Annotated in this window: 55 protein-coding genes (1 of these 55 cut by a window edge); 33 read left to right on the forward strand and 22 right to left on the reverse strand. The window is 64.8% G+C overall.

What is annotated here, in order from left to right:
• The 4 genes in view from RAD10_RS28050 to RAD10_RS28065 are tightly spaced (at most 11 nt apart) and all read left to right on the forward strand, a layout consistent with a single transcriptional unit that may run on beyond the window.
• A protein-coding gene (locus tag RAD10_RS28050; protein WP_461620029.1) for a phosphodiesterase crosses the window boundary here: on the forward strand, positions 1 to 239 show its 3' end. Its footprint begins 613 nt before the window's first position; only the last 239 of its 852 coding nucleotides appear in the window; the start codon falls outside the window, past its left edge; the stop codon is at positions 237 to 239.
• A 1-nt stretch (position 240) separates the two neighbouring features.
• Entirely contained in the window at positions 241 to 1,191 is a 951-nt protein-coding gene (locus tag RAD10_RS28055; protein ID WP_461620030.1) for a carbohydrate ABC transporter permease, read from the forward strand.
• Positions 1,188 to 2,057 carry a carbohydrate ABC transporter permease gene (locus RAD10_RS28060; protein WP_461620031.1) on the forward strand — a complete coding sequence of 290 codons (870 nt, stop codon included), beginning with the start codon at positions 1,188 to 1,190 and terminating at the stop codon, positions 2,055 to 2,057. The genes RAD10_RS28055 and RAD10_RS28060 overlap by 4 nt, the downstream gene beginning before the upstream one ends.
• 11 nt (positions 2,058 to 2,068) lie before the next feature.
• The gene (locus RAD10_RS28065) at positions 2,069 to 3,403 is read left to right on the forward strand and encodes an ABC transporter substrate-binding protein (RefSeq protein WP_461620032.1); all 1,335 of its coding nucleotides are present in this window, start codon (positions 2,069 to 2,071) and stop codon (positions 3,401 to 3,403) included.
• Positions 3,404 to 3,600: 197 nt separating this feature from the next.
• Here the strand turns inward: RAD10_RS28065 and RAD10_RS28070 are convergent, their stop codons facing one another.
• On the reverse strand, positions 3,601 to 4,590 hold the full coding sequence (locus RAD10_RS28070) for a zinc-dependent alcohol dehydrogenase family protein (protein WP_461620033.1): 990 nt from the start codon (positions 4,588 to 4,590) through the stop codon (positions 3,601 to 3,603).
• A gap of 103 nt (positions 4,591 to 4,693) precedes the next feature.
• Here RAD10_RS28070 and RAD10_RS28075 point away from each other — a divergent pair, with 103 nt between their 5' ends.
• Positions 4,694 to 5,605, forward strand: coding sequence for a LysR family transcriptional regulator (locus RAD10_RS28075; RefSeq protein WP_461620034.1), 912 nt, complete (start codon positions 4,694 to 4,696; stop codon positions 5,603 to 5,605).
• 470 nt (positions 5,606 to 6,075) lie between these two features.
• Entirely contained in the window at positions 6,076 to 7,224 is a 1,149-nt protein-coding gene (rnd, locus tag RAD10_RS28080; RefSeq protein ID WP_461620035.1) for a ribonuclease D, read from the forward strand.
• Positions 7,225 to 7,408: 184 nt separating this feature from the next.
• On the opposite strand, the gene RAD10_RS28085 is transcribed toward rnd, so the two are convergent.
• The 5 genes from RAD10_RS28085 to RAD10_RS28105 all read right to left on the reverse strand — a co-directional run bounded on the left by RAD10_RS28085 (position 7,409) and on the right by RAD10_RS28105 (position 11,024).
• The gene (locus RAD10_RS28085; RefSeq protein WP_461620036.1) at positions 7,409 to 8,791 is read right to left on the reverse strand and encodes an aspartate aminotransferase family protein; all 1,383 of its coding nucleotides are present in this window, start codon (positions 8,789 to 8,791) and stop codon (positions 7,409 to 7,411) included.
• 218 nt (positions 8,792 to 9,009) lie between these two features.
• Positions 9,010 to 9,180, reverse strand: coding sequence for a hypothetical protein (locus tag RAD10_RS28090; protein WP_162832232.1), 171 nt, complete (start codon positions 9,178 to 9,180; stop codon positions 9,010 to 9,012).
• Positions 9,181 to 9,210: 30 nt separating this feature from the next.
• Positions 9,211 to 9,774, reverse strand: coding sequence for an isochorismatase family protein (locus tag RAD10_RS28095; RefSeq protein ID WP_461620037.1), 564 nt, complete (start codon positions 9,772 to 9,774; stop codon positions 9,211 to 9,213).
• A gap of 25 nt (positions 9,775 to 9,799) precedes the next feature.
• Complete coding sequence (locus RAD10_RS28100; RefSeq protein ID WP_028144981.1) at positions 9,800 to 10,420, reverse strand: GNAT family N-acetyltransferase; 621 nt, start codon at positions 10,418 to 10,420, stop codon at positions 9,800 to 9,802.
• Positions 10,407 to 11,024 carry a hypothetical protein gene (locus RAD10_RS28105; RefSeq protein WP_461620038.1) on the reverse strand — a complete coding sequence of 206 codons (618 nt, stop codon included), beginning with the start codon at positions 11,022 to 11,024 and terminating at the stop codon, positions 10,407 to 10,409. The genes RAD10_RS28100 and RAD10_RS28105 overlap by 14 nt, the downstream gene beginning before the upstream one ends.
• A 70-nt stretch (positions 11,025 to 11,094) precedes the next feature.
• On the opposite strand from RAD10_RS28105, the gene RAD10_RS28110 reads away from it, so the two are divergent.
• Complete coding sequence (locus RAD10_RS28110) at positions 11,095 to 12,135, forward strand: LysR family transcriptional regulator (RefSeq protein WP_461620039.1); 1,041 nt, start codon at positions 11,095 to 11,097, stop codon at positions 12,133 to 12,135.
• A gap of 10 nt (positions 12,136 to 12,145) precedes the next feature.
• On the opposite strand, the gene RAD10_RS28115 is transcribed toward RAD10_RS28110, so the two are convergent.
• A complete protein-coding gene (locus RAD10_RS28115) occupies positions 12,146 to 13,282 on the reverse strand; it encodes an autotransporter outer membrane beta-barrel domain-containing protein (protein WP_461620040.1) in 1,137 nt (378 codons plus the stop codon).
• Positions 13,283 to 13,661: 379 nt separating this feature from the next.
• Between RAD10_RS28115 and RAD10_RS28120 the strand changes: the two genes are divergently transcribed.
• The gene (locus RAD10_RS28120; protein ID WP_007591938.1) at positions 13,662 to 13,868 is read left to right on the forward strand and encodes a cold-shock protein; all 207 of its coding nucleotides are present in this window, start codon (positions 13,662 to 13,664) and stop codon (positions 13,866 to 13,868) included.
• Positions 13,869 to 13,960: 92 nt separating this feature from the next.
• Here RAD10_RS28120 and purN read toward each other — a convergent pair whose 3' ends face one another.
• Together purN and purM are read right to left on the reverse strand one after the other, a co-directional pair.
• Positions 13,961 to 14,614, reverse strand: a complete 654-nt coding sequence (purN, locus tag RAD10_RS28125; RefSeq protein WP_461620078.1) for a phosphoribosylglycinamide formyltransferase — start codon at positions 14,612 to 14,614, stop codon at positions 13,961 to 13,963.
• Between the two features lie 14 nt (positions 14,615 to 14,628).
• Positions 14,629 to 15,702: a phosphoribosylformylglycinamidine cyclo-ligase gene (gene purM / locus RAD10_RS28130; RefSeq protein WP_028144986.1), complete on the reverse strand. Its 1,074-nt coding sequence runs from the start codon at positions 15,700 to 15,702 to the stop codon at positions 14,629 to 14,631.
• A 146-nt stretch (positions 15,703 to 15,848) separates the two neighbouring features.
• Between purM and RAD10_RS28135 the strand changes: the two genes are divergently transcribed.
• The 4 genes from RAD10_RS28135 (at position 15,849) to ppx (ending at position 21,047) form a co-directional block, all read left to right on the forward strand.
• Positions 15,849 to 16,391, forward strand: coding sequence for a CDP-alcohol phosphatidyltransferase family protein (locus tag RAD10_RS28135; protein ID WP_025035876.1), 543 nt, complete (start codon positions 15,849 to 15,851; stop codon positions 16,389 to 16,391).
• A 111-nt stretch (positions 16,392 to 16,502) separates the two neighbouring features.
• Positions 16,503 to 17,180 carry a P-loop NTPase family protein gene (locus RAD10_RS28140; protein WP_461620041.1) on the forward strand — a complete coding sequence of 226 codons (678 nt, stop codon included), beginning with the start codon at positions 16,503 to 16,505 and terminating at the stop codon, positions 17,178 to 17,180.
• A 156-nt stretch (positions 17,181 to 17,336) separates the two neighbouring features.
• Entirely contained in the window at positions 17,337 to 19,529 is a 2,193-nt protein-coding gene (locus RAD10_RS28145; protein ID WP_461620079.1) for an RNA degradosome polyphosphate kinase, read from the forward strand.
• Between the two features lie 15 nt (positions 19,530 to 19,544).
• Complete coding sequence (gene ppx, locus RAD10_RS28150) at positions 19,545 to 21,047, forward strand: exopolyphosphatase (protein WP_461620042.1); 1,503 nt, start codon at positions 19,545 to 19,547, stop codon at positions 21,045 to 21,047.
• A 37-nt stretch (positions 21,048 to 21,084) separates the two neighbouring features.
• Here the strand turns inward: ppx and RAD10_RS28155 are convergent, their stop codons facing one another.
• From RAD10_RS28155 to RAD10_RS28165, 3 genes are read right to left on the reverse strand one after another with little or no spacing between them, the layout of a single operon-like run.
• On the reverse strand, positions 21,085 to 22,464 hold the full coding sequence (locus RAD10_RS28155; RefSeq protein WP_461620043.1) for a sensor histidine kinase: 1,380 nt from the start codon (positions 22,462 to 22,464) through the stop codon (positions 21,085 to 21,087).
• Complete coding sequence (locus RAD10_RS28160; RefSeq protein ID WP_461620044.1) at positions 22,461 to 23,126, reverse strand: response regulator transcription factor; 666 nt, start codon at positions 23,124 to 23,126, stop codon at positions 22,461 to 22,463. Before RAD10_RS28160 ends, RAD10_RS28155 begins: the two co-directional genes overlap by 4 nt.
• A complete protein-coding gene (locus RAD10_RS28165) occupies positions 23,126 to 23,452 on the reverse strand; it encodes a PepSY domain-containing protein (protein WP_461620045.1) in 327 nt (108 codons plus the stop codon). The genes RAD10_RS28160 and RAD10_RS28165 overlap by 1 nt, the downstream gene beginning before the upstream one ends.
• Before the next feature lie 133 nt (positions 23,453 to 23,585).
• On the opposite strand from RAD10_RS28165, the gene RAD10_RS28170 reads away from it, so the two are divergent.
• The 5 genes from RAD10_RS28170 (at position 23,586) to RAD10_RS28190 (ending at position 29,674) form a co-directional block, all read left to right on the forward strand.
• On the forward strand, positions 23,586 to 23,861 hold the full coding sequence (locus tag RAD10_RS28170) for a PepSY domain-containing protein (protein ID WP_212244727.1): 276 nt from the start codon (positions 23,586 to 23,588) through the stop codon (positions 23,859 to 23,861).
• An 11-nt stretch (positions 23,862 to 23,872) separates the two neighbouring features.
• Positions 23,873 to 24,436: a cytochrome b/b6 domain-containing protein gene (locus RAD10_RS28175; RefSeq protein WP_461620046.1), complete on the forward strand. Its 564-nt coding sequence runs from the start codon at positions 23,873 to 23,875 to the stop codon at positions 24,434 to 24,436.
• A gap of 721 nt (positions 24,437 to 25,157) precedes the next feature.
• Positions 25,158 to 26,291 carry an efflux RND transporter periplasmic adaptor subunit gene (locus tag RAD10_RS28180; protein WP_461620080.1) on the forward strand — a complete coding sequence of 378 codons (1,134 nt, stop codon included), beginning with the start codon at positions 25,158 to 25,160 and terminating at the stop codon, positions 26,289 to 26,291.
• Complete coding sequence (locus RAD10_RS28185; protein ID WP_461620047.1) at positions 26,292 to 29,366, forward strand: efflux RND transporter permease subunit; 3,075 nt, start codon at positions 26,292 to 26,294, stop codon at positions 29,364 to 29,366.
• Positions 29,363 to 29,674, forward strand: a complete 312-nt coding sequence (locus tag RAD10_RS28190; RefSeq protein ID WP_461620048.1) for a DUF3240 family protein — start codon at positions 29,363 to 29,365, stop codon at positions 29,672 to 29,674. Before RAD10_RS28185 ends, RAD10_RS28190 begins: the two co-directional genes overlap by 4 nt.
• Positions 29,675 to 29,680: 6 nt before the next feature.
• Here RAD10_RS28190 and RAD10_RS28195 read toward each other — a convergent pair whose 3' ends face one another.
• Complete coding sequence (locus tag RAD10_RS28195) at positions 29,681 to 30,541, reverse strand: TerC family protein (RefSeq protein WP_461620049.1); 861 nt, start codon at positions 30,539 to 30,541, stop codon at positions 29,681 to 29,683.
• A 44-nt stretch (positions 30,542 to 30,585) separates the two neighbouring features.
• Positions 30,586 to 31,008: a nucleoside-diphosphate kinase gene (ndk, locus tag RAD10_RS28200; protein WP_018317541.1), complete on the reverse strand. Its 423-nt coding sequence runs from the start codon at positions 31,006 to 31,008 to the stop codon at positions 30,586 to 30,588.
• Positions 31,009 to 31,321: 313 nt separating this feature from the next.
• Between ndk and RAD10_RS28205 the strand changes: the two genes are divergently transcribed.
• The 3 genes from RAD10_RS28205 (at position 31,322) to RAD10_RS28215 (ending at position 33,908) form a co-directional block, all read left to right on the forward strand.
• Positions 31,322 to 31,597 carry a sulfur globule protein precursor gene (locus tag RAD10_RS28205; RefSeq protein ID WP_461620050.1) on the forward strand — a complete coding sequence of 92 codons (276 nt, stop codon included), beginning with the start codon at positions 31,322 to 31,324 and terminating at the stop codon, positions 31,595 to 31,597.
• Between the two features lie 219 nt (positions 31,598 to 31,816).
• Positions 31,817 to 31,990, forward strand: coding sequence for a hypothetical protein (locus RAD10_RS28210; RefSeq protein ID WP_018317543.1), 174 nt, complete (start codon positions 31,817 to 31,819; stop codon positions 31,988 to 31,990).
• A 52-nt stretch (positions 31,991 to 32,042) separates the two neighbouring features.
• Positions 32,043 to 33,908 (forward strand): ABC-F family ATP-binding cassette domain-containing protein, encoded by a 1,866-nt coding sequence (locus RAD10_RS28215; protein ID WP_461620051.1) that lies wholly within the window; start codon positions 32,043 to 32,045, stop codon positions 33,906 to 33,908.
• 94 nt (positions 33,909 to 34,002) lie between these two features.
• Here RAD10_RS28215 and RAD10_RS28220 read toward each other — a convergent pair whose 3' ends face one another.
• Both RAD10_RS28220 and RAD10_RS28225 read right to left on the reverse strand, forming a co-directional pair.
• Positions 34,003 to 34,971 (reverse strand): tripartite tricarboxylate transporter substrate-binding protein, encoded by a 969-nt coding sequence (locus RAD10_RS28220; RefSeq protein ID WP_018317545.1) that lies wholly within the window; start codon positions 34,969 to 34,971, stop codon positions 34,003 to 34,005.
• Positions 34,972 to 35,130: 159 nt separating this feature from the next.
• Entirely contained in the window at positions 35,131 to 35,601 is a 471-nt protein-coding gene (locus RAD10_RS28225; protein ID WP_461620052.1) for a MarR family winged helix-turn-helix transcriptional regulator, read from the reverse strand.
• Positions 35,602 to 35,699: 98 nt separating this feature from the next.
• On the opposite strand from RAD10_RS28225, the gene RAD10_RS28230 reads away from it, so the two are divergent.
• On the forward strand, positions 35,700 to 36,068 hold the full coding sequence (locus tag RAD10_RS28230; RefSeq protein ID WP_461620053.1) for an antibiotic biosynthesis monooxygenase family protein: 369 nt from the start codon (positions 35,700 to 35,702) through the stop codon (positions 36,066 to 36,068).
• Between the two features lie 25 nt (positions 36,069 to 36,093).
• Complete coding sequence (locus RAD10_RS28235) at positions 36,094 to 36,540, forward strand: hypothetical protein (protein WP_461620054.1); 447 nt, start codon at positions 36,094 to 36,096, stop codon at positions 36,538 to 36,540.
• Positions 36,541 to 36,733: 193 nt separating this feature from the next.
• On the opposite strand, the gene RAD10_RS28240 is transcribed toward RAD10_RS28235, so the two are convergent.
• The 3 genes from RAD10_RS28240 to RAD10_RS28250 all read right to left on the reverse strand — a co-directional run bounded on the left by RAD10_RS28240 (position 36,734) and on the right by RAD10_RS28250 (position 39,344).
• A complete protein-coding gene (locus tag RAD10_RS28240; RefSeq protein WP_461620081.1) occupies positions 36,734 to 37,219 on the reverse strand; it encodes a hypothetical protein in 486 nt (161 codons plus the stop codon).
• A gap of 166 nt (positions 37,220 to 37,385) precedes the next feature.
• On the reverse strand, positions 37,386 to 37,838 hold the full coding sequence (locus RAD10_RS28245; protein ID WP_018317550.1) for a DNA polymerase III subunit chi: 453 nt from the start codon (positions 37,836 to 37,838) through the stop codon (positions 37,386 to 37,388).
• A 6-nt stretch (positions 37,839 to 37,844) separates the two neighbouring features.
• Entirely contained in the window at positions 37,845 to 39,344 is a 1,500-nt protein-coding gene (locus tag RAD10_RS28250; RefSeq protein WP_461620055.1) for a leucyl aminopeptidase, read from the reverse strand.
• 339 nt (positions 39,345 to 39,683) lie between these two features.
• Here RAD10_RS28250 and lptF point away from each other — a divergent pair, with 339 nt between their 5' ends.
• The 9 genes from lptF (at position 39,684) to RAD10_RS28295 (ending at position 49,824) form a co-directional block, all read left to right on the forward strand.
• Positions 39,684 to 40,853: an LPS export ABC transporter permease LptF gene (gene lptF, locus RAD10_RS28255; protein ID WP_028145004.1), complete on the forward strand. Its 1,170-nt coding sequence runs from the start codon at positions 39,684 to 39,686 to the stop codon at positions 40,851 to 40,853.
• Positions 40,850 to 41,947, forward strand: a complete 1,098-nt coding sequence (gene lptG / locus RAD10_RS28260) for an LPS export ABC transporter permease LptG (protein ID WP_461620056.1) — start codon at positions 40,850 to 40,852, stop codon at positions 41,945 to 41,947. The genes lptF and lptG overlap by 4 nt, the downstream gene beginning before the upstream one ends.
• 50 nt (positions 41,948 to 41,997) lie before the next feature.
• On the forward strand, positions 41,998 to 44,436 hold the full coding sequence (locus RAD10_RS28265; protein WP_461620082.1) for an LPS-assembly protein LptD: 2,439 nt from the start codon (positions 41,998 to 42,000) through the stop codon (positions 44,434 to 44,436).
• Between the two features lie 69 nt (positions 44,437 to 44,505).
• On the forward strand, positions 44,506 to 45,429 hold the full coding sequence (locus RAD10_RS28270) for a peptidylprolyl isomerase (protein WP_461620057.1): 924 nt from the start codon (positions 44,506 to 44,508) through the stop codon (positions 45,427 to 45,429).
• Positions 45,429 to 46,466 carry a 4-hydroxythreonine-4-phosphate dehydrogenase PdxA gene (pdxA, locus tag RAD10_RS28275; protein WP_461620058.1) on the forward strand — a complete coding sequence of 346 codons (1,038 nt, stop codon included), beginning with the start codon at positions 45,429 to 45,431 and terminating at the stop codon, positions 46,464 to 46,466. Before RAD10_RS28270 ends, pdxA begins: the two co-directional genes overlap by 1 nt.
• Positions 46,466 to 47,323 carry a 16S rRNA (adenine(1518)-N(6)/adenine(1519)-N(6))-dimethyltransferase RsmA gene (rsmA, locus tag RAD10_RS28280; protein ID WP_461620059.1) on the forward strand — a complete coding sequence of 286 codons (858 nt, stop codon included), beginning with the start codon at positions 46,466 to 46,468 and terminating at the stop codon, positions 47,321 to 47,323. Before pdxA ends, rsmA begins: the two co-directional genes overlap by 1 nt.
• Positions 47,324 to 47,395: 72 nt before the next feature.
• Complete coding sequence (locus RAD10_RS28285; protein WP_461620060.1) at positions 47,396 to 48,454, forward strand: alcohol dehydrogenase; 1,059 nt, start codon at positions 47,396 to 47,398, stop codon at positions 48,452 to 48,454.
• A 74-nt stretch (positions 48,455 to 48,528) separates the two neighbouring features.
• Positions 48,529 to 48,765, forward strand: a complete 237-nt coding sequence (locus tag RAD10_RS28290; protein WP_091954957.1) for a hypothetical protein — start codon at positions 48,529 to 48,531, stop codon at positions 48,763 to 48,765.
• A gap of 339 nt (positions 48,766 to 49,104) precedes the next feature.
• The gene (locus RAD10_RS28295; RefSeq protein ID WP_461620061.1) at positions 49,105 to 49,824 is read left to right on the forward strand and encodes a Crp/Fnr family transcriptional regulator; all 720 of its coding nucleotides are present in this window, start codon (positions 49,105 to 49,107) and stop codon (positions 49,822 to 49,824) included.
• Positions 49,825 to 49,938: 114 nt separating this feature from the next.
• Here RAD10_RS28295 and RAD10_RS28300 read toward each other — a convergent pair whose 3' ends face one another.
• A complete protein-coding gene (locus tag RAD10_RS28300) occupies positions 49,939 to 50,676 on the reverse strand; it encodes a Crp/Fnr family transcriptional regulator (protein ID WP_461620062.1) in 738 nt (245 codons plus the stop codon).
• Between the two features lie 159 nt (positions 50,677 to 50,835).
• Here RAD10_RS28300 and RAD10_RS28305 point away from each other — a divergent pair, with 159 nt between their 5' ends.
• Both RAD10_RS28305 and RAD10_RS28310 read left to right on the forward strand, forming a co-directional pair.
• Complete coding sequence (locus RAD10_RS28305) at positions 50,836 to 51,069, forward strand: hypothetical protein (protein WP_461620063.1); 234 nt, start codon at positions 50,836 to 50,838, stop codon at positions 51,067 to 51,069.
• Positions 51,070 to 51,086: 17 nt separating this feature from the next.
• Positions 51,087 to 51,788, forward strand: a complete 702-nt coding sequence (locus RAD10_RS28310; RefSeq protein WP_461620064.1) for a Crp/Fnr family transcriptional regulator — start codon at positions 51,087 to 51,089, stop codon at positions 51,786 to 51,788.
• Between the two features lie 37 nt (positions 51,789 to 51,825).
• Here RAD10_RS28310 and RAD10_RS28315 read toward each other — a convergent pair whose 3' ends face one another.
• The gene (locus RAD10_RS28315) at positions 51,826 to 52,440 is read right to left on the reverse strand and encodes a cupin (protein ID WP_461620065.1); all 615 of its coding nucleotides are present in this window, start codon (positions 52,438 to 52,440) and stop codon (positions 51,826 to 51,828) included.
• Positions 52,441 to 52,617: 177 nt separating this feature from the next.
• The gene (locus RAD10_RS28320) at positions 52,618 to 53,898 is read right to left on the reverse strand and encodes an amidohydrolase family protein (RefSeq protein ID WP_461620066.1); all 1,281 of its coding nucleotides are present in this window, start codon (positions 53,896 to 53,898) and stop codon (positions 52,618 to 52,620) included.
• Positions 53,899 to 54,443: the final 545 nt, after the last annotated feature.

A 54,443-nucleotide genomic window follows, 5' to 3' on the forward strand; every position in this document is an offset into this window, starting at 1 on the left:
GCAAGATCCCGTTCTCCACCCTGCGCGGCACCAACCACCAGGTCTGGTTCGAGCTCGACGCCAACGCCACCGACCATCTGGCGAGCCACGAACCGCCCGCCTATGGCGTCGTGTTGATCGACGACGAGAACCTCGTCGTGCATAGCCACGACTTCCTCGACACCAGTCTGCGCTTCCCCTTCGAGCCACCGGCGGGAGTGGACGGCCGCGACTATGCGCTCAATTTCCCGGCGCGGTGAGATGAGCCTCGCCGAACCCGCGGCTCTTCCGGTCGCGACCTCGGCGGCGCCGCGCCTGGACGTCTTGAAGCGCCTCGGCACGCGCTTCAAAGCTTCGCTGCCCGCCTATCTCCTGTTGCTGCCCTCGCTGGTCTTCCTCGCGCTGTTCACCTATGGCGCGATGGGCCGCGTATTCATCGATGCACTCTACCAACGCGCCACACCGAAGGCGCCGGTCCGCTTCGTCGGCCTCGACAACATCGCAGCGGTGCTGGCCGACCCCGCCTTCTCCGGCGCGGTCGTCAACAATCTCGTCTATGCGGTCGGCACGGCGGTCCCCAGCATCGGCCTCGCGCTGCTGTTCGCGTTGGCGCTGTCGCGCACCAACGCCGTCAGCAGCGCGCTGCGGGCCGCGCTGTTCCTGCCGGTGCTGATTCCGATGGTCGCGGCCTCCGCGCTGTTCATGTTCATCTTCCTGCCCAATGTCGGCCTGCTCGACTACTATATCGGCCGCCTGCTTCCGGTGCTGCCGAACTGGCTGGGCGACCCCGACATCGCGCTCTATGCGATCATGGTCATCACGATCTGGAAGAACGCGGGCTATTACATGCTGTTCTTCCTCGCCGGCCTTCAAGCCGTGCCCGAAGACGTGATGGAGGCCGCACATCTCGACGGCGCCGGGCCGTACATGCGTCTGCGCCACATTATCCTGCCCGAGCTCAAGCCCACCTTCCTGTTCGTCATCGTGATCGCCACGCTCAACGCGGTGACACAGGTCGACCACGTCTTCGTCATGACCCAGGGCGGACCGTCGAACTCGACCAATCTCGTGTTGTTCTACATCTATCAGCAGGCGGTCGAGCATTACGACGTCGGCAAGGCCTCGGCCGCGACGCTGCTGACGCTCGCCGCACTGATGGGCCTCACCGCCCTCTCCTTCCGCACCATGGCGAACCGCGAGGGCGGGCCATGAAGCTGATCGACCGGCTCTACAAGGACGCCCCGCTCGCCACCCGCGGCGAGATCACGCCCAAGCTCGGCTTCCTGCTGACCGTGCTGCTCGCGATCGTCTGGCTCATCCCGTTCCTGTGGATGGTGGTGGCGACGCTGCGCCCGGCCTCCGACGGCATCAATGCCATGGCCGAGCTGATGCCGAGCCTGAAGCCGACGCTCGACAATGTCAGGGATGCCTGGGAGATCGGCGATTTCCCGCGCTACACGCTCAACACCACGATCATCTGCGCCGGCATTTTGCTGGTGCAGTTCGCCACGATCACGCTGGCGGGCTTTGCCTTTGCGCGCCTCACCTTCGTCGGCAAGACGCTGATCTTCTATCTGTTCCTGATGCAGCTGATGCTGGTGCCGGTGCTGCTGATCGTACCGAACCTGTCGCTGGTGGCGCAACTCGGCCTCTACGACACGCTCACCGGCGTGATGATGCCGTTCTTCGCCTCCGCCTTCGGCACCTTCCTGATGCGCCAGGCGTTCGAAGCCATTCCGACCGAGCTGGAAGACGCAGCCCTGATCGATGGCGCCAGCCTGTTCCAGCGCATCCGTCACATCTACGTGCCGCTATCGATGCCGAGCTTCTCGGCCTTCGCCATCATCTCCGTCACCAGCCACTGGAACGACTTCCTGTGGCCGCTGATGGTGATCAACTCGCCGGACAAGCGGCCGCTCACGGTGGGGCTCTCGGTCTTCACCAAGACCGCCGAAGGCACGCAGGCGTGGGGCACCATCGCCGCCGGCACGCTGATGGTGATCGCGCCGCTGCTCATCACTTTCCTGATCTTCCAGAAGCGCTTCATCAGCTCTTTCGTCACCTCAGGCATCAAATAGGAGATTTTTCGATGCTGTTCTCCCGCAGGCTCATGCTGGGTCTCGCCATCGCAGGTACCATGGCAGGCGCCCTCGCTTTTCCGGCTCTCGCCGGCGAAGGCCCGACCGAGATCGATCTGTTTTTCCCCGTCCCCGTCGACGGCAAGCTCGCTCGCGACATGGGCACCTTGATCAAGGAGTTCAACGAGACCCATCCGGACGTCAAGGCAACCGCGGTCTACACCGGCTCCTATGACGACACGCTGATCAAGACGCGCGCCGCGATCAAGGCCGGCAAGCCGCCGTCCGCCGTGATCATGTCGGCCAACTTCCTGCTCGACATGCAGATCGAGAACGAGCTCACCAATCTCGATGCCCTGATCAAGGCTGACGGCACCACCAAGGAGCAGTTCCTCGGCCAGTTCTTCCCCGCGCTGCAGGGCAACGCGGTGATCAACCGCTCGGTCTACGGCGTCCCGTTCCACAATTCGACGCCGCTGCTCTACATCAACGCCGACAAGGCCAAGGAAGCCGGCCTCGATCCGAGCAAGCCGCCGCAGACCTGGGCCGAGCTCACCGACTGGGCCAAGAAGCTCACCAAGCGCGAGGGCGACAAGGTGACCCAATGGGGCGTCGCGATCCCCTGCGCCTACGACTATTGCGGCTGGATGATGGAAACGCTGACCATGAGCAATGGCGGGCGTTACTACAACGAGGAGTTCGGCGGCGAGGTCTATTACGACACGCCCTCAATGTTAGGGGCGCTGACCTGGTGGAATGACCTTGTCTACAAGCACAAGGTCCATGCGCCAGGCGCCACGCCCGGCCCTGCCGTCAGCACCTCCTTCATCTCAGGCAATGCTGCGATGATGATGCTGTCGACGGGCTCGCTCACTTACGTGCGCGACAACGCCAAATTCGCCTACAAGGTCGCCTTCATCCCGCGCAACGTCCGCAACGCCGTGCCGATCGGCGGCGCCTCGCTGATCGTTCCGGCCGGCCTCGAGGCCGACAAGCAGAAGGCCGCCTGGACGCTGATCAAGTGGATGACCTCGCCCGAGAAGAGCGGCTGGTGGAGCCGCGCCACCGGCTATTTCGCGCCCAACATGGCCGCCTACAAGACATCAGAGATGGTCGACTTCCTGAACAAGAACCCCGACGCCAAGACCGCCGTCGAGCAGCTCGACGTCGCAAAGCCCTGGTTCGCGACCTACAAGACTGTGCCGGTGCGCAAGAATCTCGAGGACGAGGTGATGCTGGTCCTCAACGGCAAGAAGCAGCCGAAGGAAGCCCTCGCCGCCGCCCAGAAGGCCGCTGACGAGACGCTGAAGCCGTACAATGCAGAGACGTCGTTGAAGCTGCCGTAAGGCTGCCTTATAGGGTGGATTAGCCCGCGACCGCGTGAAACGCCGTCGCGGGCGTAATCCATCCTGCGAGCCACGAACGCGATCTCGTAGGGTGGGCAAAGGCGCACAGCGCCGTGCCCACCTTTCTATCTATTGAGCGATGGTGGGCACGCTTCGCTTTGCCCACCCTACGAAACTACACCTCGAAAGGCGCGACCTCAGATCGTCACGACAATCTTGCCGAACTGCGTGTTCGACTCCAGGAAGCGATGCGCCTCGACAATATCCTCGAACTTGAACGTTCGCGCGATGATCGGCTTCAACGTGTCGTCCGCCACCCCATCGAGGATGAAAGCCTTGGCCTGCCCAAGTCGCGTCGGATCGCGGACGATCTCGTGCACGAGGTAGCCGCGCAGGACCAGGCTCTTGGTCAAGACGTTGAAGAGTGGGAACGGCGTCGGCTCAGGGCTCAGCCCGCCATATTCGATCAGGATGCCGCCCGGCGCCATCGCCGCAGTCAGCGGCTCGAACGCCGGACCGCCGACGGCATCAAGCACTACACGGACGCCGTTTGAACCGGCGATCTCCGCCAGCCGCGCTGCGATATCCTCCTCGTCTGAGGCCACGACGTGAGCGGCACCGACATCGAGCAAGGCCCGCCGCTTGGTCGAGGTCCGGGTCAGGGCGACCGGGACAGCCCCGATCCGGTTCGCGATCTGGATTGCTGCAAGCCCGACACTGCTCGATGCCGCCGTGATGGCGACCACGTCCCCTAGCAAGAGTCCGGCGATGTCAACCAGCGCGCCGTAGGCCGTCAGATACTGCATCCATAGCGCTGCCGCTGTCTCGAAGCTTAGATCGGGTGGATGCTTTACGACGAGTTCGGCCGGAAAAGTTGCGAGCTCCGCATAAGCCGGCCATCGCACCATGGATGTCGGCGGCACGATACTGACGGCATCGCCCGGCGCAAAGCCGGCCACGCCTTCGCCGACAGCCTCGACAAGACCCGCCGCCTCGAGACCAAGACCGGACGGAAATTGGGCGGTCTCGATATAGGACCCCGACCGCAACAGGGCTTCCGCACGGTTGAGGCCGAGCGCCCTGATCCGAATCTGAACCTCGCCCTTCGCCGGCGGCGGAACGTTGACGGTCTCGATACCCAGCACTTCGGGACCGCCATGGCGGTGAAAGCGAACGACGCGGGCCATGGATCCACTCCAAAACAGTTGAACTGAATGGAGCTATGCCGATCCCAAGGAAGTGGATAAATCGGCAAAGTAAGCGAACAGTCGAAACCAGGAGTTTTCAATCATGGACCGCCTGACCAGCATGGCCGTGTTCGTCCGGGCTGTCGACCTCGGCTCGTTCGCGGCTGCGGCCGACGCCCTGGAGATGTCGGGGCCGATGGTCGGCAAGCATGTGCGCTTCCTCGAAGAGCGCCTCGGCGTCCGCCTCCTCAACCGCACCACACGGCGACAGAGCCCGACAGAGGCTGGCCAGGCCTATTACGAGCGCTGCCGCGCGGTGCTCAGCGAGGCCGAAGCCGCCGACGCCGTAGTTGCCGACGAGCGTTCCGAGCCGCATGGAAAGCTGCGCGTGACCATGCCTTCCTTGCTCGGACGGCACTGCATCGCCCCTCTGTTGATGAAGCTCGCGCGAAAGTATCCGCATCTCGAGCTCGACCTCTCCTTCGGCGATCCGATCGCTGACATCATCGAGGCCGGCTACGATCTTGCGATCCGGACCGGCGATCTCGATGATCAATCCGGCCTGATCGCGCGGCGCATCGCAAGCCAGCGCATGGTGGTGTGCGGCGCCCGCACGTATTTGCGCACCAACGGCAAGCCGAAATCGATTGACGATCTCTCCGCGCATCAGGCGATCATCTATCGCCGCCGCGGGCGCGTTCGGCCGTGGCTGTTTCCGCAAGCAGGCCAGCCTCCGCGCGAGATCATGCCAACCGGCAGGCTGAGGCTCGACGATCTGGAGGCCATCGCCGATGCCGCGGCGCAAGGCATGGGGCTCGCCTGGCTACCCTATTGGCTGGTTCGCGAGCGCCTGAACTCCGGCGCGCTGGTCGGTCTCCTCCGTGGCCAGCCTGAATTCCTCTATGACTGCCACGCGCTGTGGCCCCGCTCGCCCCGACTGCCCCCCAAGGTCCGCGCCGCCGTGGACACCCTTGCCGCAGCCTTGCCAAAGCTGATGACGGCAACGGGTGATTGACTATGTCGTGCGTCCCAAGGCTGATCCCGAGCGCGGCTTCAGCAAATGGCCCGATTCAAAATCCGTGAAATTTCAATAGGTCGACGCGCCGGCCCAGCCCTTCGCCGGGCCTCTCCCGGCAACATCGCTTCATTAACCCCCCGTCCACCATCCCGCCGCCGCGCACCGCCGGTAACCATTGGAATTAACAAACCCTCAACGCCCCCCCGACAAGTCTAACGGTTCTGTCGGGGGATTTTGCCGTGGATTTGTTGGTTTTCGAGTTCCTGGGACTGGCATTGGTCGCCATGTGCGTGGTCGTGGTGGCGTTGCCCTGCGCCCGCAAATCCTCGCACCGGATCCGCTACGAATAGGATTTTCGTCGGAGAATCGCGATTCCGGCCCAAATGCAAGGCTCGAATTCGCATCGAGCCCCTTGACATCACAGCACTTTCGGCAGAACGGCTGATATCAAGTGTCATGGGCCGTTCATGGATTTGATTACCACCACCGCTGACCTCGCGGCTGCCTGCAGCCGGCTGGCCAAGCACCCCGTCATTACCGTCGATACCGAGTTCCTGCGCGAGACCACCTACTACCCGCTACTGTGCGTGGTGCAGATGGCCAGCGCCGAGGAAGCCGTTGTCGTCGATACCCTGGCCGAGGGGATCGACCTCAAGCCGTTCTTCGAGCTGATGGCCAACGAGGCCGTGCTGAAGGTCTTCCACGCCGCCCGTCAGGACATCGAGATCATCTGGCACCAGGCCAACATCATCCCGCATCCGGTGTTCGACACCCAGGTTGCCGCGATGGTGCTGGGATACGGCGACAGCATCGCCTACGACGCGCTGGTCGAGAAAGTCACCGGCCACCGCCCCGACAAGACCCACCGCTTCACCGACTGGTCGCGCCGGCCGCTGACCAAGGAGCAGATGCATTACGCCGTGTCCGACGTCACGCATTTGCGCGACGTGTTCGCAGCGCTCGATGCCGACCTCAAGAAGCGCCGGCGCAGCGAATGGGTCTCCATCGAGATGGAGGTCCTGACCTCCCCCCGGACCTACGATTTCCACCCCGAGCGCGCCTGGGAGCGGCTGAAGACGCGCGTGCGCAAGCCGAAGGATCTCGCGGTGCTGATGGAGGTCGCGGCCTGGCGCGAGCAGGAGGCGCAGAGCCGCGACGTGCCGCGCGGCCGCGTGCTGCGCGACGAGGCCATCAGCGATATCGCGACCCACGCGCCGAACACGCTGGAGAAGCTCGCCCATCTGCGCTCGGTGCCGAAGGGGTTCGAGAAGTCCAAATGGGGCGCGGACATCGTCGCCGCGGTCGAGCGCGGGCTGGCGCGGGATTTTGCGACGCTGCCGAAGCTGGAGAAGCCGCGCAACAACAACAATGGCGCCGCCATCGTCGAGCTGTTGAAGGTGTTGCTGCGCATGACCGCCGAGAAGCATGCGGTCGCCAGCAAGGTGATCGCGACCGTCGACGATCTCGAGGAGATCGCGGCCGACGACGAAGCCGACGTGCCGGCACTGCGCGGCTGGCGCCGCGAGCTGTTCGGCGACGCTGCCTTGAAGCTCAAGCGCGGCGAGCTGGCGCTGGCGGTCGAGAAAGGCCGCGTGATCGGGGTTCAGCGGGCGTAGCTTCCCCAATGTCGTCCTGGCGAAAGCCAGGACCCATTACCCCGGGGAGGCGTTTGGCGAAGACTCGCCGTCCGGTACTTCTACCAACTCCACAGATAGATCACGCGGTATGGGTCCTGGCTTTCGCCAGGACGACACCGGTGGATGTGGCCGGCTGCTCCGGCCACACTGACACACTCGACCCTTACGCCGGCGTCAGCTTCGCCACTTCCGCCTTCATGTCGTTCAGCACGCCGGCGATCGCGGTGACCAGATCGTCGATCTGCGCTTTGGTGACGATCAGCGGCGGGCAGATGGCGATGGCGTCAAGCATGTTGCGCGAGATCACGCCGCGCTCCTGGAGCATGCGGCTGGCGATGCCGCCGACGGCGCCGGGCGTCGCCGCTGCCGTCTTGCGCCCCTTGTCGAGCACGAGTTCGATCGCCGCGATCATGCCGACGCCGCGGACCTCGCCAACCAGCGGATGGCTGGTGAGCTCGCGTAAGCGGCCCTGCATGTAGCCGCCGAGCTCGGCGGCATGTGCGACCAGGCCGCGCTCCTCGATGATCTTGAGGTTTTCCAGCGCGATCGCCGAGCCGACCGGATGGCCGCCCGCGGTGAAGCCGTGGCCGAGCACGCCGATCTTGTTGCTCTCGTCCGCGATCGGCTCGAACATGCGGTCGTTCATGATGATCGCCGAGAACGGGAAATAGCTCGAGGTGATCTGCTTGGAGACCACGAGCACATCAGGCTTGATGCCGTAGGTCTCGCAGCCGAACATCTTGCCGGTGCGGCCAAAGCCGCAGATCACCTCGTCGGCGACCAGCAGGATGTCGTACTTCTTCAAGACCGCCTGGATCTTGTCCCAATAGGTCGCCGGCGGCACGATGACGCCCCCCGCTCCCATCACCGGCTCGCCGAAAAACGCCGCGATCGTATCGGGCCCTTCCTTCTGGATCAGGGCGTCGAGCTCCTCCGCCCGGCGGGTCGCAAAGGCTTCCTCGGTCTCGCCGGGCGCGCCGTCCTTGTAGAAATGCGGCGAACCCGTGTGCAGGATGTTCGGCAGGGGAAGGTCGAACGAGCGGTGGTTGTTCGGCAGGCCCGTGAGGCTCGCCGAGGCAATGGTGACGCCGTGATAGGCGCGCATCCGGCTGATCACCTTCTTGCGCTGGGGCTGGCCGAGCGCGTTGGAGCGATAGGCGATCAGCTTGAGGACGGTGTCGTTGGCTTCCGAGCCGGAATTGGTGAAGAACACCTTGCTCATGGGCACAGGCGCGAGCGCGACCAGCTTCTCGGCAAGGTCGATCGAGGGCCCGTGCGATTTGGCGGAGAACGTGTGATAGAACGGCAGCGCCTGCATCTGCTTGTGCGCAGCCTCGACCAGTCGCTTCTCGTTGAAGCCGAGCCCGACGCTCCACAGGCCGGCCATCGCCTCGAAATAGCGCTTGCCCGACGCATCGAAGACGTAAGGGCCCTCGCCGCGCTCGATCACCAGGGGACCCGCCTGCTGATGGGTGCGCGCGTTGGTGTAGGGATGGAGCTGATAGGCTACATCCCGGGCCTCTTGCGAATTGGGCAGCATGGACATTTGCGGAGATCCTTGAAAGCGTCACGTCGCAGGCATAGCCGGCGTCATCACTCGATGATCAAGTACCTTGGCTATTGCGACAGCGCAGAACTTGCAACGCCAATTCGTCGGCAGCAAGCGCTCAGCAGCGATGCACAAAGATGCACGCGAAAAAGCTGCACGTGACATTGCCGCACGTGACAAATCCGCTCATGGCGAAGCAACACGTGGAGCAGCTCTCATGCCGCGTCGTCGTCATGCCCGTCGTCAGTGCCGGCAGCGGCTTCCCTCACCTCCACCAGCGCCATCGAGAGCAGATAGACCGTCGTCGGCAAACCAAGCCCGCGCGCCCTCTCGGCCGCACGCGACAGATCGCTCGCCAGCTCCTTGAGCTCGTCTCCCCGTGACAATCTCTCACCCCATCCGCCGGTTGCGGCCGCCTACACCGCAACGGCGCCGCTGGTTCTGATCAGTTCGGCGCTGGACTGGATTGTAGCAAAATTCCCGATGACATTCACTACCGCATGCTTATAGGCGGCGGCATCGCCCGTACCCGGCTGCCGGCAAGCCACGGCGTCAGCGACGATTTGGTAGCGATGGCTGCGGTGAAACCCTTCGGCAGCGGTGGCCAGGATGGTCTCGTCTAGGGAAAAACCGATCAGAATGCAGCGCACAGTCCGGATATTGGACATGTAGTCCACAAACCGCGACGAGCTGTAGGCCGACGGCAGCGGATGGTCGAACGTCATCTCTCCCGGCCGCGGCTTGGTCTCCGCGATCCAATCGGTCAGCCTCGATGCCGGATTGAACCACGCCGCCTGCGCGATCCGCTTCAGATGCATCACCGGCCAGAGATTGCCCCGCCACAAGGTCAGGAGTTCCAGGCAGCGCGCAGTGACGGCGTCGCCGTCGAGGACGACGTGGCGGCGCCCAGGGGTCAGATATTCGACCTGGAGATCCGCGCAGACCAGGATCGGCGGATCATCGTTGATGGAAGCCAGCATTGTCTTGCGCAGAGCTGCACCAATTTCAACGGTCGGCGAGCGCGAGATCCCGCAGCGGTGAGGTCACCGCCCGCCCCGCCGAGGCGTCGAGCACGCCCGGCCGGTCCCAATCGCCTTCGGGTCGGATGATCACGTAGGGATCGCTGTCCAGCGTGATCGCGTCCGGGCCCGGCTCGATTTCCAGCAGCATTTCCGTGTAGGAAAAATCCGAGAACGTGACCTTGCGATTGTGGCCGAGCGGCTTGGCGCCGAAATGGGCCCAGAAATCGACCAGCCTGTCCTGTGCCTGGCCGTAGATCTTGCGAAAGCCCTTGCGCTTCACATAGTCGACGCTGGCCTGCACCAGCTTAAACGAGACGCGCGAGCGCCGGTATTGGTGACGCACCGCGAGCCGCTCCACCTTGGCGAAATCGCCGAAGAAGCGCACCCGCAGGCAGCCTGCGGGCTCGTTGCCGACGAAGCCGATGAAATGGGCCGCGACCATGTCGTTGCCGTCGAACTCCTCCTCGAACGGACAATCCTGCTCGGCGAGATAGACCGCCGAGCGAATGGCGGTGACCAGCATGAGATCGCTTGGATCGCGCGCAAGGCGGATGGTGATGGCGCGGGAACAGGGCTTGGCGACAGGAATCCTAGTACCGTGCATCTGCAAAACTCCTTGCTTGGATGATCGCGCCTGGCATCCGCATCGGCTGCCGATGCCAGGGCCGCTCGTAGCACCAGAGGTCGGGCTGGAAGCTCGGGACCGGCGCAAAGCCGGTCGCCATCATGATATCGCGTCCGGCCACCGTTGACGGCTGCGCATAGCAATCGGCGCTGCGAAACCTTAGCTGTCGCAAATGTGCTGCAGCCTTGCCGAGACCGGCGATACCGCGTCCCGTCGCCGCGATCGCCCAGATGTAGATGGCAGCGACCTCTTCGTTCGCGGAAGCGAGATAGCGCGTCTCGGGCGCGGTGAGGCAGATCTCGTCGAGCAGCAGCGCATCGTGCCCGCGGTCATTGAGAAACAGGAAAGCCATGCCGCCGACGAGATCGCCCTTCCGGCGGAACGTCAGGATGCTCTGGGGATCGAACGTGAAGTAATGCGCAAGCTCGGCTGTCCCGATCCGCACGCCCGGCACCAGCCGTTGCGCCATCTGCGAAAGCGCGGCAATTTCGGAAAATTGCGCGCAGCGGACATCCACATCCGGGCTCAGCGGCAAGGCATCGAAATCATGCCTTGCGGCAAACGAGCCTCTTTCCATAGCCATATCGCGCCTCTATCGTCCGGAGCTTTCGTGCCCGCTATGCCAATGAGCTTAGCGGCTGGGGATCAGGAGTATGCAGCAGTTATTGCACCGGGGTGCTGCTATGATGCAGCACCGTGAAGAAGCCCTGGGCGCGTCCTGGGACGATTTGAAACTGTTTTTAGCGTGCGCAAAATATAAAAGTTTTCGCAATGCCGCCGAGGAGCTCGGGCTCACCTCCACGACGCTGATGCGCCGGATCGACCGGCTCGAAGAGAGCATCGGCTGCAAGCTGTTCCTGCGCGACCAGAGTGGGCTCACGCTCAGCGATGAAGGCACCGCGATGATCGCCGACGTTGCGCATATGGAGCGTCATGCCTTCAACGTCTTCCGGCGCGCCTCGCGGTCGTCGAACGACACCTCAGGCACCGTACGCGTCGCGGTGACGGAAGGCCCCGGCAATTTCTGGATCCTGCCGCGACTGATCGACTTCCAGAAGACCTACCGCAAGATCACCGTCGATCTGCGCTGTGCGATGGAGCAGGCCGACGTCGCACGGCTTGAATCGGACATCGCGATCCAGCTCGAGCCGCCGACCAATCCGGATCTGATCGTCGCCAAGCTCGGCCGTCTGCACATCTATCCCTTCGTCTCCAAGGAGTACGAAAATCTCTACGGCGTGCCGACGACCCTGGCCGACCTGAAGAACCACCGCATCATCAAGCAGAGCGCGCCGCAGGTCGACGACGGCGCCTACGCGCGCGTGCTCGGACTGAAGTCGCTCGAAGGCATCGTCGGGATCAAGACCAATTCCTCGGTCGGCGTGCTCTACGCCGTCGAGCGCGGCGCCGGCATCGGCTTCCTGCCGACGGTCTCGATCGCGCTTGGCGCGCCGCTGATCGCCGTCGATCTCGGCGTCAGCCACCACGCCGATCTCTGGCTCACCTATCACCGGGAATTCCGCACCTCCGAGCGGCACAAGATCGTGGTCGATTGGCTGAAGAAGATCTTTGATCCCAAGACCCATCCCTGCTTCCGCGACGAGTTCATCCATCCGAACGCGCTGGTGCCGATGATGACGGCGGCGCGCGAGGGTTTTGGATTGACGGGATATGTCGCGGCGACGCCGACCTAGGAGGCTGCGCCTACCAGCGATATTCGAAGCCGACCGTGCCTTGATGCGAGGTCAGCTCATTGCGGAACTTGCCGTCGTAATTGACGTAAAGCCGCGCCACGCTCGTCAGGCTCAGCGAAGCCGAAGCACCGGCATCCATGCCGTAACGGCTCTCGCCGATGCCGGGCACGACGATGTTCTGGGCGCCGAGGCTGACCTGGACGGATCCCAGGTCCTGGTGGAAATTGTCGACGAACTTGCCGTAGGCCGACAGGTCCAGGATCTTCTGGTCGATGATGAAGTAGCGGCCGATCTCGGCCCCGATCATGATGCGTGCGCGTGAGAGCGCCGTCGAACCAACGTTGAGCGGATCGAGGCCGCCGGCCTCCTGGAACGCCGCACTGGTGGCGCGCACATATTCCAGCGCGCCCTTGGGTACGATGCGTATTTGGTCCTTGGTCCAGTAAAAGCTGATCTCGGTCAGCGCGCCGTCGACCGCGGCGCGGTAGCCCGCGGTCGCAAGGCCAAGGCCGGTGTCGCGGCTGGAACGGACCTTGCCGAAGCCGTGCACCACGGCAAAGGCCCAGGTCCATGGCCCCTTGTCGACCGAGCCGTTGAAGCCGATTTGCGTCAGGTCGAGCGTGGCCGATTGCAGCGCCAGCGGCACGTCGATGTCGGTATGGCTCTGGTCGACCGAGAAGCCGAGATTGACGCCCGGGGCCACGCGCGCGCCGAAGCCCGCGACGCCGCCAACCGTCTTGCGCCGGTCGCCGACGAAGTCGCCTTGCGCATCGGTCCGGACCGAGATGCCGTAGCCCTCGAACCAGGTGCGGTAGCGCGGGTCTTCGGTGCTGGCCGACGCGCCGCCGCCGCCGGGATTGGTCCGGAACGCCCGGTCGAAACCGTTCGATGCCCGGTTGCCGAGCCGCTCCAGGAAATTCGAGCCGAGATCGAGCGCGGCGTTGCCGGCCGACGGGGACGGGATCGGGGTGGGCGACGGCGTGGGCGTCGGGGTCGGCGTAGGCGTCGGGCTTTGCGCGAAGACTGGTGACGTGGCCGACATCATCACGACGATCGCAAACGCCGTCGCGATCGCTGCCGCGACCCTGCGGACGCGGTCCAGCCCGATCGTCTGCCGTGTCCTGGAGGGCTGCGCGGTGCAGCACATGACGACTCATCCCAAAGCAAAGCGCGGCGCGCAAAAATACAACACGACGCGCGGCCGCACGCGGCGATTTGTGCTGAACTGCCACGGAGCGTCAATCGGTTGCAGTGCTGAGACAGGGGCTATTGCCCCCGATTGTGGTTCCGCGGCCACAGGTCGGAAATTGCAGAACGGCACAATCCGCCCGCCCTTGAAATTTACGCGCAGCTTGCTAACGGGCGATTTTCATGTTGCAATGTTGGACACAATCGGAATTGGCCGCTCTGCTGTGCGTTTCGCGACATTGAGATTCAAGACTCGAACAGACTCCCGGAAGCCCGTTTGTGGCGTGGCACGCGAAAAGCGGCCGCGTCTTTTTTATATCTAGTGGAGGAGACTGAGGATGCCGCAAAAGGGCACCGTCAAATGGTTCAACCCGACCAAGGGCTATGGGTTCATCAAGCCGAACGGCAGCGACAAGGACGTGTTCGTCCACATCTCCGCCGTCGAGCGTGCCGGACTCTCGACCCTCAACGAGAACCAGGTGGTTGAATACGACCTCGTGGAGAACCGCGGCAAAGCATCCGCGGAGAACCTCAAGGTCTCCTGAATTCTCTCAAAGCCAAAGCGCGAGAGATCATGACGTTGCCCCCGGCTCTGCCGGGGGATTTTGTTTGTGAAGACCGCCGCGAGGACGGCGCTTCAGCTCACCACCGGCGCAACCAGGAAATTCTCCGACGCCGCGCTGCCCACCGTCTTGCACACGTCGCCCTCGATCCGGACCTTGCCGGTGGCGAGTAGCCGCAGCGCTTCGGGATAGATGCGGTGCTCGACCTCGAGGATGCGCTCGGACAGCGTATCTCCCGTGTCGTGATCGCCGACGGGAACCGCGCCCTGCATCACGATCGGACCAGCGTCGGTCTCGGGGATGACGAAGTGCACCGTCGCGCCTGATAGCTTGACGCCAGCGCGCAGGGCCTGGCCGTGCGGGTCGAGGCCGGGGAAGGACGGCAGCAGCGAGGGATGGATGTTGAGCATCCGCCCGTACCAGGTCCTGGTGAACTCGGCCGTGAACAGGCGCATGAAGCCGCCGAGACAAATCAGCTCGATGCCGTGCTGGTCGAGCGCCGCCTGCAGCACCTTTTCGAATCCGGCGCGGTCCTTGCCGAACGGCTTGCTCTCGATCACCAGCGTGTTCACGCCGCTCGCCTTGGCCCGATCGAGACCGAGCGCATCGGCCTTGTTCGAGATGACGAGCGAGATCTCCGCCGGAAAATCCGCGGCTTGAGCGGCCCTGATCAGCGCGGACATGTTGGAGCCGCGGCCGGAGATCAGGATGGCGACGCGGCGCTTCATCACAGCGCCAGTCATCACAGCGCCATGTCGAGATGGCCGTTGTAGACGACGCGGTGCTCGCCCTCGGCCGGAATCACGGTGCCGAGCTGCGCCACGGTCTCGCCGGCATCGGTGAAGACCTGCATGACCTCGTCGACCTTGTCGGGCTCGACGATCGCGATCATGCCGATGCCGCAGTTGAAGGTGCGCAGCATCTCCAGCTCGGCGATGCCGGCCTGCGCCGCCAGCCATTTGAACACCGGCAGCACCGGCAGACGCGCCAGATCGATACCGACGCCGAGGTTGTTCGGCAGCACGCGCGGAATGTTGTCGGTGAAGCCGCCGCCGGTGATGTGGGCAAGGCCCTTCACCGCACCGGTCTCGCGGATCGCGCGCAGGCAGGATTTGACGTAAAGTTTCGTCGGCGTCAGCAGCGCGCCGCCAAGGGTCATGACCGGGGCGAACGGCGCCGGCGCCTCGAAGCCGAGGCCCGATTGCTCCACGATCTTGCGCACCAGCGAGAAGCCGTTGGAATGCACCCCCGACGAGGCGAGGCCAATCACGGCGTCGCCCGCGGCGATGTCCTTGCGCGGCAGCAGCGTGCCCCGCTCCGCAGCACCGACAGCAAAACCGCCGAGATCGTAATCGCCATCCTTGTACAGGCCGGGCATCTCGGCGGTCTCACCGCCGATCAGGGCGCAGCCGGATTCGCGGCAGCCCTCCGCGACGCCTGCGACGATCGAGGCCGTCGCCTCCGGATCGAGCTTGCCGCACGCGAAATAGTCCAGGAAGAACAGCGGCTCGGCGCCCTGCACCACGAGGTCGTTGACACTCATGGCGACGAGGTCGATGCCGATCCCGCCATGCAGTCCGGTCTCGATCGCGATCTTGACCTTGGTGCCGACGCCGTCGGTCGCGGCCACGAGGACCGGGTCCTTGAAACCGGCCGCCTTGAGGTCGAACAGGCCGCCGAAACCGCCGATCTCGGCGTCGGCGCCCGGCCGTGCGGTGGCGCGCACCATCGGCTTGATCAGGTCGACCAGGCGGTTGCCCGCATCGATATCGACGCCTGAATCGGCGTAAGTGAGGCCGTTTTTGCGGTCGGTCATGCCCGATTTCCAGTGGGTTCGCGGCTGGTTACGTCGAATTCCGGGGACGCGCAATGGCTCGCATGGCGCACCGCCGTATACTATGTAGAGATATCAACCGGTTCAGCCTCCCGTCGAGGTCAGACCGGGTGCCGGGAAGCGCTTTCGTGAGTATTCCGAATATCATTACCTTGGGCCGCATCATGCTGGTCCCGATCATCGTCTGGGCCATCGTGTCGAGCCAAATGGAGGTCGCGTTCGCCGTCTTCCTGATCGCCGGTATCAGCGACGCCGTGGACGGCTTCCTGGCCAAGCGCTTCAACATGACGAGCGAGCTCGGCGCCCTGCTCGACCCGCTCGCGGACAAGGCGCTGCTCGTCTCGATCTACATGGCGCTCGGCATCTGGGGCGCAATTCCGCGCTGGATCGTGATCCTGGTGGTCTCGCGCGACATCATGATCGTCGCCGCCGTGATCGTGTCCTGGCTGTTCGACCGGCCCGTCGAGATGAAGCCGTCGAAAGTGTCCAAGCTCAACACGGTGGCACAGGTGGCGTTCGCGGCGCTCGTGCTGGCAGCGCTTGCCTTCGGCTTCAAGCCGGCCCCTTATGATATCATCCTGATGGGCCTCGTCACGGTCTTCACGCTCTCCTCCGTCTCGCTCTATCTGGTCGAGTGGCTGCGGCACATGAGTACGATCGAGGCCAAGTAGCACGATCGAGGCCAAGTGAGAGGCGATGCGGCCCCGTAAAAGGCCAACTCCCGCTCGATACGTCCGACCTCTTCAAATGACGCCGGCGCGCCGGCATGGAGCAAAGCAAGCGTGCCAGGCCGCGTTCACCCCCGACAATTGGCGTTTTCGCTTCCGCATGCGGAGAGCCTCAGCCGGGACAATTTCCTCGAAGGCCCCGCCAATGCGGCCGGTCTCGGCCTGATCGACAGCTGGCCGGAATGGCCGAACCGGATCATGTGGCTGGCCGGCCCCGAAGGAAGCGGCAAGAGCCATCTCGCCGCGATCTGGGCCGAGGAAGCCGGGGCCCGCTCGACCACGGCCAATGCGCTGACCGCCGCGGGCGTTCCGGGCGCGCTCGCCACCGGCGCGCTGGTGGTCGAGGATCTCAAGGCCAGGGAATTTGACGAACGCGCCCTCTTCCACCTGATGAACCTCGCCCGCGAGGATGGCGCCTACGTCCTGTTCACCGGACGCGAGGTGCCGGCCGCGCTGGAGATCGAGCTTCGCGACCTGCGCTCGCGTCTGCGCGCCGTTCCGGTGGTCGCGTTGCTGCCGCCCGACGATCAGCTGTTCCGCGGCCTGATCGTCAAATTCTGCGCCGACCGCCAGCTCACCGTGGACGAGAGCGTGGTCGGCTACCTCGCCACCCGCCTGGAGCGGTCCTCGGCCGCCGCCCGCCAGGCCGTGGAATTGCTGGATAGCGAAGCCCTGCGGCTCGGCCGACCGGTCACCCGGGCCTTGGCGGCCGAGCTGCTCCGGGACGCCTGATCGGCCTACGCGGCCGCCTCCAGACCGCGCGAGCCCGCTTGACGCGGCGGAGCGGCGGAACATCAATGTCATCGAAACGTCATCGCTCTAACACATGCTCCGGCCGGTTTTGCGCATAAGTCGCAAATTGGGGCGAACTGGATGGACCGACTTCTGATGGACTCTGCGCAAGCTGTTGAAACTAAAGAAAAAGCCCCAGAGACCGAGAGCCTGCCGGCGATCGCATCGAGTCCCGAGCGATTCATCAACCGCGAGCTCTCCTGGCTGCATTTCAACCGCCGCGTCCTGGAGGAATCGGTCAATCCCAGCCACCCCATGCTGGAGCGGGTGCGATTCCTGTCGATTTCGGCGAATAATCTCGACGAGTTCTTCATGGTCCGCGTCGCCGGCATCAAGGCCCAGGTGCGCGAGGGCATTGCCGAACGCAGCCCCGACGGCCTGACGCCATCCGAGCAGCTCGCGCTGATCAACCGCACTGTCTCCGAGCTTGCCTCCGACCAGCAGGCGATCTGGCGCGATTTGCGCGGCACGCTGGCCGATGTCGGCATCGTGCTGGTCGAAGGCAAGGACGTCACCAAGGCGGAGCGGACCTGGATCGAGGACTACTTCCTCAGCAACGTGTTCCCGCTGCTGACGCCGCTGGCGATCGACCCGGCCCACCCCTTCCCGTTCATCCCGAGCCTCGGCTTCACCATTGCGCTCCAGCTCACGCGCGCCGCCGACGGCAAGCAGATGAACGCGCTGATCCGCATGCCCGGCAAGATCGACCGCTTCATCCGCCTGCCGGCCGACGGCAAGGTGGTCCGGCTGATCTCGCTGGAGCAGGCGACCGCCCTGTTCATCAACCGCCTGTTCCCCGGATACAATCTGCACGGCCAAGGCGCCTTCCGCATCATCCGCGACTCCGAGCTCGAAATCGAGGAAGAGGCGGAAGACCTCGTCCGCCTGTTCGAGACCGCGCTGAAGCGCCGCCGCCGCGGGTCGGTGATCCGGCTCGAGATCGATGCCAAGATGCCGGAGGAGCTGCGCAGCTTCGTTCAGCACGCGCTGTCGGCTGCCGATGACGAGGTGTTCCTGGTCGACGGCGTGCAGGCGATGAACGAGCTCTCGCAGCTCACCCGCCTCGACCGGCCCGATCTCGAATTCACCCCTTACGTGCCGCGCCATCCCGAGCGCGTACGCGAGCATGGCGGCGACATCTTTGCCGCGATCCGGCAGAAGGACCTCGTGGTCCATCACCCCTACGAATCCTTCGACGTGGTGGTGCAGTTCCTGCAGCAGGCCACGCGCGACCCCGATGTCGTCGCAATCAAGCAGACGCTCTACCGCACCTCCAACAACTCGCCGATCGTCCGCGCGCTGGCGGAAGCCGCCGAGGCCGGCAAATCCGTCACCGCGTTGATCGAGCTGAAGGCGCGCTTCGACGAGGAAGCCAACATCCGCTGGGCACGCGATCTCGAACGCGCCGGCGTGCAGGTCGTCTACGGATTCCTCGAACTGAAGACGCACGCAAAACTCTCGATGGTGGTGCGCCGCGAGGGCGGCAGCCTCACGACTTACGTCCATACCGGCACCGGCAATTATCACCCGGTAACCGCGCGCATCTACACCGACCTCTCCTACTTCACCTCGGATCCGACCATCGGCCGCGATGCCGCTCGCGTTTTCAATTTCATCACCGGCTATGCCGCACCGAGCGATCTGGAGAAGATGGCGGTGTCGCCGCTGACCCTGCGCAAGCGCATCATCGAGCACATCCAGGGCGAGACCGCGCATGCGCGCCACGGCCGCCACGGTGCGGTCTGGATGAAGATGAATGCGCTGGTCGACCCCGACATCATCGACGCGCTCTACGAGGCCTCCCAGGCCGGCGTGCAGGTCGAGCTCGTGGTGCGCGGTGTCTGTTGCCTGCGCCCCGGCATTCCCGGCCTGTCCGAGAACATCCGCGTCAAGTCGATCATCGGACGCTTCCTGGAACACGGCCGAATCTACTGCTTCGGCATGGGCCAGGGCCTACCGAGCGCCAAAGCGGCTGTGTATATCTCCTCAGCCGACATGATGCCGCGCAACCTCGACCGCCGCGTCGAGGTGCTGTGCCCGCTGCAAAATCCGACGGTGCATCAGCAGGTTCTCGAACAGATCATGGTCGCGAATCTCAAGGACAATGAGCAGAGCTGGCAATTGTTGCCGGACGGGTCCTCAACGCGTATGAAGACCGCGAAGGGCGAAGAGCCTTTCAACGTCCACAACTACTTCATGACAAATCCGAGTCTGTCTGGCCGTGGAAAGTCGCTCAAGGAATCCTCGCCGCGTCGTCTCACGCGCCGGAACGAACGCCATCAATCCTGATCCGGGATGTTCGACGTGAAGCGGCCGCGCAAGCGCGGCTCGAGCGTCGCGGTCATCGATATCGGTTCCAACTCGGTCCGTCTCGTCGTCTACGAGGGACTGACGCGGAGCCTCATTCCGATCTTCAACGAGAAGACGCTGTGCGGCCTCGGACGCGAGGTGCAGAGCACCGGCCTGCTCGCGCCCGATGCCGTCGACAAGGCGCTGACCTCGCTGAGGCGCTTTCGCGCATTGTGCCGTGTGATGCAGGTCGGGCGCGTGTTCGCGATCGCGACCGCGGCCTGCCGCGACGCCTCCAACGGCCCCGACTTCATCGCGAAGGCCGAGCGCATCTGCGCCGTGAAGATCGAGATCCTGTCGGGCCCGCGCGAGGCGCGGCTGTCCGCGCTCGGCGTGATCTCCGGCATCCATCATCCCGACGGCATCGTCGGCGACCTCGGCGGCGGCTCGCTGGAATTGATCGACGTGCGCAGGAACAGCGTGCGCAGCGGCGTGACGCTGCCGCTGGGTGGGCTCGCGCTGCAGGACCTCGCGCATAAATCGCTCAAGCGCGCCGACCGCATCGTGCGCGAGGAGCTCGACGAGGTGCCGCAGCTCACCGCGGGCCACGGCCGCACCTTCTACGCCGTCGGCGGCACCTGGCGCGCGCTCGCGCGCATTCACATCATCCAGAGCGGCTATCCGCTCCAGGTGATGCACGGTTATTCGATTTCGGCCGCCGAGGCGCTCGACTTCTCGCGTCGTCTGCGTCGTCTTGCGGCAGCGGACATGCTCGCCGACATCGAGAGCGTCGCCGATGCCCGCCGGCCTCTCCTCACCTATGCGGCGCTGGTGCTCGAGCACATCATCCGGGTGGCGAAGCCGAAGACGATCGTGTTCTCGACCTTCGGCGTGCGCGAGGGCCTGCTGCACGAGAAGCTGTCGGAGCCGGAACGCAACAAGGACGGCCTGATCTGCGCCGCGGAAGAACTGAACCAGCTGCTGTCGCGCTCGGCCAAGCACGCCCACGAGCTGATCGCCTGGACCGACCGCCTGGCGCGCGTGGTGAAGCTGCGCGAGAGCGAGGAGGACCGCCGCTTGCGCCACACCGCATGCCTGCTGTCCGATATCGGCTGGCGCGTGCATCCCGATCACCGCGGCGAGCAGACGCTGAGCCTCGTCGTCAACGGCAATTTCGGCGCGATCACCCATACCGAGCGCGCCTTCGTCGGCCTCTCGGTGTTCTATCGCTATGCGGGCCTGAGCGAGGAAAACCAGCCGCCGGTCACCATGCAGGAGCTGCTGACGCCGGCGCAGCTCGAACGCGCGCGCCTCTTGGGCGCGGCGTTCCGCGTCGCGCATCTGATCTCGGCGGCGCGTCCGGGCGTGCTGCCGGCCACGCATTTCCGCAGCCAGGGCCGCAAGCTGATGCTGGTGTTCGAGCACCGCCTCGGCGACCTCGTCGCCGACCGCGTCGGCAGCCGCTTCCGCGCACTCGCCCGCCTGGTCGCCCGCGCCGGCTCGATCGTGCGGCGCTGACAAACAAGGACGGTGCGTCAAGCGAGCGGCCGGGTCTTCAACCAGCAGCAGCCGTTCGATCGCGGCTGCCCTCTGGCGCGATGACGGCTTTCAGTCCGCCGAGCTCGGAATCGGTGAGGACGAGCTGCCATCCATAGGCACTGAGCACGTCCTGAACGATCGCGAGGCCGAGACCGGCGCCCTCGCCGCGCTCATCCAGTCTCGCACCACGTTCGAGCACCCGTGCACGCTCGGCGGCCGCGATGCCGGGACCATCGTCCTCGACCGTAATCGCCGGCTCCGCAATGGCATCCGCACCAATGCGCACCTGGCTCTTGGCGTGACGGGCGGCATTTTCCAGGAGATTGCCCAGCACTTCGGCCAGATCGGTGCGATCAAGCGGCACGCTCGGCTCGCCCCTTAAGCAGGCCTTGAATTCCAGCCGCTGCGCAGTGGGCGTGCGCGCGAGCGTCAGTATCAGGGACTCGACAAGCGGTCTGAGCGGCGTGGAAATATCACCACGCTGTCGTGCCGCGCCCCGCGCCCGGGCGCGTGCGAGCTCGCGGTCGACATGACGGCTCATCGCATCGGCGACAGCTTCGATAGCCTTGGCGACGTCCTGCTCACCTCGCTGACGCAAAAGCGCGACATCGGCCACGAGCGCGGCGAGCGGCGTCTTCAGCCCATGAGCCAAGTCAGCGGCGCGGCTGCGCGAACGCTCGATCTCGCCTTCCTGGACGTCGATCAGATTGTTCACCTCTTCCACCAGCGGCTTCACCTCGGCAGGGACGTCGACGGGGAGATGCTTACGCTGGCCTGAGCGGACGTCGGCGACGCCACGGCGAAGTGCATCGAGCGGACGTAGGCCCAGTCCGACCTGGATCGAGGTGGCCGCCGCCAGCACCAGACCAAGCAGGCCGAGCGCCAGCGCCAGATCCCTGGCGAATTGCGCGGCGGCGACCGCCACGCGGGCAAGATCGGCCGCCACCGCGACGCGCACCGGAACGCGGCGGTCGCCCACGGTGAGCAGCACGCGGCGTTCACTGACCAGAAGCCGCGCGTTCGCCGGCCCAGGGATGACGTGACGGTGCAATTCGCGAGGCGACGGCTCATCCTGCGGCAGGTCCAACGCCGTGTCCCACAGCGAACGCGAACGCAGCACCTGACCGCCATCGTCCGATACCTGCCAGTACAAGCCCGAAAGGGGATCGGCAAAACGCGGGTCGGCCGGCGGCCGGCCCACCACCAGCTTGCCCTGCGCATCGACGTCGATACCCGCAACGAGTTGCTTCAAATAGATGTCGAGGTCACTGCCGATTGTGCGCGTGACGTGGCGTTCGAACAGCAACGTCAGCCCGGCACCGGCAATGGTCAGCGCGATCAGGATAGCCACACCCCCGCCGGCCACCAGTCGCAGCCGCAACGAGCCCCAGCTCACGGCGCCGTCTCCGGTATCAGATAGCCGAAGCCGCGCCTGGTCTCGATTAGATCGGCGCCGAGCTTCTTGCGCACCCGGCCGACCAGCACCTCGAGCGCGTTCGACTCGTGGTCCTCGCCGTGGCCATAGACGTTTTCGTCGAGCTCGTGCTGCGACACCACACGGCCGCGGTGGTGCAAGAGAAAGGCGATCAGGCGATATTCCAACGGCGACAACGCGACGGGCACGCCGCGCAGCGTCACCTTCATCTGACGCTCGTCGAGTTCGACGTCGCCAGCGACGATCCGTGAGGAGGCATGGCCCGCCGAGCGGCGCACGATCGAGCGCAGCCGCGCCAGCAATTCCTCCATGCGGAACGGCTTGGGCAGGTAATCGTCGGCGCCCGCGTCGATACCATCGACGCGCTCGGCCCAGCTGCCGCGCGCCGTCAGGATTAGCACCGGCATGGACCGTCCGTTCGCGCGCCAGCGCTTGAGCACCGCCAGGCCGTCCATGTCGGGCAAGCCGAGATCGAGGATGACAGCGCCGTAGTCCTCGGTATCACCGCGGAACCAGGCTTCCTCGCCGTTGCGGACGATCTCGACCACATAGCCGGCCGCTTGTAACGCCCTCTCCACATCGGCCGCGATCCGTCGGTCGTCCTCCACGAGCAGCAGGCGCATCACTTCTCCTTGACGCGTTCGATCTCGCCGCTGCGCGCATCGACGTACACCTCGTAGAGGCGGCCCTTGTCATCGACGACGCGAAATTCGTAGATCCAGCGGCCACGCTCGCGCTCTATCTCCACGCCGGCAACCTCCCCCGGCAGCTTGCCGCGAATAGATGCGAGAATATCGGCGAGTGGCTTGATCTCGCCCGCCTCGACTGCGCGGCGAACGGCGTCGGGCGCACCTTTATCGTGGCCGCCTGCTGCGGCAGGCACCGGCGCGAGCAGGACGGCTGCCAGCAATGGCACCGCGAGGAATCCCAGGAAGCTGGCGGGCTGCATTCACAAAGAATGCCCTAATCGACCTGACAGAACGCTGACGTGGATCAACAGGTGGCCGTCAGGGCTCTTCTGCCAGTGTCCGTACATCGCCTCGCCGCATGACGCGGCCGGGCGCCACAAGCCGGAGAGAACCATGCGCAAGATCACCATCTTCACCGCAACCGCCGCTTTGCTCGCAACTGCCGCGACTGCTCATGCCGGCAGCCTCGGGCGCCCCTGCACTGCAGCGCCGCAGACAAGCTGGCTGCCGCTCGAACAACTGCAGGCCAAAGTCGAAGCCCAGGGCTACAAAGTTCAGAAGGCCAAGCTCAAGAATGCCTGCGGCGAACTCTACACCATCGACAAGTCCGGCAGCCGGGTCGAATTGTTCGTCGATCCGACCAGCGGCCAGATCGTCGGTCAGCTGTAAGGGGCCCCACCATGAGCGCAATTCACGACGCGATCGTGGCCGGCGGCGAGAAGCCGCCGGCCACCGTCAAGGTCTGGGACCCCTTTGTGCGCGTGTTCCATTGGTCGCTGGCCGGACTGTTTCTGGTCGCTTATGCGACCGGTGACGCAATCGAGAATGTCCATATCGCCGCCGGCTACACGATTGCGGGGTTGCTCGCGCTACGGATTTTGTGGGGCATCGTGGGGCCGCGCCATGCGCGCTTCCGCGACTTCGTCCGCTGGCCGCGCGCGGTGCTCGCCTACATGCGGGACGTGGCGCTGCTGAGGGCGCCGCGCTATCTCGGCCACAATCCTGCCGGCGGCGCGATGGTCGTGGCGCTGATCGTCATGCTGATCGGCACCTGCACCACCGGTTACATGATGACGACCGGCGGCTTCTGGGGAGCAAAATGGGTTGAAGAGGTCCATGAGGCGTTCGCCAACCTCACGATCGGCCTCGTCGTCGTGCATATGCTTGGCGTCCTCGTGGCGAGCTTCGAGCACCGCGAGAGCCTGGTGAAAGCGATGATCACCGGAAGGAAGCGTCCATCGTGAGCGAGCCACGGGACGAAAGGTTCTCATGTGCAAACGCTCATCTGCCGACAAATCGGCTTCCGTTCCACCACAGCGTGCGGCTCGCGCCCCTCCCGTCCACGACTTCAACGACGGCCTGATCGTGGGAAGAAGACAGCCGAACGTCATGAGCGTGCACGGAGAGCACACGTCTGTAACGTCCGCTTTTCGAGACATACACCTCGTGCAGGCACCCTGCGGACCCGCAATAAACTGCCCTGTTGCGGCAACGAAAATCGTCAAAATGGAGAGCCAGGAATTGAGCGCCCGGCACGGTCAAATAAAGAGCAAAGCGTTGGGCAGCGGCGATTGGCGCGCCGCACGCGGCATCCCATTTCCGCACGTCCGCTCGGATTTCAGGCGGCAGCATTTCGATGTGCGCAGAACTCCAGGGGTCTTGCGCCGTTCCGCTATGGGAGAGTGCCGGCTGCACGAGCCCAACCAGCGCGACAAAGCCGGTTGCCAGGATCGACGCGAATCTTGTTGGTCTCACGGCCGCCTCTCCGAAGGATGCAAAGCCAGCCTAGCTTCCCGGGCTGGGACGGAATTGAGCAAGATCAACCGAAGCCCTCCCGGGACGGCGAGCAGCCTTCCAAAGTGGTGGGCCCGCTTGAGACAGATCAACGCCCCAACGCGCTGGTGGGTTAAGCGAAACCTGCGATCGAGCAGCGCTTCGCTCGCCGGCGAATGCGGGACATTCCTCATGCGAGTCCGCCACGGACCTCTCCTTCTCACCTTCTCTGGCGGCACGCTCGCTCGTACGCTCATCGCCATTGCATTGAGCTTGTTATCTTCCGTGTTGATGGCACAGGACGAAGTGAAGCTCAGCGATGCGCAGGCGCGCAATCTCGGGGTGCGCGTGACCCATCCGGTCGCGAGCCGGACCGATCTGACGCTGCCCTATCCCGTCCAGATCGTCATCCCGACGCAGCAATTGTGGGTCGTCAGCGCGCCGGTGGCCGGCATGGTCGCCAATCTCCTGGTCGGGCGCGGTGACCGCGCCATGGCCGGCCAGCCGCTGGTCACACTGGAGAGTCCGAGCTTCGTCTCCCAGCAACGCGACTATCTGCACGCGATCGCGCAGGAGCACCTCGCCAGCCAGCAGCTCAATCGCAACGTGGATCTGTTCGAAGGCAAGGCCGTGCCGCAACGCGTGCTCGAGGCCAGCCAGGCCGAAGCGCGCCAGGCCGCCCTCGTCGTCGCCGAACGGCGCCAGATGCTGCATCTGAGCGGGATGTCCGACGATGCAATCTCGCGCCTGGCCCAACAAGCGGCAATCAGCGGGATGCTCACGGTCTATGCACCGCAAGCCGCGTCCGTGGTCGAGCTCGCAGTGTCACCAGGGCAGCGGCTCGAACAATCCGCACCGCTCGTCAAGTTGGCGCGGCTCTCGCCGCTATGGGCAGAAATCGCGGTCCCTGCCGCCAATATTCGAGCGATCCGTACCGGCGCTAAAGTCGAGATCGAGGGCTATTCCACCCCGGGCAAGGTCGTGTTGGTCTCAGAGACCATCGATCCTGCCACCCAGACTATTCTGGTTCGCGCGGAAGTCCCCAACGACGGCGAGCTGCATCCCGGCCAGACCACCGCGGCCCGCATCGGATTTCTCTCGACCGGCGAAAGCGCCTGGGAGATCCCTTACAGCGGGCTGGTCCGGCGGGGCGAGCAAACGTCGGTCTTCGTCGCCTTTGACGGCGGCTTCCGGCTGGTGCCGGTCAAGCTGCTTGCGGAAGATCAGGACCATGTGGTCGTAGCGGGCGCCGTCTCGGACCGGGATGAGATCGCGATCGGCGGCATCTTGGCGCTTCGCGGCATCCTCTCCGGACTGGGGCAGTAAATGCTCCGGCGCCTGGTTGCGTTCGCACTGTCGCAGCGACTGTTCGTCATGCTCGGCGTGCTGCTGGTGATCGGCGCCGGCGCTGTCCTCCTGCCCGGCTTGCCGATCGATGCCTTTCCTGACGTTTCGCCGGTTCAGGTCAAGGTCATCATGAAGGCGGCGGGCCTCACTCCCGAAGAGGTCGAGCAGCGCATCACCGTTCCCGTCGAGCTCGAACTGCTCGGATTGCCGAACAAGAAGGTGCTTCGTTCGACCACGAAATACGCGCTGGCAGACATCACCGTCGATTTCGAGGACGGCACCGACATCTACTGGGCGCGCAACCAGGTCTCGGAGCGGCTGTCGAACATCTCGCGCGATTTCCCCGACGGGGTGAGCGGCGGTCTGGCGCCGATCACGAGCCCTCTCGGCGAGATGTTCATGTTCACGATCGACAGTCCCGAGCTATCGCTTGCGGAACGCCGCACCCTGCTCGATTGGGTGATCCGCCCGGCCTTGCGGACCGTCCCCGGCGTTGCGGACGTCAATGCGCTCGGCGGCTATGTCCGCGCCTTCGAGATCGTGCCGCGCAACGATGCGCTGGCCGCGCGCGGCATCACCTACGATGTGTTTCGCCGGGCCATCGAAGCCAACAGCCGCAACGACGGCGCCGGGCGGGTGAACCAAGGCGAGGACAGCGCCCTGGTCCGGATCGAAGGCAGCATCCGCTCGATCGAGGACATCAAGGCCATCGTCGTCGACACCCGCGAGGGCGTGCCGATCCTGGTCAACGACGTCGCGAGCGTCAAAGTCGGGACGCTGACCCGCTATGGCGCCGTCACGGCGGACGGCCGCGGCGAAACCGTCGAGGGACTGGTCCTCGGCTTGCGCGGCGCCAACGCGGGTCAGCTGATCCGTGACGTGCGTGCTCGGCTCGCGGAACTGCAACCCTCGCTGCCGAAGAGCGTGTCGATCAACGTGTTCTATGACCGCAGCCGCCTGGTCAACCGCGCCGTCGGCACCGTGGTGCGGGCCCTCGGCGAGGCCACCGCCCTCGTCATCGTCCTTCTGCTGCTCTTCCTCGGCAACTGGCGGGCCTCGCTGGTGATCGCGCTCAGCCTGCCGCTTGCCATCGTCATCGCCTTGATCGTCATGCGCGTGGTGGGAATGTCGGCCAACCTGATGAGCCTCGGCGGACTTGCGATCGCGATCGGCATGCTGATCGACGCGCTGGTCGTCGTGGTTGAGAACATCGTCGGCAACCTCGGCAAGCACGAGCCGGGCAAGGCCACTCCGCTGATCCACCTGGTTTACCGTTCGGTCTGCGAAGTCCTGGAGCCGGTCGCCTCGGGCGTGCTCATCATCATCATCGTGTTCGTCCCGTTGCTGACGCTGCAAGGGTTGGAGGGCAAGCTGTTCATCCCGGTCGCGCTGGCCATCATCTTCGCGCTGGCCGGTTCGCTCCTGCTGGCGCTCACCGTGATCCCGGTCGCAACCTCCTTCGTGCTCAAGTCGGCGTCACATCGCGATCCCCTGCTGGTACGCGCGGCCCAACGGGTCTACGCGCCGGCACTGGACTGGGCCCTCAACAACGAGCGCAAGGTGATGGCTGCGGCGCTGATCGGCCTCGTCGCGGCAGGCTTCGCCTATACCCAGCTCGGCAAGACCTTCATGCCGACCATGGATGAAGGCGACGTCATCGTCAGCGTGGAGACGCTTCCGTCCGTCAACCTCGACGAGTCGCTTGCAATGAATGCAAGACTCCAGACCGCGCTTCTGGCCGTGCCTGATATTGCCGGCATCGTCGCGCGAACCGGGTCGGACGAGCTCGGCCTCGACCCCATGGGCCCCAACCAGACCGACACGTTCCTCGTGCTCAAGCCGGCCGCCGAGCGCGCGACCGACAATCGCGAGGCCCTGCTGCAGAAGCTTCGCGAGGTCCTCACCGGCTTCCCCGGCATTTCGCTCAGCTTCACCCAGCCCATCGACATGCGTGTGCAGGAGATGATCAGCGGCGTGCGCGGTGACGTCGCCGTCAAGATCTTCGGCCCCGACATCGCCAAGCTGAACGAAACCGCGGCAAAGCTGTCAGCGATCCTGTCCAGCATCGACGGTGCCGAGGACGTCTACACCACGCTGAATGAAGGCGCTCAATACTACACGGTTGCGGTCAACCGCATGGAGGCCGGCCGCCTCGGCCTGACCGTGGATTCTATCGTCAACTCGCTGCGGACGCAGATCGAGGGCCGGACCATCGGGACCGCGCTCGAGGACGGACGCCGCACGCCGATCCTCATCCGGGGCAGCGAGACGACGCGGGAAGCGCCGACGCTGCTGGCGAGCCTGCCGCTCACGCTCGCCTCCGGACGGCACGTCGCGCTGTCGCAGGTCGCCCGCATCCAGCGCGTGGACGGCCCGGTGAAGATCGACCGCGAGGACGGCGCCCGCATGAGCGTGGTGCGCGCCAACGTCCGCGGTCGCGACATGGTCGGCTTCGTCGAAGCGGCCCGCCAGAAGGTCGCGACCGAACTCCCGCTGCCCAGCGGTTACCGGCTGACCTGGGGCGGGCAGTTCGAGAACCAGCAACGCGCCGCCGCGCGCCTATCCGTCGTGGTTCCCGTCGCGATCGGCCTGATCTTCGTGCTGCTCTTCACAACATTCGGTGCCATCCGCCAGGCCCTGCTGGTGCTGGTCAACATCCCGTTCGCCCTGATCGGGGGCGTCTTCGCCCTGGTCGTGACGGGCGAGTATCTGTCGGTGCCGGCTTCGGTCGGATTCATCGCGCTGCTCGGCATCGCCGTGCTCAACGGCGTCGTGCTGGTCTCCTACTTCAATCAGCTCCGCGCCCACGGCCTTGCCGAGGATCGCATCGTCGTCGAAGGCGCCATGCGCAGGCTTCGCCCCGTGCTGATGACCGCGAGCATCACGGCGCTGGGCTTGATCCCGCTGCTGTTCGCCTCCGGCCCGGGTTCCGAAGTACAGCGACCGCTCGCAATCGTCGTAATCGGAGGACTGCTGTCCTCCACCCTGCTCACCCTGATTCTCCTGCCGATCCTGTATCGCCGCTATGGCGGATCGTCGAAGGTGGCCAAATGATCGAGCAGCCGGTCTGTCTGACGCTGATTGTGCCGCATCTCCTGCGCGAGGAGGTGTTCGACTATCTCGCTGAGCAGACCGACCTGGTTTCGGGATTCACGGCATCGCACGGAGCCGGTCACGGCACTGAGATCCGCTTGCATACGGCCGCCGAACGCGTGAAAGGCCACGCCGATCAGGCTGTCGTGCAGGTGGTGCTCGCAGGGACAGATGCCGGCCGCTTGCTCGACCGTCTGCGGGTTTCGTTCGCCGGAACCAAGCTGGTCTACTGGACGATACCCGTGACGGAACTCGGCACGATCGACTGAGCGGGCCTACTCCGCCGACGCCCTGGCGTGCCGCTCGGACGATTCCAGTGCGGCGGCGGTCAGCTTGCGGCGGCGCCAGATGGTGCCGACCACCAGCACGACGATGACGCCGAGCGCTGCGCAGAAATATTCGCCGCCCGCCCCGCCATGGCCGAATTGCGGAGGGATGCGCAAGGCGCCGAGCATGCTGTCCAGCGAGGCGCCGAACGGGCCGTCGAACAGCGAGTGCAGCTTGGGCGCGACGCCGGGATCGGTCGCCATCACCTCGCCCGCGATCCAGCCGAGCAGCGCAGCACCCGCCCAGACCAGCACCGGCAGCTTTTCGAGCAGCGCCATGATCAGCGCCGCACCGGCGACGATCAGCGGCACGCTGATGGCAAGGCCGAGGATCAGGAGCGGCACGCTGCCATTGGCGGCGGCGGCGACCGCAATGACGTTGTCGAGCGACATGACGATGTCGGCGACCACGACGATTTGGATGGCCTGCCACAGATGCGAGGCCGCGTCGACGTCGTCGTCCTCGTCATGCTCCGGCACCAGGAGCTTGGCCGCGATCACGATCAGCGCGAGTCCGCCGATCAGCTTGAGGTACGGCAGCTCCATCAGGGTTGCGACGATGCCGGTGAAGATGATCCGCAGCAGCACCGCGGCGCCGGCACCGAAGATCATGCCCCACAGGCGGTGTCGCGGCGAGAGGCCGCGGCAGGCGAGCGCGATCACCAGCGCGTTGTCACCGGACAAAAGGATGTTGATCCAGATGATCTTGCCGACCGCAATCCAGAAGGTCGGTTCGGCCATCTCGTTGCGAAACTGGGTGAAGAATGCCCCGATCGTCGCGGGATCGAAGATCTGCCAGAGCCAGCTCACAATACGTCCTTTCGCCCCGTCGATTTAAATTATCAGCCGATGGATCAGCCGACGATCTCGTTGCCCGAGAAGAACTGCGCGATCTCGATCGCGGCAGTCTCCGGCGCATCCGAGCCGTGCGCGGAATTCTCGCCGATCGACTTGGCGTAGAGCTTGCGGATGGTGCCGTCGGCGGCCTTCGACGGATCGGTCGCGCCCATCGCGTCGCGGTACTTGGCAATGGCGTTCTCGGCTTCCAGCACCTGGACGACGACCGGGCCCGAGGTCATGAACTCGACGAGCTCGCCGAAGAACGGCCGCGCCTTGTGGACGGCATAGAAGGTCTCGGCCTGTTCCTTGGTCATGCGGATGCGCTTCTGCGCGACGATGCGCAGGCCCGCCTTTTCGATCACGGCGTTGACGGCGCCGGTCAGGTTACGCGCGGTCGCGTCGGGCTTGATGATCGAGAAAGTGCGTTCGATGGCCATAATCTTGTCCTTGGGAAGAAAAGCGGTGGTTCGGAGTTGCCGGGCTTATATCGGCGCCTTTGCCATCCGGCAAGCGATCGCCGGTATGACGTCACAGGCGCTTCGCCGCAGGACCGGACCCTGCGGTTTCAACCTGGATTACGACAATTTCACCCAGATGAACCCAATCTGAAGCCCCTGTCAGGATTCGGTTCAGCCTCGCTGGCGTAGGGTTGGGCCCATCGAAACCAAAGCCTCCTCCCGAGGCGGACCGTTTCGGCGGCCTTTCCATCGGACGCGATAGCCCCGCGCCGGCAGTTTTGAGGAGATCACCATGTTGAGGAAACTTTCGCTTGCCGCTGTCGCTGCGGTTGCGCTGGGTGCCGCGCTGGCGCCGACCTCGGCTTCCGCCCACTGGCACGGTGGCGGCCCGGGCTGGCACGGCGGCGGCGGTGGCTGGCACGGCGGCGGTGGCTGGCACCGCGGCCACGGCTGGGGCGGTCCGCGCTTCTATGCCCCCGTCTCCTACGGTTATGGCGGCTGCTATGTGCGCCGGCTGGTCCCGACCCCCTGGGGACCCCGCTGGCGGATGATCAACCGCTGCTACTGAGCCCGACAGCACCTTGACTTAAAGGCTACCGACCCCCCACGGTTGCCTTCCAAGAGAAGCCCCGGCGATCCCCCGCCGGGGCTTCGCATTTTGGGTGTATATAGCGTGATACATACAATTTTGACGAGAATGCCGGCAATGCCCCAAAAACGGCGAAACCATTTTGGGGGCCAATGACTTGGTACCGTGTCCTTACTTTGAGCACACGGAACCTGCGCAATGGCTGGCCTTTTTGCCAATGACAGCGAACAGATCGATCGGCGGACCAGCCGCTCGATTTGCGATGCGGTGGGCGAACGGCTCCAGCAGAGCCTGCGTCCCGAACCCCAGCTCCCGACCCATCTCGAGCAACTCATGAACGAGCTGAGGCAGCGCGACCGCGACTCGCACTGAGCGGCTGCGAAAAACGGGTTGCGTTCGACGCGCCTTGCGGTGACAAGGCCGCATGCTTGCGATCACCGATCTCTCCCTCCGCCTCGCCGGACGCCTTCTGATTGACCAGAGTTCCGTGCAGATCACGCCGGGATCGCGCGTCGGCCTGGTCGGACGCAACGGCACCGGCAAGTCGACGCTGTTCAAGGTGATCCGCGGCGAGCTCGCGGCCGAGCACGGCTCGGTGACCCTGCCTCCGCGCTGGAGCGTCGGCAGCCTCGCCCAGGAAGCCCCGAACGGACCCGAAAGCCTGATCTCCGTTGTGCTCAAGGCCGACCTCGAACGCGACGCGCTGCTCACTGAAGCCGAAAGCGCGATCGATCCGCACCGGATCGCCGAGATCCAGACCCGCCTGGTCGACATCGACGCGCATTCGGCGCCGAGCCGTGCCGCCGCGATCCTCTCCGGTCTCGGCTTCTCCGCCGCCGATCAGCTCCGCCCCTGCGCCGAATTCTCCGGCGGCTGGCGCATGCGCGTCGCGCTCGCCGCGACCCTGTTCGCAGCCCCCGACCTGTTGCTGCTCGACGAGCCCACCAACTATCTCGACCTCGAGGGAACGTTGTGGCTGGAGGATCACCTCGCGCACTATCCGCGCACGGTGATCGTGATCAGCCACGACCGCGATCTCCTCGAAAGCTCGGTCGACCAGATCCTGCATCTGGAGCGCGGCAAGCTCACGCTCTACAAGGGCACCTATTCCTCGTTCGAAGAGCAGCGCGCCGCGCGCGAGCTGCTCGATGCCAAGCAGGTCAAGCGCCAGGAGGCCGAGCGCGCCCGCCTGCAGGCCTTCGTCGACCGCTTCAAGGCCAAGGCCTCGAAAGCCCGCCAGGCACAGTCTCGCGTGAAGATGCTGGAACGGCTGAAGCCGATCACGGCGCTGGTCACCGAGGACGTGCGCGAGATCAGCTTTCCCGCCCCGGAGAAAATCCTGTCGCCGCCGATCATCGCCGTCGACAACGCATCCGTCGGTTACGATCCGGCAACGCCCGTGCTCGGCCGTGTCACCTTGCGCATCGACAATGACGACCGCATCGCCCTGCTCGGCTCCAACGGCAACGGCAAGTCGACGCTCGTCAAACTGCTCGCAGGCCGCCTCGCGCCGTTCTCCGGCAAGGTGACGCGTGCTGACAAGCTGTCGATCGCGTATTTCGCGCAGCATCAGCTCGACGAATTGAACGAAGACGGATCCGCCTACGACCACGTCCGCAAGCTGATGGGCGGCGATGCGCCCGAGGCCAAGGTCCGCGCCCGCGCCGGCGCGATCGGTTTTTCGGGCAAGGCGGCCGACACCAAAGTCGGAAAACTCTCCGGCGGCGAGAAGGCGCGGCTGCTGCTGGGCCTTGCGACCTTCTTCGGCCCCAACATGATCATCCTGGACGAGCCGACCAACCATCTCGACATCGACAGCCGCGCCGCGCTTGCCGAAGCCATCAACGAATTCCCCGGCGCCGTCATCATGGTCTCGCACGATCGCTATCTGATCGAGGCCTGTGCCGACCGGCTTTGGATCGTCGCCGACCGCACCGTCACCAATTACGACGGCGACCTCGACGAATACCGCCGCCTGGTGCTGTCCGCGCGCAACGGCGAGCCCGCCCCGCGCGAACGCAGTGCGCCAAGCGAAAAGCCGCAGCGGGCTAGGTCCGACAATCGCGGCTCGCTGAAGAAGCGCATCACCGAGGCCGAAGCCGAGATCGCCCGCGTCAGCGACATCATCACCAAGATCGACACGGCCCTCGCCCTGCCAGATATTTTTACGCGCGATCCCAAGCAGGCCGCACAGCTATCAAAGGCGCGCGCCAACGCCGCCGATGCGCTGGCGCGCGCGGAGGAGCAGTGGCTCGAGGCAAGCACGCAGTTCGACGAGGCTGCGGGCTGAATCCAAATCTGGAAAACAACCCCATGCACAGTAGCGGTAATTGATCACCCTGCATTAAGCAGCTGACCAAGCTACTCTTCATGGGAGTATCTGCTTAGTCCGCGAACTGCCCGGCCGCCTTGATGATCGGAGCCCAGCGGTCGACTTCGCTCGTTAGCATCGCGCCCAGTGCCTCGGGCGTCGCCTTGTCCTGCGGCACGGGCTCGGTGTTGATGTCGTTGAACCGGGCGATCAGCGCCGGATCCTTGAGCGCCGTCTGCAGCGCGGCCGTCAGCTTCTGCACGACCGCGGGCGGAGTGCCCTTGGGAGCATAGAGGCCATGCCAGACGCCGAGCTCGAATCCTTTGAGGCCCGCCTCATCGGCCGTCGGCAGATCGGGCAGACTCTTCAGCCGCTCCTTGGTGGTGATCGCATAGGCCTTGACCTGCTTGGCCGTGATCGGCCCGGTGGTGTTGGTCGCCTGATCGCAGGTGAGATCGATCTGCTTGCCGAGCAGATCGTTCATGATCGGACCGTTGCCCTTGTAAGGCACCGTGGTGAGCTGCTTCTGGATCGCCGTCATGAACAGCATGCCGCAGAGATGCGATGCCGCACCTAACCCGGCATTGGCGTAGGTCAGCTTGTCGCCCTGCTGCTGGGCGTAGGCGACCAGTTCCTTGAGCGTGTTGGCCGGAAAATCCGGACGCGCAATGATGGTCATCGGCGCATTGGTCACGAGGCCGATCGGCGCAAACGCCGTCTTCGTGTCATAGCTGAGATTGCGATACAGCGTCGCGGCGGTCGAGATGCCGACGTGATGGATCAGCAGCGTGTAGCCGTCGGGCTGGGCGCGCGCAGCGCGGGTCGTGCCGATGGTGCCGCCGGCGCCGGTCGCGTTCTCGACGACGATTTGCTGTCCCAGCGACTTCCCCATGCCTGCGGCCGTCAGGCGCGCGATGGTGTCGGTCGGCCCGCCCGCCGCGAACGGCACCAGCATGGTGATGGGCCTCGTCGGATAGTCCTGGGCAACGGCCGCGCCGAGCGGCAGAAGCAGAGCCGATACGAGGGCAATCGAGAACCGCATAGTCTCCTCCAGATTTTTATCGCTCCATATGAGCGCATTCCTGGCCGCAAGACCATCAGGAAAGCGCTCATCAGAAGCGCGCAGCAATTGTTCGGCCGCAGCGGCGTTCCGGGAACATCTCGTGAAGAGCTGCCGGGAATTCCGCCCGCTCGCCGTGCGCTAGGTCTGGCTCTCTGTCTCGCTCTCGAGCTTCGTCCGCAGGTCCGCGACGATGCGATGAACGGTTTGCAGGTCCTTGACCGCAAGCCCCTCCGAAAGGCCGTTGACCCACGGCGCCTGCAAAGCCATGGCGGCATCGAAAGCGTGCCGCCCCTTGTCGGTCAGGACGACAAGCTGCGCTCGGCGGTGATGCGGATTGGCCTCGAAAGCAACGAGGCCTTCCGCGTGCAGGTCATTGACGATCCGCTGCACGTTTTGGCGATTGGCACCCAGATCGCGGGCAAGCCAAGCCACCGGCTGGGGGCGCTCCGCATGCACGATGGCGCCGAGAATCTGCCAGCGAGCGCTCGTGAGTCCGAGCCGGGCCACCAGGCGGTCCCCTGCGGTCAGGAGCAGGCTGTTCAGCCGGAACAGGTCAAGCACGAGGTTCGACAGAGCATCACCGGCCGGCGTTCGCAAGGATTTCGGCATCCGTCACCATAAACTGTTATTGACATCATGATGTCAAATCACTACGATACGTATAGTACCAGATTGACACCATATTGCCATATCGAACGGAGCCTGCCATGGCGCACCTACGCCCTCTGGACCCCAACTTTCCCATCGAACGTCAACTTGGCATCGACACCAGCCCCGCAGTGCTGGTGAATGTATTCACGCTCGACAAGACCGACGAGCAGAGCTTCCTCCAGGTTTGGCAGGACGATGCAGCCTTCATGAAGCGGCAGCCGGGCTTCATTGCCACCCAGCTTCACCGCGCGATCGGCGATAGACCGACATATCTGAACTATGCCGTCTGGGAATCGACTGCCCACTTCCGGGCTGCGTTCACACATCCTGAGTTCAGATCGAAGATCGCAGCCTATCCCTCATCCGCCGTCGCCTCTCCGCACCTGTTCGAGAAGGTCGCCGTGCCCGGCATCTGTGTGGCGTAGCTTGCTTCGAAAACGGCAGAACGCGATGACCAGGATCATCCACCCAGTCGCGGGCGCGGTCGCGCTGACGACTATCGCGACCTTCTGGCTCTCCACGGCTCTCACCGAGCTATTTGCGTCGCACGCGAGCATAGCCACGGTGAAAATGGCCATACCCTGGGGCTTCCTGTTGCTGGTTCCGGCGTTGGCGGTGACGGGAGGCTCAGGATTTTTCCTGGCAAAGGGACGACGTGGTGGCGTGATCGGCGCGAAGATCAAACGTATGCCGTTCATCGCCGGCAACGGCATCCTGCTTCTCATTCCAGCCGCGTTGTTTCTTGCCTTCAAGGCGAAGGCCGCGGAGTTCGACACCACGTTCTACGCAGTACAGACTCTCGAATTGTTGGCCGGCGCGATGAACATCGCTCTTCTCGGCCTCAATATGCGTGACGGCCTCAAGATGAAGGGCCGGTTCCGCGTTCGACAACCTTGATCGCTTCAACACCAAGCCGGTGCTCTGAGGGGTGCCCGCGAACCCGGCTTTCGATCGGGTCCGCCCCCGATCGCTTGCGTCCTTCAGAACCACGGCATCGATGCCGCTATTCGCGCAGATGGCGATCTACGGAGCAGCACAATAACGTCTCCGATGCGCGCAGCCGATCCGTTGTGGTGCAGGCGATCCCCGCCTACGTGTGCCTCTTCGGCTTCGGCTTGGTCGCCCTCGGCACCGGTTGCGGATCGGGATTGCCCTCGATTGACGACAGACGCCCAGCCGTGAACGTGTAGATGCCGGCGCGCGGTCCCGTGGCCCAGGTGACGACGGCAACGCGGCGGCCAGCGGCATCATTGGAGAGATTGACGTTCGATGGCGCGCCGATGCCGCGCACCACGTCGCATTCGGTATGGCCGAGCGCGACCGTGCCGCCCATCGGCGCCGGCGCCGTCGTCGATGCATTGGCATCGGCCGGCCCGGGAGGCGGCGCCATGCCGGGACAGCCGCCGTCGGCGCTGACGAGATCCTCAGCTCCGACCGCCTTGTCGGGGGTCAGCGGCGGGGATTCGATCGAGATGTTCTTGATGAAGAGACGGCTGGGCGTGTTGAACCATTGTGCGTCCTTGGACAGCAGATCGGTCCCCGAACAGCCCGCGACCAGCGGTGCTACGGCAGCCAACGCAACTATGAGCGACTTGGGAAGCTTTTGATGTCGCACGATAAACCAAATTCCCCGCGTGAAGGACCAGCCCTAAGCGATTGTCCCAACATCACTTTGCGGCACGAAGGTGACAAAAGCCAGCATCGCCCGAAAAGTGCAAATTATCATTAATTGCGAAGGACCCCTAATTCCGACGCTGCCATCGGCCCCGCTCGTCGGCCTGCCAATAAGTGACATCAAATCCCCGCTCCTTGCAATCCGTCCAGGCGCTGCGGGCAAGCGCGAGTGCATCCGGATCGTCGCCGTTGAACAGCAGCACCATGCGCGCATAACCCTGCGCGTCCTGCGGCAAGGCCGCATTGTCGACCAGGAATCGGACATGGGCGCCGTTGGGATTGCCCTCCTCGATCGCCAGCACGATAGGCTGATCGGCGGCATCGTTCACGCGCCATGTCGCGTGCGGCAGGAAGGAATCGTCGCGGTAGGTCCATAAATGCGCGTCGAGCGCATCGGCGCGCTCTTCCGAGGTCGACTGCACCACGACGCGCCAGCCGCGCTCGAGCGATTTCTCGAGAAGCGGCGGCAACACGTTCTCCACCGTCATATTTTGCAGATGATAGAACAGGACTTCGGTCATCTCAGGTCATTTGCGCTCATAATGGTCGGCGACCAGGCGATCGAGCAGGCGGACGCCATAGCCGCTTGCCCAGCTCTGGTTGATGTCGGTCTTCGGCGCGCCCATGGCGGTGCCGGCGATGTCGAGATGGGCCCAGGGCGTGCCGTCGACGAAACGCTGCAGGAACTGCGCCGCGGTGATCGAGCCGCCATGGCGGCCGCCGGTGTTCTTCATGTCAGCGAACTGGGAATCGATCAGCTTGTCGTATTCGGGACCGAGCGGCATGCGCCAGACCTTGTCGCCGCTCTCGATGCCGGCCGCCAGCAGGCGTTCGGCGAGCTCGTCATTGTTGGAGAACATGCCGGCATGCTCGGTGCCGAGCGCGACCACGATCGCGCCGGTCAGCGTCGCCAGATCCACCATGAATTTCGGCTTCACCTTCTTGGCGACGTACCAGAGCACGTCGGCCAGCACGAGCCGGCCTTCCGCGTCGGTGTTGATGATCTCGATGGTCTGGCCCGACATCGAGGTGACGATGTCGCCCGGCCGCTGCGCATTGCCGTCGGGCATGTTCTCGACAAGACCGATGGCGCCGACCACATTGACCTTGGCCTTGCGCGCGGCAAGCGCGTGCATCAGGCCGACGACGCAGGCCGCGCCCCCCATGTCGCCCTTCATGTCCTCCATGCTGCCGGCCGGCTTGATCGAGATGCCGCCGGTGTCGAAGCAGACGCCCTTGCCGACGAAGCTCACCGGCGCCTCGCCCTTCTTGCCGCCGTCCCATCGCATGATCACGGTACGGCTCGGCCGCGCCGAGCCCTGGCCGACGCCGAGCAGCGCGCCCATGCCGAGCTTCTGCATCGCCTTGACGTCGAGCACCTCGACCTTGACGCCGAGCTTGCGGAGCTGACTGGCGCGGCGCGCGAATTCCTCAGGGAAGAGCACGTTCGGCGGCTCGTTGACGAGGTCGCGCGCGATGATCACGCCGTCGACGACGTGGCCGGCCGAGGCAAACGCCTTCTTCGCGGCAGCGGCATCGCCGACCGCAAGCGAGATGTCGGCCCGCGAACCGCCCTCCTCGCCGTCCTTCTTCTTCGTCTTGTAGCGGTCGAACTTGTAAGCGCGTAAGCGCAGGCCGGAGGCGATCGCGACCGCCTGCTCGCTCGTCATGGCACCACCGGGCAGTTCCGCCATGATGGTCATGGCAGCCGCCCCCGCGGCAAGCTTGCCCGCCGCCACACCGCCGAACTTGAGGAAGTCGTTCGCCTTCAGGCCGGCCGCCTTGCCGGCGCCGATCACGAGCAGACGGGTGGCCTTCACCCCTTCCGGCGCCAGGATGTCGAGCGCAGCCCCGCTCTTGCCCTTGAAGGCGGCGGCGGCGGCCGCACGCTTCACAAGTTCGATAGCGCCGCCCAGTGCCTTGGCCGTCGCCGGACCGACCTTCAGACTGTCGTCGCAGAACACGACCAGGATGCCACGGGCGGCGGCAGACAATGGGACAAAGCCGACCTTGATGGCATCGGACATGGGTAACTCCTTCAAAAATCTTGGTCTTTTTGCTGTTCACGGTTGCTGGCCAGGGCCGGACCTGAACGGCGATTCACTGAGCCTTCCGCACTATGGGCCAGCGCCCCGGCAGATGCCAAGCACCCCCCGTGGCCTCAAGGCCACAACGAGGGAAATATTAACCATATTATGAGGGTGCCACGGGGCAGCCATTTTGTTGACGGATCAAAGGGATGGTAGTGAGAGAGTGAGCTGGCAGAAGAGGAGCTGGCCAACCTTGGGGATCCCCTGATCGGGGATTGGTTGGGCAGCGGAGTTTCGGCCGACATTGGGGACTTGGTGGGATTCGTGCGGTAGCGCATGGGGTCGATCGATAGGTATATCTTCCGCACGACGCTGGCGTCGTTTGCGCTGATCCTGGTCAGCCTCACTGGCGTGATCTGGATTACGCAGGCGTTGCGCGGCATCGACCTGATGACGAGCCAGGGTCAGACCATCCTCACCTTCCTCGGCATCACCAGCCTCGTCGTGCCGGCCCTGGTCCTGATCATCTCGCCGATCGCGCTGATGATCGCGATCTCGCACACGCTGAACAAACTCGCGACCGATTCCGAGATCATCGTGATGAATGCCGCCGGCCTGTCGCCGTTCCGGCTGTTCTATCCGTTCTTCTACGCCACCTGCGTGGTGGCGCTGCTGGTTGCCTTCATCGCGGCCTATCTCGCCCCCGACGGCATGCGGCGGATCAAGCAGTGGGATGCCGAGATCACCGCGGACGTGCTCACCAACATCCTGCAGCCCGGCCGCTTCGCCCAGCTCGACAAGAACCTCACGATCCGGATTCGCGAGCGCCAGCCCGGCGGCATCCTTGCCGGCATCTTCATCGACGACCGCCGCGATCCGAACGAGCGCGTCTCGATCGTCGCCGAGCACGGCGAGGTCGTGAAGAACGAGACCGGCTCGTTCCTGGTGCTGGAGACCGGCAATCTCCAGCGCTTCGAAGCGGGCAAGCGCGATCCCGCGCTGGTGGCCTTCGGCCGCTACGGCTTCGACATGTCGAAGTTCTCCAACCAGGGCCGCGACGTTACCCTCGGCATCCGCGAGCGCTATCTCTGGGAGCTGCTCGCGCCGTCCGATAACGACCCCGTCTACAAGCAGATTCCCGGCCAGTTCCGCTCGGCCCTGCATGACAGCCTGCTCGCGCCGATCTATCCCTTTGCCTTCGCCGTGCTGACCTTCGCCTTCCTCGGTGCGCCCCGCACCACCCGCCAGAGCCGCAATTTCTCGATCGGCACTTCGGTCGTTGCGGTGTTCGGCCTGCGCATGGCCGGCTTTGCCTGCTCGGTCATGGCGGTGAAGTCGCCGAGCCCGGTGCTGGTCCAATATGCGATGGTCATGGGCGCCATCGGCGTCGGGCTGTGGATGATCATCCGCGGCGTCGTGGTCGAGCCGCCCCCTGGGCTCATGGAGGCCATCAACAGGTCGAACGCGCGCATCGCGCAGCTGTTCGGACGGCCGGCCACCGCATGAGCATGCTCACCAACACACTCGGACGCTATTTCGCCGGCCGCTTCGTGGTCGCGGCGCTCGGCGTGTTCGCGGGCATTTTCCTGCTGCTGGTGCTGGTCGACTACATCGAGATGGTGCGCAAGACCTCGGGGCTGGCGTCCGCCTCGGCGCTCATGGTGGCCGAGACCTCGCTGTTCAGGGTGCCGCAACTGCTGGAGAAGCTGACGCCGTTCTGCATGCTGATCGGCGCCATGACCTGTTATCTCGCCCTCTCCCGCCGGCTTGAGCTCGTGGTTGCGCGCGCCGCCGGCATCTCCGCATGGCAGTTCATCTCACCGGCGCTCGGCAGCGCGCTCCTGATCGGGGTGATCGCAACCGTCGCCTACAATCCGATGTCGGCGAATCTGCGTGAGCTCTCCAAGCGCATGGAAGCCGAGCTGTTCGGCTCGGCGCCGGGCGGCGGCATCCAGGACGCCTCAGGCTTCTGGCTCAATCAGGTGACCAGCGACGGCCAGACCATCATCAACGCCGCGCGCAGCGAGCAGCAGGGCGTCCGACTCACCGGCCTGACGCTGTTCCGCTTTGACGCAGACAGTCACTTCAAGGAGCGGATCGAGGCGCGCGAGGCGACACTGGAGTCCGGCCACTGGCTGTTCAAATCCGTTCGCCGCTTCTCGCTGGACTCCCCGCCGATCGACCAGGCCACCCTGGAGATTCCAACGACGCTCACCGAGGCGCAGGTCCGCAACAGCTTTTCCACCCCCGAGACTGTGTCTTTTTGGCAACTACCGAGCTACATCCGCTCATCCGAGAGCTCGGGCTTCGCGACAGCAGGATACCGACTCCAGTATCAGAAGCTTCTGGCACAGCCGTTTTTGCTTGCCGCCATGGTGATGCTCGCGGCCTCGGTGTCGTTGCGCTTCTTCCGGATGGGCGGCGTGCAGAAGATGGTTTTGAGTGGCGTGGGCGCAGGCTTTCTGCTCTACGTTCTGTCGAAAGTGACTGAAGACTTGAGCAAGGCTGAGTTGATGCATCCGATCGCTGCGGCGTGGTTGCCCGTGGTGGTGGGCGGCCTCACCGGCTTTTTGGCCTTGTTGTACCAGGAGGACGGTTAGTGACTGCCGTCCATCGAGGACCCGTGTCTCGTTTGACGCGCCGCATCGTGATGCGCGCGAACGGGTCCGGCTTGTCTCTTCGCAGGCTCATGATGGCTGTCGCTGCCGTGGCATCGCTCGGCGCGCTGATCGACATTGCTGCTGTGGCCCCCGCCTCGGCCCAGAGCTTCACCTACAATCCGCTGCCGCCGCGTCCGAAGCCGCCGAAAGCCGCCAACGACAACCAGATGCTGGTTCAGGCGACCGAGGTCGACTACGACTACAACAATTCGCGCGTCTCCGCGGTCGGTAACGTCCAGCTGTTCTACAACGGCACCAGCGTCGAGGCCGACAAGGTCATCTACGACCAGAAGACCAAGCGGCTGCATGCCGAAGGCAACATCCGCATGACGGATGCCGACGGCAAGATCACCTATGCCGAGATCATGGATCTCTCCGACGATTACCGCGACGGTTTCGTCGATTCGCTGCGTGTGGACACCGCCGACCAGACCCGCATGGCCGCCAGCCGCGCCGACCGCTCCAGCGGCAATTACACGGTGTTCGAGAACGGCGTCTACACGGCCTGCGCGCCATGTAAGGACGATCCGAAGAAGCCGCCGCTGTGGCAGGTCAAGGGTGCGCGCATCATCCACGACCAGCAGGAGAAGATGCTGTATTTCGAGACGGCGCAGATCGAATTCTTCGGTGTGCCGCTCGCTTACATGCCCTATTTCTCGACGCCCGACCCGACCGTGAAGCGCAAGAGCGGCTTCCTGATGCCGGGCTATGTTTCCGGCACGACGAACACGGGCTATGGCGTCGAGGTTCCCTATTATTGGGCGATCGCGCCCGACATGGACGCGACCATCAACCCCCGCTTCTTGTCGCGGCAGGGCGTGCTGCTGCAGGGAGAATTCCGGCAGCGCCTGATCGACGGCGCCTACCAGATCCGCGCCTATGGCATCGACCAGCTCGATCCCGGCGCGTTCTCCGGGCAGCCCGGCGACAAGCAGTTCCGCGGCGCCGTCGACACCAAGGGCCAGTTCGCGCTGAACGACAAATGGGTCTGGGGTTGGGACGGCGTCCTGATGTCCGACTACTATTTCTTCTCGGACTACCGGCTCTACCAGTACCGCGATCCGCTCGGCTCGTTCCTGCTGCTGCCGACGGAAGCGCTGTCGCAGCTCTATCTGACCGGCGTCGGCAACCGCAGCTTCTTCGACGCGCGCACGATGTACTGGCTGAGCTATTCGGGTAACCAGAGCCAGGTGCCGATCGTCTATCCGGTGATCGACTACTCCAACGTGCTCAACTATCCGGTGTTCGGCGGCGAGTTCAGCTACAAGACCAATTTCGTGAACCTGTCGCGTGATCAGGCGGTATTCGATCCGATCACCACCATCGCCAACACCAACAGCCTGTGCACGACGGCGTCGGCCGATCCGCTCGCCCGCACGCCGTCGCAGTGCCTGCTGCGCGGCTTCCCCGGCACCTACACCCGCCTCACGGCAGAGGCGCAGTGGCGCAAATCCTTCACCGATCCGCTCGGCCAGATCTGGACGCCGTTCGCCAGCCTGCGCGCCGACGCGATCAACTCCTCGGTCTCCAACCAGCCGGGCGTGTCGAACTATCTTCCCGTCGGCGACACCCAGGCGTTCCGCCTGATGCCGACCGTTGGCCTGGAATACCGCTACCCCTTCATCAACGTTCAACCCTGGGGCTCGACCACCGTCGAGCCGATCGCGCAGATCATCATCCGGCCGAACGAGACCTATGCCGGCAAGCTCCCGAACGAGGACGCCCAGAGCATGGTGTTCGACGCCTCGAACCTGTTCAGCGTCGACAAGTTCTCCGGCTACGACCGCGTCGAGGGCGGCGGCCGCGCCAATGTCGGCGTGCAGTCCACCACGCAGTTCGACAAGGGCGGCGCCGTCAAGGCCCTGTTCGGCCAGTCCTACCAGCTGTTCGGCATGAACTCCTTCGCGGTCCAGGACCCCATCAATACCGGCCTCAATTCCGGCCTGGACAAGCCGCGTTCCGATTACGTCGCGAGCGCCAGCTACTCGCCCAACAGCACCTACACGTTCAGCGTCCGCTCCCGCATGGACGAGCAGACCTGGAACGTGCAGCGCTTCGAGGCGGAAGGCCGCGCCAACTTCAATCGCTGGGCGGTCAGCGTGCTGTACGGCAATTACGCGGCGCAGCCGGAGCTCGGCTATCTGACCCGGCGGGAGGGCATCCTGACCTCGGGCTCCATAAAGATCGCGACCAATTGGGTGGTGTCGGGCTCGGCGCGGTGGGACCTCGAGGCCAACAAGATCAACCAGTATGTGCTCGGTGCCGGCTATGTCGACGATTGCTTCGTGCTGGCGGCGAACTACGTAACTTCGTATAGCTACTCGGCGGGCACCGCGCCGCCCGTCCTGAACCATGCGTTCATGTTCCAGATCGGCCTGCGCACGCTGGCGACCTCGTCGACGACCAGCAGTTCCGCCGGCCTCCAATGAACGGTTTGAAGTGCCGGCCGCGCTTGCCCCCATCACAGGCTCGACGCGGCTGACATGCGAGCGACAATCATGACGACCCCATTGCCCGTCTTCCGCCTCCTCCTCGCCATCGCTGCCGGACTGGTCCTGACCGGACTGCCCTCGCCGTCGCGCGCGCAGAACATCGTCGTCATGGTCAACGGCGACCCGATCACCGATTTCGACATCGAGCAGCGCTCCAAGCTCGACCAGCTGACGACGCAGAAGACCCCGAGCCGGCAGGACGTCATCAACGAGCTGATCGACGACAAGGTGAAGATGAAGGAGGGCAAGAAGTTCGGGGTCGACCCTGGCGTCTCCGACATCAACCAGTCCTACGAAGGCATGGCGCAGCGCATGCGCATCACGCCGGACCAGCTCACCAAGTCGCTCGAATCCAAAGGCGTCCGCCCCGAGACGCTGAAGGGCCGTATGAAGGCCGAGATGGTCTGGACCAGCCTCGTGCGCGGCCGCTTCAAGGAGAAGCTGCTCGTCGGCGAGCGCGACGTCGCGCAGGCTGTCGGCGACAAGCTCCAAATCGAGGGCACCGAATACAAGATGCAGCCGATCGTGCTGATCGTGCCGCGCGGCTCGTCCGCGGCGTTCCTGGAAACACGGAAGAAGGAAGCCGAGAGCTATCGCGCGCGCGTCGGAAGCTGCGAGGAAGCCAACTCGCTGTTCCGCTCGACGCCGAACGCCACCATCCGCGACAGCGTCACCAAGACCACCGCGGAGCTGCCCGAGGCGCTGCGCAAGGTGCTCGACGACACCCCGATCGGCCACCTGACCGCGCCCGAGATGACCAAGAACGGCATCGAGATGGTGGTGCTGTGCTCGCGCAAGCCGACCATGATCGACACGCCGAAAAAGCGTGAGGTCCGCGAGAAGATGTATCAGGAGAAGTACGAGAAGACCCAGAAGGCCTATCTCGACGAGCTCCGCAAGGCGGCCATGATCGAATATCGCAACCGCTGATGGCCAATCGCGCAGCCAAACCGCATACTCTTCCCCTTGCCCTGACCCTGGGAGAGCCCGCCGGCATCGGCCCCGACATTACGATCGCAGCCTGGCTCCGGCGCCGTGAACTGAACCTGCCCGCCTTCTATCTGCTCGGCGACGAGGCGCTGATCGCCCGGCGCGCCAAGGCGCTCGCCGCCGCGCTGGGTGCCGACGTCAGGACCGCGGCGGTGAGCCCGGACGAGGCCGCTTCCGCCTTCACAGATGCACTTCCCGTGGTCGCCACCGGCGAGCGCGCGACGGCCGAGCCCGGCAAGCCCGACGCGTCGAGCGCGCCAGCCGCGCTCGCCTCGATCCGGCAGGCGGTCACGGACGTCCGCGAGGGCCGCGCCGGCGCGGTCGTCACCAATCCGATCGCCAAGAGCGTGCTCTACCGCTCAGGCTTCCGTCATCCCGGCCACACCGAATTCCTCGCCGAGCTCGCCGCGGAAGGCGGCCGCGTGCCGCAGCCGGTGATGATGCTGTGGTCGCCGCGGCTCGCGGTCGTGCCCGTGACCATCCACGTCTCGATCCGCGATGCGCTGGCAGAGCTCACCAGCGAGCTGATCGTCTCGACCGTTCGCATCGTCGCAGCCGAGCTGAAATCCCGCTTTGGCATCGCGCAGCCGCGCATCGCGGTCTCCGGCCTCAACCCGCATGCGGGCGAGGACGGCTCGCTCGGTCACGAGGAGCAGACAATCATCGCCCCCGCACTCAAGACGTTGCGTGGCGACGGCATCGACGCCAGGGGCCCGCTGCCCGCCGACACCATGTTCCACGAGGCCGCGCGCAGCACCTATGACTGCGCAATCTGCATGTATCACGACCAGGCGCTGATCCCGATCAAGACCATCGCCTTCGACGACGCCGTCAACGTCACGCTCGGCCTGCCCTTCATCCGCACCTCGCCCGATCACGGCACCGCCTTCGACATCGCCGGCACCGGCAAGGCCAATCCGGCCAGCCTGATCGCGGCGCTCCAGCTGGCCAGCCGCATGGCGGCTTCGCAAAGCTGATGAGCGCGATCGACGACCTCCCGCCGCTCCGCGAGGTCATTCGCCAGCACGCGCTGTCGGCGCGTAAATCGCTCGGCCAGAATTTTCTGCTCGACCTCAATCTCACCGCCCGCATCGCGCGCGCGGCAGTGCCGCTCGAAGACTCCACGATCGTCGAGATCGGCCCCGGCCCGGGCGGGCTGACACGCGCTTTGCTCGCGCTCGGCGCGAAGCGCGTCATCGCCATCGAGCACGACGAGCGGGCGATCCCGGCCTTGCAGGATATTTCCGCGCGCTATCCTGACAGGCTCGAGATCGTGCATGGCGATGCCATGACCTTCGATCCCCGTCCGCTGCTCAATGGCGAGCGCGCGAAGATCGTCGCCAACCTGCCCTACAACATCGCGACCCAGCTCCTGATCGGCTGGCTCACCACCGAGCCCTGGCCGCCCTGGTACGACATGATGGTGCTGATGTTCCAGCGCGAGGTCGGTGAGCGCATCGTCGCGCGCGAGGACGAGGAGGCCTATGGCCGGCTCGGCGTGCTTGCCAATTGGCGTTGCGAGACCAAGATCCTGTTCGACATTGCGCCGTCCGCCTTCGTGCCGCCCCCTAAGGTCACCTCCTCCGTCGTGCGTCTGGTGCCGCGCGCAGAGCCGCTTGCCTGCGATCGCAGGATGCTCGAGCAGGTCGCAGCCGCCGCCTTCGGCCAGCGCCGCAAGATGCTGCGCCAGAGCCTGAAGTCGCTCGGCGTCGATCCGGCGCGGCTTGCGCAAGCCGCCGGCGTCGATGCGACGCGGCGCGCGGAGACCATTCCGATTTCAGGCTTTGTTGCCATGGCCTGTGAATTGGCCAATATACGAACCGAAGAAGCATGATCCGGAAAAGTGCGAAGCGGTTTTCCGAACAAGATCATGCTCAAACAATGAGATAATTTCGGAGGAAGAAATATGGCGTTGATGCGTCGGCAGTCCCTGGTCAAGTTCGATGCGCCGCTGTGCGAGACCATCGTCGACACGCCGAAGCCGAAAGGCGCCGAAGTGCTGGTGCGCATCGAGCGCTGCGGCCTCTGCCATTCCGACCTGCACATCCAGGACGGCTATGCCGATCTCGGCGGCGGCAAGAAGCTCGACACCACGCGCGGCATGACGCTGCCCTTCACGCTCGGCCACGAGATCGCCGGCGTCGTCGACGAAGTCGGCCCTGACGTCGCCGCCGGCCTCGTCGGCGCGAAGAAGGCCGTCTTCCCCTGGATCGGCTGCGGCCAGTGCCGCGACTGCGCCAATGGCGACGAGAACCTCTGCGTGAAGCAGCGCTTCCTCGGCGTCTCCATCGACGGCGGCTTCGCCACCCACGTGCTGGTGCCCGACGCGAAATATCTGCTCGACTACGATCCCCTGCCCGTCAACCAGGCCGCGACCTTGATGTGCTCCGGCGTCACCGCCTATGGCGCGCTCAAGCGCCTGGTCGACCGTCCGCGCCAGCGCAACCTGCTGCTGATCGGTCTCGGCGGCGTCGGCATGATGGGCCTGTCGTTCGCGCAGGCGATGTTCAAGCAGCCGATCACGGTCGCCGACCTGTCGCCGGCCGCGCGCGACACCGCACTGAACAACGGCGCCGCGGTCGCTTACGATCCGTCCGAGCCCGACGTGATCAAGCGCATCCTCAAGGAGACCGAAGGCGGCTTCGACGAGATCGTCGATTTCGCCGGCAACGAGAAGTCGATGGCCTTTGCGGTCGCGGTCGCCGCGCGCGGCGGCAAGATCGTGGTCTCCGGCCTGATGGGCGGCCAGTTCACGCTGCCGATGGTGCAATGGGTCTACAAGCGCATGACCATCGAGGGTTTCATGGTCGGAACGCTCAACGAGGCCCAGGAGCTGATGGCGCTGGCGCGCGCCGGCAAGATCAAGCCGACGCCGATGCGCGAGGAGCCGATGGGCGATGTCCAGAAATGGATCGACGAGCTTCGTGCCGGCAAGGTCGTCGGCCGCATCGTGCTGAAGAACTGAGCCGCGCGCAGCGGGCCCGACGCAAGTTGGGCCCGCGTGACGGAACGCCTTCGGCCTCGCCGCGTTGGCAGCGCATGTCCATTCGTTGCACCGTCGAAAGCGCATTCTTCATCGCCTGGAGCTGCCTGGAGCAGAGCGGCGAGCTCGGCCCGCCGGACGAGAGCGCCAACGTCCTTCTCGACGCCATCGAAGGTCAGCTCAAGACCGGCGAACGCCGGCAGCTGATGCTCGCCAACAGGGCGATCGACGCCTATCGCGCGCACGCGGCACTGCGCCGATCCTCGTGGAATCGCGAAGCACGCTTCGGGTGATGATCATCGCCGCCCCTCGGGCCGCCGGCCCAGCGGCGTTTTAGCGGATTGAGGCCGGCGGTCCTCGGGCAAAGCGCACGGAGTACGGCGCTCGCCGCCTGACGCTACGCCAATCCGCAAGCCCGCTATGTTCACTCCTGAACAGACCTCGCCAGATCAACGCTGCCGCGCCGCACGCATGCAGCTTCGCTCCACCCAACTTCTGGAGGTCCCTAAAGCCGGCGCGCCAGCATCCCAACTATGCACGGCCGCTTGTGTGCACTTTGGAACCGTCGGTTCCGCTGCGGAAACGTAGGGTTCTGGCTGGCGCCGATTCCCGGCCAGCCCAGAGAAGAAACTGTGACCGGTCGGCCCCCGAACGATCTGCTCCGGCAGCTCACCCACCAGGATTTCGAACTGCTCGCGCCTCACCTCCAGCCGGTCGAACTCGCGGCGAGCCACGTCCTGCATCACGCCGGCGACGACGTGGCGGCGGTACACTTTCCCTGCGGTCCCGCACTGGTATCGTTCGCCGTGCCGGTCGAGGACGATCGCGAGGTCGAAAGCCTGCTGGTGGGCCGTGAGGGTGCGGTGGGCATTGCCGCAGGCCGCAACCCTTCGCTCGCTTATTCGCGCATTGTCGTGAAGCTGGGCGGCACCCTCGTCCGGCTGCCGCTACGCGCGCTCGAGCAAGCGCAGCAGAGGTCGGCCACGCTTCAGGAGGTCTTTTCGCGCTACGCCGACTGCCAATTCGCGCAGCTGCTGCAGACGGCGGCCTGCAACGCCGCGCATTCGATCGAGCAGCGCGCCGCCAAATGGATCATCTCCGCGAAAGAAAGTATCGGCGGCGCCGAGATCCCCCTCACCCACGAGCAACTCGCCGGCATGCTCGGCGTCTCCCGCAGCTATGCCAGCCGCGTCATCCAGATGTTCAAGGCAAGGCGCATCCTCGCGACCCGCCGCGGCGCCATCCTGATCCTCGACGGGACAGCGCTCGAAGCCAGAGCCTGCTGCTGCAACGATTGGGTGAGGAAGCACTTCGACGAGGTGCTGGGCGGAGCGACACCTGCCGATGGCTAAAGCATGATCCGGAAAAGTGCGCAGCGGTTTTCCGAAAAGATCATGCTTAAACAACAACCTAAAGCGCGATGACGATTCATCCTCATCGCATCGCGCTTTAGCATCTTTGCGGCCTCACCCCTCCGGTGGCGACTGGCGTTTCAGATGCAGATAGGCCGGGCTGAAATCGCCGAGCCGCTGCAGCTCGCGCCATTTCAGGACGATGAGCTCCCCGTCGCGCAGATCCATGGTGCCGCCCCGCCTGAGGTCAGCGAGCGTCCGGTTCACGGTCGCGATCGCCATGCCGAGCGTCTCGCCGAGCTGCACCAGGCTGATCGGCAGGCGGAAGCGATTGCCGCTGACGAGCTGCGCGGCGCGGGCGCGGTAGAACAGCTCGCAGAACAGGTGCGCCATGCGCGCCTGCATCGGCCGGGCGCTGTTGTTGGTGATGGCCTCGCGAAAGATCGAGGCATCGAGCAGCGTCTCGCGCCAGACCGAGAGCGCGAAAGTGGGCCGGCGCCGGAAGGCCATGAACAATTCGCGATGCGGGATGAAGGCAACCGAGGCGTGCCCGAGCGCGGAGAGCCCATGGTCCATCTGGTCGATGAACAGGCCCTGGGAGTCCGGCAGATCACCGGAGATATGGAACGCGAGATATTGCCGTCCCCCACTGCCGAGCAGATGGTAACGCGCCACCATGCCGGAGACGACCAGCGCCGAATGTTCGGGCTCTTCGCCCTGGCGGATGAAATCCTCGTTGGGCGCGACTTCGCGCTGCGTGAAGGTGAGCGCGCGGATCTCGTCGAGATCCTCCCCGGTAAGCGCGGTGTGCTCGCTCAGGTTCCGGATCAGCACGTCGTGGGCTTTTTCCATGAGACCACCAAAAATCGCGCCGGATCTATCAAATGATACTTCTGGCCCTGGTTCAGCGGACTAGAACGCGAGACGGACGCACTGGTTGCTATTCCGTTTGCGATCATTCGGGTCGCACCCACACCATCACTTCGATCACCAACCGAGCCGGCCCCTCTCATGAGTCCTACGACGATCCTGGAGCGCATCCGCGGCCTGTTCGCATCCGATACCGGCGAACACCTCGACTGCATCAGCGATGCCTTCAAGAACGGCACGCTGCGCGAGCCGGCGCATCCGATGTCGGATCAGGAACTCGCCCACGCCATCCGCGAGTTCCGCAGCACTGAGGTCTCCGACTGGACCATCGCAAAGCTCTCGCGGCGCTTCATCGACGCGCCGCGAGACAGCTGAAGCACGCCGCGAGGCTCATGCCGCATCCGAAGTTCATCGCGCGTCTTCAGGCCATCGAAGGCCTGTCCGAGGACGAACGCCGGCAGATCGCAGGCCTGCCGTCCACGCTACGCCAGGTCGCGGACGGCGAGATCGTGCTGCGCCAGGGCGAGGCCGCCTCGCGCTGCGTCTTCGTCGTCAGCGGCTTCCTCTACCAGGCCCGCATCGTCGGCGATCGCAGCCAGATCCTCGCGTTCCACGTTCCCGGCGACATGCCCTGCCTGCATACGCTGCTGGTCTCGCCGATGGATGCGGACCTCGTCGGCCTCGGCCCGACCATCGTCGGCTACGTCGGGCACAGCCAGCTCCGCCAGCTGCTCGACGGCTCGAACCATCTGACCCGCGCGTTCTGGCGCGAAACGCTGATCGATGCGGCGATCTCGCGGCAATGGATCGCCCGCCTCGGCGCGCAGGCGGCCTTGCCGAAGGTCGCGCATCTCATCTGCGAGCTCGCGGCGCGGCTGGAGATCGTCGGCCTTGTCAAGGACGCCTGCTTCCAGATGCCGATGACGCAGCGGCACGTCGCCGATGCCTGCGGCCTGTCGATCGTGCACGTCAACCGCACCATCCAGGAACTGCGGCATCGCGGATTGATCGCATGGGAGGGCAGCGAGATCGAGCTGCTGCAGCCTGAAGAGTTGCGCAGGTTTGCCGATTTCACGCCCGACTATCTGACCTGAGCGCGGAGGATGGGTGAGCGGAGCGCTACCCCTCGCGTCACGATCGCGGCTGCACCGTCCGCCATGATGTGAGCAGCGGACCACCGCGGCCCAGGACAGGATCCGTCTTCGGCTTGCGGACCTTGGCGATGCGCTTGACGGCATCGGGACGCTCTCGCATGTCGGTGCACTCGTCGTACGTTCCGTCCTGCGGATACGCTCCGACGACCCCGAAGTCCCGGCTGGACTCGATCAGCCGATGTCCGGTGCCGGCGGGCAGCACCAGAACGTCTCCGGCTTTCACGCGGAGGATGCGCCCCTTGATCCCGCCGCACTCGACCCTGGCCGAGCCGCGCGCCACGCCCATCACTTCGTGGACCTGCGAATGATAATGGACGAAGTCATACACGGTGTCCCGCCACGACCGGCCCCAGCCGTTTGTATCGAACAGCGTGTCGATGATGACTTCAGGGGGAAAGCGCCTGGACTTCAGATTCACCGCGCCGCGATAGAGCAACACCGGAAAACGCGGATTGTTCGGCACGATGCCATCGTCGCGAAAACGGATGGCTGCCGGCTTCCGGGCCCGCACCAGCGCCCGCAGCGTTGCCGCATCGGGATGCTCCTCCACGAGCTTCTTGGCGAGATTCTTGATCTGGTCCTTGATCGGCATGGCCTGTCCTCAGCCACGATTCAACGACGGCGGAGGTGAGAAGTTTCCAGGCGAACGGGCTCGATCAGGAGCAGGGCTCACCCTATCCTGCGGGCTGCAGCCTCGATGCAGCCTGGACAGCTCGCGCGTCGCACTGGTTCATGCGGGTCGCAACAACAGCTGAGACCGGCCGGCTCTCTATCTCACTGCAAACGGCGCCTGATATGGCCGGCCGAACGGCACGCCGTTGATGACAGTCTGGATCGGCTTGAGCTGGGCCTTGCCGTCTCTCTTGTTGTTGCGGGTGTCGAGGAAGCTGACCGGCCCCTCCACCAGCTCCATGATGGCGACGTCGCCGGGCGCTCCGACTTGCAGGGTGCCGATTTTCGGCGCGCGATTGATGATCTTTGCCGGCGCCGTGGTGGCCATCGCGACCACCTGCTCCAGCGTGAAGCCCAGCGTCATGAACTTGCTCATCACATTGGGCAGGAACGGGATGCCCGGCGAATTGCCGGAGAAGACGTGGATATCGGAGGAGATGGTGTCTGGAGTGCACCCACCGGGGATCGCGACTTCCGCCACGGTGAAATCGAAGCTGCCGCCGCCGTGACCGACGTCGAACATGACGCCACGCTGCTTGGCCGCCAGGGCCGCAGGCAGCAGCTTGCCCTCTTGCACGATATTCGTGAAGACGTTGGACATGTTCGGTGCGCCCGAATAGGCATGGGTCAGCACGTCGCCCGGGCGGAGCAGGTCGAGAATCTGCGACATCAGCTCCTTGGATTCGACGCCGCCGATATGCACCATCATCTTCGCCGGCCAGCCGCACATCTCGCAAGCCTGGATGCCGCGCTTCAGCGGCTCGAGCCCGTGCTTGTAGATCACGTTCTCCGACATCCGCACTTTGACCCCGAGCAGGAAATCAGCGTTCTCGGCGAGCGCCATCGCGCAGGCCTCGGTCTGTGCGACGTCGATATTGTACAACTCAGCGGCCGGAAACGCCGACAGGCCGTTATTGGCGATATGGACGAAGGCGTACATTCGCGCCCGCGTCTGGGCTACGATGAACCGGCGCAACGCCGCCAGATTGTTGACGCCGGCGTCGCCCGCGGACACGACGGTCGTCGTGCCCTGGAATTGCACCAGCTCGTCGGCGGGAATACCGATTGCCGAGCCGTAGGGGTAGACGTGACTATGCAGATCGATGAGACCGGGCATCACGAGCTTGCCTGACGCGTCGATGCTCTTCAGCGCGCGCTCGGCGGGAATCGCCTCCTGTACCGTTTCGATCACGCCCCAGCGGATGCCGATATCGCGTCTGGCGCGCAGCGACTGGCTGGGGTCGAGCACCTCGCCGCCCCGGATCACCAGATCGTACTTGTCGTTCGGCCCCATCGCGGCCCCCGCGGGCGCGGCGAGGCCGACAACTGCGGCTGACGTCGACAATGCCAGGAAATCGCGGCGTGACAACACGGACATGATGGTCCCCCCTTGCGCTTTTCTTCGTGGCTACGGCCCCGCTTTGGCGAGCAGATGCGCTGCCGCCGCCAACATACGAGATCGGAATGAATGGGATTGGAATTGAAGCATCTTCACGCGGATGACCCAATCCTAAGTCTGCTCACGAGCCCTGAGGAGCCGCGAAATTTTCTGAAATCGCGTGAACCTTCCTGGACGGGCGCCGACTAAGCGAGCACGCCCACCGAGCCGCTTGGGTCATTCGCGGCGATGGGCCGCGCTCCCGCCATGCAGAACGGCAAACAGAACTGACGGCGGCTCCCGCGAGGCGTCGGGCAAAACACCCGGTCAAGCCCCTCCGGCAAAAATATTCCACTTTCCCGAATTTCGGATTTGTGGCATAGACGCCTCATCCCGGCCCTACCAAAGGGGCGCTTCGCGATCGTCACGAGATGCGGGCCGGGTGGCGGTGGACGCGGTAGCGCCGGCGCTCAGCATGATGACAGGGCGGGCAACCGTGAGTCCTCAGGCGACGCGATACGACACGGCGCGGTCACAGCGGTTTC

It is taken from the genome of Bradyrhizobium sp. 23AC (assembly GCF_054863025.1).

Coding starts and splice junctions, on each gene's coding strand:
- RAD10_RS28115 (WP_461620040.1), bottom strand. CDS start 13,282: ATGTGCTGCACCGCGCAGCCCTCCAGGACACGGCAGACGATCGGGCTG.
- RAD10_RS28235 (WP_461620054.1), top strand. CDS start 36,094: ATGACCAGGATCATCCACCCAGTCGCGGGCGCGGTCGCGCTGACGACT.
- RAD10_RS28215 (WP_461620051.1), top strand. CDS start 32,043: ATGCTTGCGATCACCGATCTCTCCCTCCGCCTCGCCGGACGCCTTCTG.
- RAD10_RS28095 (WP_461620037.1), bottom strand. CDS start 9,774: ATGCTGGCTTCCATCAACGATGATCCGCCGATCCTGGTCTGCGCGGAT.
- RAD10_RS28100 (WP_028144981.1), bottom strand. CDS start 10,420: ATGCACGGTACTAGGATTCCTGTCGCCAAGCCCTGTTCCCGCGCCATC.
- RAD10_RS28305 (WP_461620063.1), top strand. CDS start 50,836: ATGAGTCCTACGACGATCCTGGAGCGCATCCGCGGCCTGTTCGCATCC.
- RAD10_RS28205 (WP_461620050.1), top strand. CDS start 31,322: ATGTTGAGGAAACTTTCGCTTGCCGCTGTCGCTGCGGTTGCGCTGGGT.
- RAD10_RS28250 (WP_461620055.1), bottom strand. CDS start 39,344: ATGTCCGATGCCATCAAGGTCGGCTTTGTCCCATTGTCTGCCGCCGCC.
- RAD10_RS28185 (WP_461620047.1), top strand. CDS start 26,292: ATGCTCCGGCGCCTGGTTGCGTTCGCACTGTCGCAGCGACTGTTCGTC.
- RAD10_RS28245 (WP_018317550.1), bottom strand. CDS start 37,838: ATGACCGAAGTCCTGTTCTATCATCTGCAAAATATGACGGTGGAGAAC.
- purN (WP_461620078.1), bottom strand. CDS start 14,614: ATGAAGCGCCGCGTCGCCATCCTGATCTCCGGCCGCGGCTCCAACATG.
- RAD10_RS28210 (WP_018317543.1), top strand. CDS start 31,817: ATGGCTGGCCTTTTTGCCAATGACAGCGAACAGATCGATCGGCGGACC.
- RAD10_RS28070 (WP_461620033.1), bottom strand. CDS start 4,590: ATGGCCCGCGTCGTTCGCTTTCACCGCCATGGCGGTCCCGAAGTGCTG.
- RAD10_RS28170 (WP_212244727.1), top strand. CDS start 23,586: ATGCGCAAGATCACCATCTTCACCGCAACCGCCGCTTTGCTCGCAACT.
- RAD10_RS28225 (WP_461620052.1), bottom strand. CDS start 35,601: ATGCCGAAATCCTTGCGAACGCCGGCCGGTGATGCTCTGTCGAACCTC.
- rnd (WP_461620035.1), top strand. CDS start 6,076: ATGGATTTGATTACCACCACCGCTGACCTCGCGGCTGCCTGCAGCCGG.
- RAD10_RS28075 (WP_461620034.1), top strand. CDS start 4,694: ATGGACCGCCTGACCAGCATGGCCGTGTTCGTCCGGGCTGTCGACCTC.
- RAD10_RS28270 (WP_461620057.1), top strand. CDS start 44,506: ATGACGACCCCATTGCCCGTCTTCCGCCTCCTCCTCGCCATCGCTGCC.
- RAD10_RS28315 (WP_461620065.1), bottom strand. CDS start 52,440: ATGCCGATCAAGGACCAGATCAAGAATCTCGCCAAGAAGCTCGTGGAG.
- RAD10_RS28265 (WP_461620082.1), top strand. CDS start 41,998: ATGCGCGCGAACGGGTCCGGCTTGTCTCTTCGCAGGCTCATGATGGCT.
- RAD10_RS28300 (WP_461620062.1), bottom strand. CDS start 50,676: ATGGAAAAAGCCCACGACGTGCTGATCCGGAACCTGAGCGAGCACACC.
- RAD10_RS28285 (WP_461620060.1), top strand. CDS start 47,396: ATGGCGTTGATGCGTCGGCAGTCCCTGGTCAAGTTCGATGCGCCGCTG.
- RAD10_RS28290 (WP_091954957.1), top strand. CDS start 48,529: ATGTCCATTCGTTGCACCGTCGAAAGCGCATTCTTCATCGCCTGGAGC.
- lptF (WP_028145004.1), top strand. CDS start 39,684: ATGGGGTCGATCGATAGGTATATCTTCCGCACGACGCTGGCGTCGTTT.
- RAD10_RS28085 (WP_461620036.1), bottom strand. CDS start 8,791: ATGTCCATGCTGCCCAATTCGCAAGAGGCCCGGGATGTAGCCTATCAG.
- RAD10_RS28065 (WP_461620032.1), top strand. CDS start 2,069: ATGCTGTTCTCCCGCAGGCTCATGCTGGGTCTCGCCATCGCAGGTACC.
- RAD10_RS28175 (WP_461620046.1), top strand. CDS start 23,873: ATGAGCGCAATTCACGACGCGATCGTGGCCGGCGGCGAGAAGCCGCCG.
- RAD10_RS28105 (WP_461620038.1), bottom strand. CDS start 11,024: ATGGCTATGGAAAGAGGCTCGTTTGCCGCAAGGCATGATTTCGATGCC.
- RAD10_RS28230 (WP_461620053.1), top strand. CDS start 35,700: ATGGCGCACCTACGCCCTCTGGACCCCAACTTTCCCATCGAACGTCAA.
- ndk (WP_018317541.1), bottom strand. CDS start 31,008: ATGGCCATCGAACGCACTTTCTCGATCATCAAGCCCGACGCGACCGCG.
- rsmA (WP_461620059.1), top strand. CDS start 46,466: ATGAGCGCGATCGACGACCTCCCGCCGCTCCGCGAGGTCATTCGCCAG.
- RAD10_RS28220 (WP_018317545.1), bottom strand. CDS start 34,971: ATGCGGTTCTCGATTGCCCTCGTATCGGCTCTGCTTCTGCCGCTCGGC.
- RAD10_RS28310 (WP_461620064.1), top strand. CDS start 51,087: ATGCCGCATCCGAAGTTCATCGCGCGTCTTCAGGCCATCGAAGGCCTG.
- RAD10_RS28110 (WP_461620039.1), top strand. CDS start 11,095: ATGCAGCAGTTATTGCACCGGGGTGCTGCTATGATGCAGCACCGTGAA.
- RAD10_RS28055 (WP_461620030.1), top strand. CDS start 241: ATGAGCCTCGCCGAACCCGCGGCTCTTCCGGTCGCGACCTCGGCGGCG.
- pdxA (WP_461620058.1), top strand. CDS start 45,429: ATGGCCAATCGCGCAGCCAAACCGCATACTCTTCCCCTTGCCCTGACC.
- purM (WP_028144986.1), bottom strand. CDS start 15,702: ATGACCGACCGCAAAAACGGCCTCACTTACGCCGATTCAGGCGTCGAT.
- RAD10_RS28165 (WP_461620045.1), bottom strand. CDS start 23,452: ATGCAGCCCGCCAGCTTCCTGGGATTCCTCGCGGTGCCATTGCTGGCA.
- RAD10_RS28180 (WP_461620080.1), top strand. CDS start 25,158: ATGCGAGTCCGCCACGGACCTCTCCTTCTCACCTTCTCTGGCGGCACG.
- lptG (WP_461620056.1), top strand. CDS start 40,850: ATGAGCATGCTCACCAACACACTCGGACGCTATTTCGCCGGCCGCTTC.
- RAD10_RS28145 (WP_461620079.1), top strand. CDS start 17,337: ATGGACTCTGCGCAAGCTGTTGAAACTAAAGAAAAAGCCCCAGAGACC.
- RAD10_RS28060 (WP_461620031.1), top strand. CDS start 1,188: ATGAAGCTGATCGACCGGCTCTACAAGGACGCCCCGCTCGCCACCCGC.
- RAD10_RS28320 (WP_461620066.1), bottom strand. CDS start 53,898: ATGTCCGTGTTGTCACGCCGCGATTTCCTGGCATTGTCGACGTCAGCC.
- RAD10_RS28160 (WP_461620044.1), bottom strand. CDS start 23,126: ATGCGCCTGCTGCTCGTGGAGGACGACCGACGGATCGCGGCCGATGTG.
- RAD10_RS28190 (WP_461620048.1), top strand. CDS start 29,363: ATGATCGAGCAGCCGGTCTGTCTGACGCTGATTGTGCCGCATCTCCTG.
- RAD10_RS28120 (WP_007591938.1), top strand. CDS start 13,662: ATGCCGCAAAAGGGCACCGTCAAATGGTTCAACCCGACCAAGGGCTAT.